General features: G+C 42.1%; 45 protein-coding genes, 7 tRNA genes and 1 rRNA gene. 45 read left to right on the top strand and 8 right to left on the bottom strand.

All coding sequences use genetic code 11. The annotated features are described in order from the left end of the window. The 12 genes from FYJ75_RS11665 to FYJ75_RS11610 all read left to right on the top strand — a co-directional run. Window positions 1–231: ribosomal RNA gene (locus tag FYJ75_RS11665) — 23S ribosomal RNA — on the top strand; the annotation flags it as partial. Between the two features lie 134 nt (window positions 232–365). Further along, a tRNA-Asp gene (locus tag FYJ75_RS11660) sits at window positions 366–439 on the top strand. A 35-nt stretch (window positions 440–474) separates the two neighbouring features. Beyond that, window positions 475–547, top strand: a tRNA-Val gene (locus FYJ75_RS11655). A gap of 6 nt (window positions 548–553) precedes the next feature. Further along, a tRNA-Thr gene (locus FYJ75_RS11650) sits at window positions 554–626 on the top strand. 24 nt (window positions 627–650) lie between these two features. Further along, a tRNA-Tyr gene (locus FYJ75_RS11645) sits at window positions 651–732 on the top strand. 28 nt (window positions 733–760) lie between these two features. After that, window positions 761–834: transfer RNA gene (locus tag FYJ75_RS11640), tRNA-Met, on the top strand. A gap of 24 nt (window positions 835–858) precedes the next feature. Continuing rightward, window positions 859–931 (top strand) — tRNA-Phe (locus FYJ75_RS11635). A gap of 21 nt (window positions 932–952) precedes the next feature. Next, window positions 953–1,025 (top strand) — tRNA-Lys (locus FYJ75_RS11630). 524 nt (window positions 1,026–1,549) lie between these two features. After that, on the top strand, window positions 1,550–2,080 hold the full coding sequence (locus tag FYJ75_RS11625) for a GNAT family N-acetyltransferase (protein ID WP_154430619.1): 531 nt from the start codon (window positions 1,550–1,552) through the stop codon (window positions 2,078–2,080). Window positions 2,081–2,303: 223 nt separating this feature from the next. Beyond that, a complete protein-coding gene (locus FYJ75_RS11620) occupies window positions 2,304–2,801 on the top strand; it encodes a GNAT family N-acetyltransferase (protein ID WP_154430618.1) in 498 nt (165 codons plus the stop codon). A gap of 127 nt (window positions 2,802–2,928) precedes the next feature. After that, window positions 2,929–3,504, top strand: a complete 576-nt coding sequence (locus FYJ75_RS11615; protein ID WP_154430617.1) for a helix-turn-helix domain-containing protein — start codon at window positions 2,929–2,931, stop codon at window positions 3,502–3,504. Window positions 3,505–3,875: 371 nt separating this feature from the next. Beyond that, on the top strand, window positions 3,876–4,493 hold the full coding sequence (locus tag FYJ75_RS11610; RefSeq protein ID WP_154430616.1) for a histidine phosphatase family protein: 618 nt from the start codon (window positions 3,876–3,878) through the stop codon (window positions 4,491–4,493). A gap of 18 nt (window positions 4,494–4,511) precedes the next feature. Here the strand turns inward: FYJ75_RS11610 and FYJ75_RS11605 are convergent, their stop codons facing one another. Continuing rightward, window positions 4,512–5,195: a TVP38/TMEM64 family protein gene (locus FYJ75_RS11605; RefSeq protein WP_195839004.1), complete on the bottom strand. Its 684-nt coding sequence runs from the start codon at window positions 5,193–5,195 to the stop codon at window positions 4,512–4,514. Between the two features lie 38 nt (window positions 5,196–5,233). On the opposite strand from FYJ75_RS11605, the gene FYJ75_RS14355 reads away from it, so the two are divergent. Continuing rightward, window positions 5,234–5,416, top strand: coding sequence for a hypothetical protein (locus tag FYJ75_RS14355; protein WP_195839003.1), 183 nt, complete (start codon window positions 5,234–5,236; stop codon window positions 5,414–5,416). A 236-nt stretch (window positions 5,417–5,652) separates the two neighbouring features. Here FYJ75_RS14355 and FYJ75_RS11600 read toward each other — a convergent pair whose 3' ends face one another. Then, window positions 5,653–6,966 carry an IS30 family transposase gene (locus tag FYJ75_RS11600; protein WP_154430614.1) on the bottom strand — a complete coding sequence of 438 codons (1,314 nt, stop codon included), beginning with the start codon at window positions 6,964–6,966 and terminating at the stop codon, window positions 5,653–5,655. Between the two features lie 261 nt (window positions 6,967–7,227). Between FYJ75_RS11600 and FYJ75_RS11595 the strand changes: the two genes are divergently transcribed. From FYJ75_RS11595 to FYJ75_RS11585, 3 genes are all read left to right on the top strand, one after another. After that, a complete protein-coding gene (locus FYJ75_RS11595; RefSeq protein ID WP_154430613.1) occupies window positions 7,228–7,899 on the top strand; it encodes a response regulator transcription factor in 672 nt (223 codons plus the stop codon). Beyond that, on the top strand, window positions 7,896–8,966 hold the full coding sequence (locus FYJ75_RS11590) for a sensor histidine kinase (protein ID WP_154430612.1): 1,071 nt from the start codon (window positions 7,896–7,898) through the stop codon (window positions 8,964–8,966). The genes FYJ75_RS11595 and FYJ75_RS11590 overlap by 4 nt, the downstream gene beginning before the upstream one ends. A 70-nt stretch (window positions 8,967–9,036) precedes the next feature. Further along, window positions 9,037–10,368, top strand: coding sequence for an MATE family efflux transporter (locus tag FYJ75_RS11585; protein WP_154430611.1), 1,332 nt, complete (start codon window positions 9,037–9,039; stop codon window positions 10,366–10,368). Here the strand turns inward: FYJ75_RS11585 and FYJ75_RS11580 are convergent, their stop codons facing one another. After that, a complete protein-coding gene (locus FYJ75_RS11580) occupies window positions 10,369–10,689 on the bottom strand; it encodes a rhodanese-like domain-containing protein (protein ID WP_154430610.1) in 321 nt (106 codons plus the stop codon). A gap of 144 nt (window positions 10,690–10,833) precedes the next feature. On the opposite strand from FYJ75_RS11580, the gene FYJ75_RS11575 reads away from it, so the two are divergent. The 6 genes from FYJ75_RS11575 (at window position 10,834) to FYJ75_RS11550 (ending at window position 18,093) form a co-directional block, all read left to right on the top strand. Next, window positions 10,834–12,450 carry a MutS-related protein gene (locus tag FYJ75_RS11575; RefSeq protein WP_195839002.1) on the top strand — a complete coding sequence of 539 codons (1,617 nt, stop codon included), beginning with the start codon at window positions 10,834–10,836 and terminating at the stop codon, window positions 12,448–12,450. Then, window positions 12,447–13,169: a MerR family transcriptional regulator gene (locus FYJ75_RS11570; protein ID WP_154430608.1), complete on the top strand. Its 723-nt coding sequence runs from the start codon at window positions 12,447–12,449 to the stop codon at window positions 13,167–13,169. Before FYJ75_RS11575 ends, FYJ75_RS11570 begins: the two co-directional genes overlap by 4 nt. A 43-nt stretch (window positions 13,170–13,212) precedes the next feature. After that, on the top strand, window positions 13,213–13,851 hold the full coding sequence (locus tag FYJ75_RS11565) for a hypothetical protein (RefSeq protein ID WP_154430607.1): 639 nt from the start codon (window positions 13,213–13,215) through the stop codon (window positions 13,849–13,851). Window positions 13,852–14,007: 156 nt separating this feature from the next. Continuing rightward, the gene (locus FYJ75_RS11560) at window positions 14,008–14,775 is read left to right on the top strand and encodes an ABC transporter ATP-binding protein (RefSeq protein ID WP_154430606.1); all 768 of its coding nucleotides are present in this window, start codon (window positions 14,008–14,010) and stop codon (window positions 14,773–14,775) included. Next, entirely contained in the window at window positions 14,768–16,825 is a 2,058-nt protein-coding gene (locus tag FYJ75_RS11555) for an FtsX-like permease family protein (protein ID WP_154430605.1), read from the top strand. The genes FYJ75_RS11560 and FYJ75_RS11555 overlap by 8 nt, the downstream gene beginning before the upstream one ends. Before the next feature lie 26 nt (window positions 16,826–16,851). Continuing rightward, on the top strand, window positions 16,852–18,093 hold the full coding sequence (locus FYJ75_RS11550; RefSeq protein ID WP_328596935.1) for an alanyl-tRNA editing protein: 1,242 nt from the start codon (window positions 16,852–16,854) through the stop codon (window positions 18,091–18,093). A gap of 30 nt (window positions 18,094–18,123) precedes the next feature. Here the strand turns inward: FYJ75_RS11550 and FYJ75_RS11545 are convergent, their stop codons facing one another. Beyond that, window positions 18,124–18,684, bottom strand: coding sequence for a hypothetical protein (locus tag FYJ75_RS11545; protein WP_154430603.1), 561 nt, complete (start codon window positions 18,682–18,684; stop codon window positions 18,124–18,126). Window positions 18,685–18,885: 201 nt separating this feature from the next. Here FYJ75_RS11545 and FYJ75_RS11540 point away from each other — a divergent pair, with 201 nt between their 5' ends. Next, window positions 18,886–19,932, top strand: coding sequence for an aldose epimerase family protein (locus FYJ75_RS11540; protein ID WP_154430602.1), 1,047 nt, complete (start codon window positions 18,886–18,888; stop codon window positions 19,930–19,932). A 24-nt stretch (window positions 19,933–19,956) separates the two neighbouring features. After that, window positions 19,957–20,889: a D-2-hydroxyacid dehydrogenase gene (locus FYJ75_RS11535; protein WP_154430601.1), complete on the top strand. Its 933-nt coding sequence runs from the start codon at window positions 19,957–19,959 to the stop codon at window positions 20,887–20,889. Window positions 20,890–20,948: 59 nt separating this feature from the next. Here the strand turns inward: FYJ75_RS11535 and FYJ75_RS11530 are convergent, their stop codons facing one another. Continuing rightward, a complete protein-coding gene (locus FYJ75_RS11530; protein WP_195839001.1) occupies window positions 20,949–21,908 on the bottom strand; it encodes a zinc dependent phospholipase C family protein in 960 nt (319 codons plus the stop codon). Window positions 21,909–22,234: 326 nt separating this feature from the next. On the opposite strand from FYJ75_RS11530, the gene FYJ75_RS11525 reads away from it, so the two are divergent. From FYJ75_RS11525 to FYJ75_RS11490, 8 genes are all read left to right on the top strand, one after another. Then, window positions 22,235–23,641 carry a radical SAM protein gene (locus FYJ75_RS11525; RefSeq protein WP_154430599.1) on the top strand — a complete coding sequence of 469 codons (1,407 nt, stop codon included), beginning with the start codon at window positions 22,235–22,237 and terminating at the stop codon, window positions 23,639–23,641. A 136-nt stretch (window positions 23,642–23,777) separates the two neighbouring features. Next, window positions 23,778–25,721 carry an LTA synthase family protein gene (locus tag FYJ75_RS11520; RefSeq protein ID WP_154430598.1) on the top strand — a complete coding sequence of 648 codons (1,944 nt, stop codon included), beginning with the start codon at window positions 23,778–23,780 and terminating at the stop codon, window positions 25,719–25,721. A 42-nt stretch (window positions 25,722–25,763) separates the two neighbouring features. Further along, complete coding sequence (locus tag FYJ75_RS11515; protein ID WP_154430597.1) at window positions 25,764–26,411, top strand: HAD family hydrolase; 648 nt, start codon at window positions 25,764–25,766, stop codon at window positions 26,409–26,411. A gap of 100 nt (window positions 26,412–26,511) precedes the next feature. Continuing rightward, on the top strand, window positions 26,512–26,772 hold the full coding sequence (locus FYJ75_RS11510; protein WP_154430596.1) for a hypothetical protein: 261 nt from the start codon (window positions 26,512–26,514) through the stop codon (window positions 26,770–26,772). A gap of 262 nt (window positions 26,773–27,034) precedes the next feature. Next, window positions 27,035–28,234 carry an ABC transporter ATP-binding protein gene (locus tag FYJ75_RS11505; RefSeq protein ID WP_154430595.1) on the top strand — a complete coding sequence of 400 codons (1,200 nt, stop codon included), beginning with the start codon at window positions 27,035–27,037 and terminating at the stop codon, window positions 28,232–28,234. Beyond that, window positions 28,221–29,093 (top strand): carbohydrate ABC transporter permease, encoded by an 873-nt coding sequence (locus FYJ75_RS11500; protein WP_154430594.1) that lies wholly within the window; start codon window positions 28,221–28,223, stop codon window positions 29,091–29,093. The genes FYJ75_RS11505 and FYJ75_RS11500 overlap by 14 nt, the downstream gene beginning before the upstream one ends. Before the next feature lie 77 nt (window positions 29,094–29,170). Continuing rightward, window positions 29,171–30,010, top strand: coding sequence for a carbohydrate ABC transporter permease (locus FYJ75_RS11495; protein ID WP_235907094.1), 840 nt, complete (start codon window positions 29,171–29,173; stop codon window positions 30,008–30,010). 82 nt (window positions 30,011–30,092) lie between these two features. Further along, complete coding sequence (locus FYJ75_RS11490) at window positions 30,093–31,484, top strand: ABC transporter substrate-binding protein (protein WP_154430593.1); 1,392 nt, start codon at window positions 30,093–30,095, stop codon at window positions 31,482–31,484. 79 nt (window positions 31,485–31,563) lie between these two features. Here the strand turns inward: FYJ75_RS11490 and tig are convergent, their stop codons facing one another. After that, window positions 31,564–32,529, bottom strand: coding sequence for a trigger factor (tig, locus tag FYJ75_RS11485; protein ID WP_154430592.1), 966 nt, complete (start codon window positions 32,527–32,529; stop codon window positions 31,564–31,566). Window positions 32,530–32,770: 241 nt separating this feature from the next. Between tig and FYJ75_RS11480 the strand changes: the two genes are divergently transcribed. From FYJ75_RS11480 to FYJ75_RS11470, 3 genes are all read left to right on the top strand, one after another. Then, on the top strand, window positions 32,771–34,642 hold the full coding sequence (locus FYJ75_RS11480) for a hybrid sensor histidine kinase/response regulator (RefSeq protein WP_154430591.1): 1,872 nt from the start codon (window positions 32,771–32,773) through the stop codon (window positions 34,640–34,642). 98 nt (window positions 34,643–34,740) lie between these two features. Then, window positions 34,741–34,998 carry a sporulation transcriptional regulator SpoIIID gene (gene spoIIID, locus FYJ75_RS11475; protein ID WP_328596933.1) on the top strand — a complete coding sequence of 86 codons (258 nt, stop codon included), beginning with the start codon at window positions 34,741–34,743 and terminating at the stop codon, window positions 34,996–34,998. Window positions 34,999–35,105: 107 nt separating this feature from the next. Continuing rightward, complete coding sequence (locus FYJ75_RS11470) at window positions 35,106–36,950, top strand: hypothetical protein (protein WP_154430590.1); 1,845 nt, start codon at window positions 35,106–35,108, stop codon at window positions 36,948–36,950. A gap of 73 nt (window positions 36,951–37,023) precedes the next feature. On the opposite strand, the gene FYJ75_RS11465 is transcribed toward FYJ75_RS11470, so the two are convergent. Beyond that, window positions 37,024–38,430 (bottom strand): MATE family efflux transporter, encoded by a 1,407-nt coding sequence (locus tag FYJ75_RS11465; protein WP_154430589.1) that lies wholly within the window; start codon window positions 38,428–38,430, stop codon window positions 37,024–37,026. 272 nt (window positions 38,431–38,702) lie between these two features. Here FYJ75_RS11465 and FYJ75_RS11460 point away from each other — a divergent pair, with 272 nt between their 5' ends. Continuing rightward, entirely contained in the window at window positions 38,703–39,164 is a 462-nt protein-coding gene (locus FYJ75_RS11460; protein WP_154430588.1) for a DUF2798 domain-containing protein, read from the top strand. A 139-nt stretch (window positions 39,165–39,303) separates the two neighbouring features. Then, complete coding sequence (gene guaA / locus FYJ75_RS11455; RefSeq protein WP_154430587.1) at window positions 39,304–40,878, top strand: glutamine-hydrolyzing GMP synthase; 1,575 nt, start codon at window positions 39,304–39,306, stop codon at window positions 40,876–40,878. A 105-nt stretch (window positions 40,879–40,983) separates the two neighbouring features. On the opposite strand, the gene FYJ75_RS11450 is transcribed toward guaA, so the two are convergent. After that, window positions 40,984–41,532, bottom strand: a complete 549-nt coding sequence (locus FYJ75_RS11450; RefSeq protein ID WP_154430586.1) for a helix-turn-helix domain-containing protein — start codon at window positions 41,530–41,532, stop codon at window positions 40,984–40,986. Between the two features lie 509 nt (window positions 41,533–42,041). Here FYJ75_RS11450 and FYJ75_RS11445 point away from each other — a divergent pair. From FYJ75_RS11445 to FYJ75_RS11410, 8 genes are all read left to right on the top strand, one after another. After that, entirely contained in the window at window positions 42,042–42,227 is a 186-nt protein-coding gene (locus FYJ75_RS11445; RefSeq protein ID WP_075717740.1) for a helix-turn-helix domain-containing protein, read from the top strand. Between the two features lie 76 nt (window positions 42,228–42,303). Then, window positions 42,304–43,509: a site-specific integrase gene (locus tag FYJ75_RS11440; RefSeq protein WP_235907093.1), complete on the top strand. Its 1,206-nt coding sequence runs from the start codon at window positions 42,304–42,306 to the stop codon at window positions 43,507–43,509. 45 nt (window positions 43,510–43,554) lie between these two features. Next, a complete protein-coding gene (locus FYJ75_RS11435; RefSeq protein ID WP_154430585.1) occupies window positions 43,555–43,878 on the top strand; it encodes a plasmid mobilization protein in 324 nt (107 codons plus the stop codon). Window positions 43,879–43,895: 17 nt separating this feature from the next. Then, window positions 43,896–44,333: a TnpV protein gene (locus FYJ75_RS11430; protein WP_154430584.1), complete on the top strand. Its 438-nt coding sequence runs from the start codon at window positions 43,896–43,898 to the stop codon at window positions 44,331–44,333. 1 nt (window position 44,334) lies between these two features. Next, window positions 44,335–45,273 carry a ParM/StbA family protein gene (locus FYJ75_RS11425; protein WP_154430583.1) on the top strand — a complete coding sequence of 313 codons (939 nt, stop codon included), beginning with the start codon at window positions 44,335–44,337 and terminating at the stop codon, window positions 45,271–45,273. A 25-nt stretch (window positions 45,274–45,298) separates the two neighbouring features. Further along, the gene (locus tag FYJ75_RS11420; protein WP_154430582.1) at window positions 45,299–45,757 is read left to right on the top strand and encodes a hypothetical protein; all 459 of its coding nucleotides are present in this window, start codon (window positions 45,299–45,301) and stop codon (window positions 45,755–45,757) included. A 353-nt stretch (window positions 45,758–46,110) separates the two neighbouring features. After that, window positions 46,111–46,473, top strand: a complete 363-nt coding sequence (locus tag FYJ75_RS11415) for a plasmid mobilization protein (RefSeq protein WP_154430581.1) — start codon at window positions 46,111–46,113, stop codon at window positions 46,471–46,473. Continuing rightward, entirely contained in the window at window positions 46,452–47,726 is a 1,275-nt protein-coding gene (locus FYJ75_RS11410; protein WP_235907092.1) for a relaxase/mobilization nuclease domain-containing protein, read from the top strand. The genes FYJ75_RS11415 and FYJ75_RS11410 overlap by 22 nt, the downstream gene beginning before the upstream one ends. Window positions 47,727–47,812: the final 86 nt, after the last annotated feature.

The following is a 47,812-nucleotide window of genomic DNA, read 5'->3' as shown; positions in this document are numbered from 1 at the left end:
GGGATGGACGGACCACTGGTGTATCTGTTGTCGACCAACGGCATGGCAGAGTAGCCAAGTCCGGAAGGGATAAACGCTGAAGGCATCTAAGCGTGAAGCCCCCCTCAAGATGAGATATCCCTTCCCAAGAGGAAGTAAGACCCCTTGAAGACGACAAGGTAGATAGGGCAGAGGTGGAAGTGTGGCAACACATGGAGCTGACTGTTACTAATAGGTCGAGGGCTTGACCAATAAGACTTGATGAATGCGAGTCGAAGACGAAGCATGAATTTAGTCGTTTGGTCGTTCGAGTAAGCGAAGCGAACTCGAACTTCCATAAGAACAATCGGAATCTGTATGAAGTTTTGAAGGTATATTACCTTTATGGCCTAATGGCTCAGTTGGTTAGAGCGCCGCCCTGTCACGGCGGAGGTCGCGGGTTCGAGTCCCGCTTGGGTCGTTTGTAGAGAGTGATACTCACTACAAGTAATGCGTGGGATCTTAGCTCAGCTGGGAGAGCATCTGCCTTACAAGCAGAGGGTCACAGGTTCGAGCCCTGTAGGTCCCATTTTTTGCCGATGTGGCTCAATTGGCAGAGCAGCTGATTTGTAATCAGCAGGTTATCGGTTCGAGTCCGATCATCGGCTTCTACAATTTCATATTGTAGTAATGGGCAGATTCCCGAGTGGCCAAAGGGGACAGACTGTAAATCTGCTGCAATTTGCTTCGGTGGTTCGAATCCACCTCTGCCCATTCTTCTTTTTGAAGAATTAAATATTATCGCGGGATGGAGCAGTCTGGAAGCTCGCCGGGCTCATAACCCGGAGGTCATAGGTTCAAATCCTATTCCCGCAACTCGACATCAATGATGTCATAACTGCCCAGTTAGCTCAGTTGGTAGAGCAGAGGACTGAAAATCCTCGTGTCTCTGGTTCGATTCCGGAACTGGGCATTTACTCGATTATGAGTATATGGGATATTAGCTCAGTTGGTAGAGCACTTGACTTTTAATCAAGTTGTCCGGGGTTCGAATCCCCGATGTCTCATTGGTAATGAAAGAAGTCGTTCGTTAGAACGGCTTTTTTCTATTTCAGATAACAAAGTTATAAGCTTTCCTGTTGCTATGTTTGATTGAGAATGGACATTCGTCAATGATTTACTGTCTGAAAAGGTATTTTGCAATTTCAAACAGTATTTGGTTTCAGCATTCTAACATATAAGGGAAAGATTTACTTCCTAAATGAATGTTTTTTGATTATAAGCAGTAAATATTCAAGCCTTCCAGCAATTTGAAGAAATTTTACTGTCTAAAAGAATGTTTTTGGATTTTAAGCAGTATTTGCTCTAGCTTTTCATTCATTTTAAAGCAGTTATACTGCTTAGATCAATAAAATGAAGATTTGAGCAGTATTTGTTTTGAAAAGTTGCCACTTCGCCCAGCGCGAACCACAATCTGCTGATAAACTAGTTATCGGTAGCAAGAATATCCATGTATGAAACAGAATAGATACTTAATGACAAGGAGATAGATACATCTGGAATTTTACAAACCGGAACAGGAGACAAGAAAATGAATTTACCAATAAAAAAGAAAGCAAAGATTCAAACGGAAAGACTGTGTCTGAAACCATATTCATCTGAGGATGCAGGCAGACTGGCAGAATTTTTTAAAAATGATGAGATCTCGAAAACTTTCATGGTGCCGGATTTTGAATCGGAAAAACAGATAGAAGATCTGGTGCATAAGCTGATTGAATTCAGCCAGATAGAAGATACGGTGCATCTTGAATATGGCATCTATTGTGACAATGTCATGATCGGATTTGTCAATGATTGCGGAATAGAAGAGGACACAATTGAAATCGGATATGTAATTCATCCGGATTATAAAGGACATGGTTATGCGACAGAGGCAGTATTGGCCATTGTAGAAGAATTGCGAGAAATGGGATTTCAGAAGGTAATGGCAGGATTTTTTGAAGAAAACACAGCCAGCCGCAGAGTAATGGAAAAAGCCGGAATGCAGTTAAATGATCTGGTCGAAGAGGAAGAATACCGTGGAAGAATCCATAAATGTTACTATTGTGAAATAAATTTTTAGGATGGCAGGAAGACAAACAGGAGTTTCAGCAATGATTTTAGATAAACGGATCATACCAATATTAGATCCGAAATATTCCTTGAAAATATAAGAAAACAAATTATTATTCAAGGAGATTATAATGAACAATCCAATAAAAGATTTAACAAAATATGTATGGCTTTTTAAGCTGGAAAAAACGTGAACAGAAACTCGATTTTGAAAATTAGCAGATGGGAGAAAAATGAGAGCAATTGTACAGGCAGAGGAAAAAGACAAAGAGGAGATCTTAAGATTATATAAGACGCAGCTGGGGCGGGAATTCTGTCCCTGGGATGAGACTTATCCGGGAGAAAAGGAAATTGAATTTGATCTATCCCGGGATGCCTTGTTTGTCATGAAGGATGAAAAAGGAAAAATTATCGCATCCATATCCATTGATGAGGATGAAGCTGTGGAAAAACTGGAATGCTGGACACCGGAGCTTCAGCCGGGAAAGGAACTGTCCCGGCTTGCAGTGGCCCCTGATTATCAGAACCATGGTCTTGCAAGAGAAATGTTGCAGTACGGAATGCAGGTTTTATACAGCCAGGGATATAAAAGCGTACATTTTCTAGTGAACAGGTATAATATGAAGGCGCTTCGTTCTTATGCGGCATTGAATTTCCAGACGGTGGGTGAATGTGAGCTGTATGATCAGCCGTTCTTATGTTACGAAAAAGCACTTATTCAGGCACAGTGAGCGCCGAAGAGGGTGGATTTTCCAATGTAAAAATGTTTTGACATGCGAAAAAACGGGATGTCAAAGCATGTTGATAGACAAAAAACACGAATTTGGTTAATGTGAGCAAGGAAGGGAGGCAGAGAATATGGAGCTTGGAAAACAGATACGGAAATACCGGAAGGAACAGTCTTTATCTCAGGATGAACTGGCAGAAAAGGTATACGTTTCGAGACAGACAATTTCGAATTGGGAAAATGATAAAAGTTACCCGGATGTGAACAGTCTTATTCTTTTAAGCGAAGTATTTCATACCTCGATTGACAATTTGATCAAAGGAGATGTTGAAGTCATGAAAGAGCAGGTAAAGAATGAAGATCGAAAAGAATTTGAGAAGATCAGCAGGATATTCAGCGTATTGTTTTTGGCAATGATGATCACGCCGATCCCGCTTATCCATTATCTGAAATATGCGGGGATTGCGATTTGGGCGCTGCTTGCTGTTGTTACATTGTATTTTTCATTCATCGTGGAAAAAAAGAAGAAACAGTTTGATATCCAGACCTATCGCGAGATCATTGCATTTATGGAAGGGGAAAAGCTTGATGAGATTGCAAAGGCAAGAGAAGAAGGGAAGACCCCATATCAGAAGATCCTGCTTTCAGTTGGAGCTGCAGTTGTGACATTGGTGATTGCATTTATTTTCACGATGCTGCTCAGATAAAAGCAAAAAGTACGCATCGAGAGCGTTTCACAGAGTCCGAAACAGACCTGAAAGACCTGGTCTGTTTCGGGTTTTTTCGAACGTGACTTCATTATAGGAGGATTACTTTTGCAGGAAAAGATATTAGTTGATTTATAAGTCACTTATAAATTACATAGTTACTTGCAAAAGAACAGTATGATTTTTATAATATAGAATTGATGAAAAATGTTATAGTGGTCGGGAGCTTTTTATAAGGATGACAGTGAAAATACGATGATCCAGTGTAGAAAGTGCGATCATCATTGACATGCAGATGCACGATAGCATGAAAGGAACGATAATGAATATCTGCAATGTTTAAATAAATATGAAAAAGGAAGGAAAACAGCATGAAATTATATATTATACGCCATGGAGAGACTTCATGGAACAAAGAAAAAAAATTACAGGGACAACGCGATATCATGTTAAATGAAAATGGACTCCGTCTGGCAGAACTCACCGGAGAAGGCATGAAAGATATAGAATTTGATCTTGTAATCTCCAGTCCGCTGATCCGAGCAAAGCAGACAGCAGAGCTTGTGATGGCTGGCAGACAGCTTCCGATGATCACGGATAAAAGAATCATAGAAATGTCTTTCGGTAAGTGGGAGGGAGAATGTGTCAATAACAGTGAAGTTCTTCCATCGGATTATAAGGACAAATTTTACAATGATCCGCTTCACTGCCCAAAGGCGCCGGGCGGAGAATCCTTTCAGGATGTGTTAAAAAGAACAGCAGATTTCTATCAGTCATTAGTGCATAACAAAGCATATGAGAATGCGGCGATACTGATCTCCACACATGGAGCTGCAAGCCGTTGCCTGCTTGCTAACTTCTATGAGGATAAAGAAGATATCTGGCGTGGAGGCGTGCCAAAGAACTGTTCCGTCTGCATTGTTGATGTTAAGGATGGAGTCGGAACCGTTCTTGAAAAGGACAAGGTTTATTATCCAAAAGAAGCATAAGATCACTGATTTGCGGAATTACTGCGGTTTTTCACGGTTATGGAAGCGATATACGATAAGACCGATGATGTATAACACAATGATCACAGCGAATGCGGCAACCGCAATCTCATATCTGGCGGTTCCAAGTGCACTTCCACTCAGCGCAGACAAAAAGATCGCCGGAAAACGTCCGACAAACGTGATAAAAATCCAGTGGGACAGGGAAATATCTGTCAGACCAACTACATAGGAAAGCAGATCTTTCGGAGTTCCCGGAATCAGAAAAAGCAGAAAAATAATGCTTTCTGATTTGCGGGAACTTTTTAAAAATCTGACGGATTCAATCTTTTCCCGTTTTACAAACAATTCTACAAAATCCATGCCAAACCGGTGGACAAAAAGGAAGACGATGACGCTTCCAATTGTGGTAGCAATATCGCAAAGCAGTGCACCTTTCCAGATGCCAAAAGCGTATCCGGCGCAGATCTCAAAAGGCCCGCCCGGGATAACGGCCATGAATACCTGAAAGATCACCATTCCCATAAAAGCAAGAATGCCGGGAAAGCCCTTTTCATCTACCCATAGACGGAATTTATCCGGGTCAGATGCAAAATGGACCATTGGTTTTCCAATAAAATACGTAATGCCACATAGAAAAACAATCACAAGGGCAACGATCAGAATGCGGCTTCCTTTTTTGGATTTCTCAGGACTGCTCATATAACAACCTCCTATTCGCACATGCTGGGATGAATGAAATGCGTCTGGCATATGCCAGATCCAATTTGAAGCGTTTTACAAATGCCAATATAGTATGTGCATATCTTGTGGAAGATTATGTCACGATAGAACATAATTGTAAATATGATGCGGATGAATTTAAGAAAACTTTAATCAGAAGACAAGGTTTTCTACAAAATGAGGCTGACTTGAAAAAGTAAATTCCAGTGCAGGGGTAAATTCCACCACGCTTTAAAATTCTTTGATTTTTTAGAATTGTGGGAGGCTAAATCCTTATAAAACTGCTATAATTAGATTAACTTTCCATAAAACATCTTACTTTCAGGCATGGCAAACAAGCCTCTGGATAGTTTTTGTGCGAAACTAAATTCCACAGGCCGCATTCAAAAAATGCGAATTGTTAAGTTCCAGCCTGACAGCAGATTTTTATGCTAAGTTAGTGGTTAAAGCGTATCAGCTTAGGCGTCAGATTGACCTCATCGGGTGGAATCGGCCTAAGCTGAAGTGCTTTTAAGATGTCTATACCATAGTTTTCAAGTGCTACATCATACGGTGTTCGACCACCAAGGCTTTCTCTTGGGGTTGAATTTATGTGGTCTACGATAGTTCTTAAATCCCACTGGGTGAGATATTCAAAGCTAGTCTTTTTAGGAAGAATCATTCGAAGCATGGTATGTGCCTGTTCGATGCCGCCTTTTTGACCGCTTCTCATCGGATCACAGTAATAGATGCTTGACCGCATAATGCCATTAACGCCGTTTTCGAGAGACTCCGGATCTCCGAATTCGGATCCGCGATCCGTAAGAATCGTGTTGAATAAGGTTAAAAAATCATATGTGCCAAGCTGGTGTTCCAACTTGTTAAAAACAAGTTTTACGGCACCTTTGGTGCATCTGTTCATAATGAATGCAAGAAACAGTTTTTCACGGGTTAAGAAGAATGTCAGGATGACACGCTTTGAGTCCTGTGATGAGTGAACGGTATCCATTTCAGCAAAATGGTCAAGTTCAAGGGCTTGAAAATCAGAAAACATACGTCTGATAAAAACGGATCTGTCTTTGATCTGGGTCTTGTGTACTTTGCGGGGTTTGAATTTTACCTGACGTTTCAGATCGATGTTTCTTGCGGACAGGATTCCTTTATCAAGGTAAGAATATAGAGTTCTCACGGACATATCGAGTTCTGGATGATTCGTTATAATCTGATATGGAGACTGTCCCTGAAAAATCAGGGGCGTGATGACCATATCTTTCTGATGCAGTTCGTGTCTGGTCATGTTTATACCGGCCCTGGATTGTGAAAGACATTCTTTGTATTTGCGGTCAGCAAAAATAGCATCATAGCGGTATTTGCGGGCAATCGTGCAGTGATTGATTGCTTTTGGACAACCATTACACACATAAGGTGCTTTATCGAGTCGGTTACATCGTTCTTTGACAAAGTCCGGACATGTCTGGTTGCAGGTTGGACAGGTGGTACATTTGACACCGCAGAGAATGATCTTGCCACAGGCATTGACTTTTTTGCAATGATATCTGTGGACGCAAAAGTTATGTGCATTGTTAAAACAGCCTTTGTGATACCAGTCGCTGAGCCTGTGCAGCCTGATTTCTTTTGAGATTGTTGTTGGATCTTTACAAAGATATCTTGCAATGTCCTTAAAAGAACAGCCAGCGTTTAGGGATTTTTCAATGTATTTGCGATCTTCGAGAGTAAGATGTTTTTGATTACCGGGAATATATTTGCTCATGCTAGTTCTCCTTCTACTGCTGTCAGAAGGCCAACATGAGCATACCATTTATGATATGAAAGATTAAACTCCACTTGTGCAGAAGAGAATTCCACTGTATAAATGGATGGTAGAATTAAACTTTGCAATTTTCATCTACAAAATGAGGAAAGTAGTGCTATAGTTTCCGGGTGGAATATATGATATGATACAAGGAGCAATTCGTGTATCATGACATGATACAACAATACAAAATAAGCGAGATGAGACTGGAGATAGAATATGTATCGAATATTTATGGTAGAAGACGATGAAATGATTGCGAGAACGGTCAAAAAGCATTTGGAAAAATGGGATTATGAAGTACATATTGTCTCGGATTTCAGTAATGTGATGGCTGAATTTGCGGCGTTTGATCCGCAACTGGTGCTTATGGACATACGGCTTCCGTTTTACAATGGTTATCACTGGTGCACGGAGATCCGAAAGCTTTCCAAAGTCCCGGTTATTTTTCTGTCCTCGACAGCTGACAACATGAACATCGTAATGGCGGTCAACATGGGAGCAGATGATTTTATTGCAAAACCATTTGATCTGGAAGTTTTGACGGTGAAAATCCAGGCGCTGATTCGCAGAAGTTATGATTTTGCAGGAAACAGCAGTGTTTTGGAGCATAAAGGAGCACTGTTAAATCTTGCGGATGCATCGGTCAGTTATCAGGATCAGCGGCTTGAGCTTACGAAGAACGAACTGAAGATTCTGCAGACATTGTTTGAAAACAAGGAGAAGATCGTAAGCAGGGATACGCTTATGACCAAACTCTGGGAAAGTGATGCATACGTGGATGAGAATACACTGTCTGTCAATGTGAACCGCCTGAGAAAGAAATTATCTACGATTGGACTCGACGACTTTATTTTGACAAAGAAAGGAATCGGGTATCGAATCGGATGAAATTGCTGCAGTCATTTATAAAAAGAAATTTATTCTGGATCATTGTAGTGCTGGCTTTGTGTGGAAGTCACCTGTTTTATCTGTATCTGGTCAATATCCCGATTCATGATATCAGGTATTCTGCGCTTTTAGATCTGTGTCTGATCGGAGTTTTTGGAACTATGAATTACAGTCGTTACCGCAGAAAAACAGCACAGATGGAGGAACTCTTAAACGGGCCGATGAGCAGTCAGATTGAACTTCCAGAGCCGGAGGATGAGATCGAACATATCTACAGCCAGCTGTTTGAAAATGCGAATATCAGCAGACAGATGGCAGTGAATACGGCTGGAAGGCAGCAGTCGGAGATGAAAGAATATTATTCCAGATGGGTACATCAGGTAAAAACTCCGATCGCCGCATTGCAGCTGCTGCTTCAGGTGCATCGGAACGAACTGGAGGAACTGGCAGAAAAGCTTCCGTTTTCAGAGGATTCCGGGGAAAATTACCCGTGCAATCTTCAGAATGTATCGGATATGGAAGAGGAGCTTTTCCGCATTGAGCAGTATGTGAATATGGCGCTTCAATATCAGCGGGTCAATGGAGCAGGCAATGACTTTGTGCTCGAGGAGATCTCGTTGGATGCTGCCATACGTGAAGTGATCCGAAAATATGCCAGAACCATGATCCGAAAAAAACTTCGTATACAATATGAGGGAACACAGCAGACGGTGTTATCTGATGAAAAATGGATCACATTTGTTGTGGGACAGGTGTTGTCCAACGCCATAAAATACTCTGCCTCAGGTACAATTCATATTGAAGTTACGCAGGAAGTAAACTGGTGTTACATAAAGATCACAGATCAGGGAATCGGAATCCGCCAGGAAGATATTCCAAGGGTATTTGAGCAGGGATTTACCGGATACAATGGGCATGCGGACAAAAAATCCACAGGAATCGGGTTGTATCTGTGTAAACAGGTGTTAAACAAACTGGGGCATACGATCCGTATCGAATCGGAAGTCGGAAAAGGGACAACCGTATGGATTGGTTTTTCCACAATAAAGCGTGAGGTAATGGACTGATATCCACAAAACAGAAAGCAGCATAAGAAAATGTGGATAAAAGAATTAGAAAAAGAAAGAAGTAACGAAAATGAATAAGGATTTAACAGAGGGAAATGTCAGAAAGGTATTATGGTTTTACACGATACCGCTTTTGGGAAGTGTGGTTTTCCAGCAGCTCTACAACCTTGCAGACAGTCTGGTAGCCGGGAAATTTATCGGTGAAAATGCACTTGCAGCAGTTGGCAATGCGAGTGAGATGACGCTTATTTACACGGCATTTGCATTTGGATGTAACATTGGATGCTCGGTTGTGGTATCACAGCTCTTTGGCTCCAGACAGTGGAACCGTCTGAAAACATCGGTAAGCACATCGTTTATTGCTTTTGGTGTACTTTGCGTAGCACTGATGATATTCGGTTTCACATGTACACATCTGGTATTGATGAAAATGAATACACCGGCAGACATTCTGGAGGATTCTTTTTTGTATCTGAAAATCTATACCGCCGGAATGCCGTTTGTCTTCTTTTACAATGTAGCGACCGGTATTTTCTCTGCAATGGGGGATTCGAAAACGCCATTGTATTTTCTGGCATTTTCCTCCATATCCAATATTCTTGTGGATATTTTATTTGTAAGTGCATTTCATATGGGAATCTCGGGTGTGGCATGGGCAACATTTCTGTGTCAGGGAATCAGCTGTGTGCTGGCTGTGATCGCTTTATACAAGCGTGTGAAGGGTATTCCATCGGAGGGAGAATTTGAGATTTTCTCATGGGGACTGCTTGGGAAGATTGCAAAAGTCGCAGTGCCGAGCATTTTGCAGCAATCATTCATCTCTGTAGGAAATATTATCGTACAGAGTATTATCAATAACTTTGGTGCAAGTGTGATTGCCGGATATACGGCGGCAATCAAGCTGAATAATATCGCAATTTCAATGTTTACTTCTGCTGGAAATGGAATTTCTACATTTGCTGCACAGAATTTTGGCGCAGGCAGACTGGATCGTATCAAAAAGGGATTTCGTGCTGGAATTATGTTAGATGTGGTTCAGGTAGTACCGCTTACACTGGCATTTGTCTTTATCGGACGGCCTCTGATCGGAATTTTTATGCAGGACGTTACCGGAGACGCGATGGCGACCGGAATGCAGTTCCTCAGAATCGTCGCACCGTTTTATATGGTAGTCGCAACAAAAACCATGAGCGATGGGATCTTAAGAGGATCTGGCGCAGTTAAGCTGTTTATGATCACGACATTTGCGGATCTGTTTTTAAGAGTAGGACTTGCCGCAGTACTTGCACCGATATTCGGAAGCACCGGAGTATGGATGTCCTGGCCGATCGGCTGGAGCGTTGGTGCCATTCTCTCGGTCTGCCTGTACTGCAGCGGTATCTGGAAAAATGCAAAGTTATAATTAACGTGCTAAAAGTCCGTGATGCTCTTCCATAAAGCCACCGAAAACGACGTTTTTGTAGCCGAGTTTCTTGAACTTGCGCATGGCGTCGTTTGGTTTGTAACCATAGTTTCCGATGATGTAAAGTCTGGTTGTTTTGTCAGGAAGTCTTCTTGAGATGCGGTCTTCCGTGATTTTATCGAGTGGAATGTTGATGGCGCCGGTTACATGACCGTGGTTAAATTCATCCTTCGGACGGCAGTCGATCAGCATGGCATTGTCGGTGGTGTGAGCTTCATTGATCGCCTGATTGACGGTTAGTTTTTTCATAAAAATACTCATATTGTAAAACCTCTTTCTTTGTGCATTATATAGTTCTAATTATAACTATTTTTCGGACTCTTGCAACTTTTTGCAGAAATTCCTTGACCCTGAACCTGGTTCATGCCTTATATTTGGGGCATCAAACAGGAAAAGGGGCAGAAAATGAGTTTTGGAACGAGGAAATATGTACGACAAAAATTAAGAGACCAGTATGGGAAAAATCCAGCAGACTGGCAGCCACAGGGATACCTCAGTCAGAAAATGGAAGACATTCGGATCTATCATAAGATCGAACAGGAATCGTCAGACCATCAGGTGGATGATGTTACGTGGAATGATCTGGAAATGGATGAGATTTTTGAACGGGTCAATCACACCAGATCGTATCTCGGGGAACAGATTTTATATCATAAACTCCACACGCTGGAGCACTCATCCGATGAGGAGTCTGCCGCATTTGAAAAACGCATCCATTATTATGATGCGAACGAAGACAAAAGGCTTGTGCTTGAAGAAAAATTATGTCAGATCGGAAAAAGAAAAACAGATTATACGCTTCCTTATTTTCTGAAAAACACGCAGATCTGGAGAATCGGTAATCAGGCATTGTTTATTTTTCTTCAGATCACACTGATTTTTTTGCTGGCTGCAAGTATTATTACGGATAGTCCGGTGGCAGTCGCAGGACTTATCGGTATTGTGGCTGTAAATATCGGTATTTACTCCATCACCAGACAGCGGTATGAGGTGTATCTTTTTTCACTTGGGAGTCTGAAGGGAATTCTTGATTTTGCAAAATGGATGATGAAGGATGAGACCTGTAAAAACTTATATCCACAGGAACAGACCAAAGAGGCACTCGCACGTTTGCATAAGCTTTCTAAAATGATTTCTGTGTGGCAGACAAGAAAATACCAGAGTATGTCAGGGGATGTTGCATCCATTTTTCAGGATTATCTTATGGGCATTACATTATATGATCTTGTGGCTTTCAACCGTATTATGAAGCTGATCGAAGATAAAAGAGACGATGTCATGGCGCTTTACTGTTTTGCAGGGACTGTGGACATGGAGATTGCCATAGCATCTTATCGGAGGAGTCTGGAATACTGGTGTATTCCGGAGTTTACAAAAGAGCATATGATCTGTGGACACAAAATCAGCCATCCGCTTGTGAGTCATCCGGTGTCGAATGATTTTACCATGTCTGACCGGGCAATCATTACAGGTGCGAATGCTTCCGGTAAATCCACATTTATGAAAGCGGTGGCGGTAAATGTTATATTGGCGCAGAATATTCACACCTGTATTGCAGATGATTTTTGCATTTTGCCAATGGATGTGATGACTTCTATGGCGCTTCGGGATGATGTCATCACCGGAGAAAGCTATTATATGAGGGAAATCCGTTATCTGAAACGCATGCTTGGGCGCTTTGAGAAGAAAGAGCCGGTTCTGTTCGTGATCGATGAGATCTTGAAGGGAACGAACACGGCAGAACGGATCGCGGCATCGGAGGCCATACTGGATTATTTTTCAAAAGGCAATCAATTCGTTCTGATCGCGACGCACGATATGGAGCTTGTGTATGCGATGCAGGGAAAATATGACAACTATTATTTTGACAGCGTGATCCAGGGAAAAGACGTCTGCTTTCCATATACGATCCACAGGGGAATCGGCGGAAAAACGAATGCAATTGAACTTCTGGATGTGATATCCTATCCGAAGGAAATCATTACGAGGGCAAGGAAGAATCTTGAGAGGAGTAAGATATGAGAATCGGAGAAGTGGCGGAGCTTACAGGGCTAAACATCAGTAATATCCGTTTTTATGAGAGAAAGGGATTAATTGATCCCGGACGACAGAAGGAAAGTCAGTACCGCGATTACACAAAGGAAGATGTAGAACGGTTGAAGCTGATTATTTTATACCGGAAAATGGATTTTTCCATTGAGAAGATCGCCGGGCTCGTAGAGGGACAGTGTTCTGCAGATGAATTGATCGGGCAGCAGATACTGGAGCTGAACGAAAAACAGAAAGCCATTCAGGGAGCAATCGATCTTTGCCGGAAATTTGCAGAGGACGAGGCTGACGGGAAAAAGGACATCGATTATTATCTGAATTATGTAAAGGAAGAGGAAGCGCAGGGAAGAAGATTTGGCGATGTGGAAGAACTCTTAAGCGACTTCTCGAAGTTTACACAGTTTGACCGGCTGATCGGAGATCCCTACTTAGGATGGATACTGTTTCGGTTTCCGTGGGCGGAAAAACTGATCCGCGGACTGTGGCTCGGACTCTGGATTGGTTTACCCGTGCTTGGAATAATCCTGTTTGCAGTCGATGCAGACGGCGTAAATGTAGGAGGAATCCTGTTCTGGATCGGGTGGATGATTTTTGCAGGCATATCATTTTTACGTTTTCGAAAAAGTGCAAACTATGGTATAATGTACGAAAGCAAAACCGGAGGGTCTTCGGACTTTAGCCGAAGCGGCTAAGCAGCCACAGGCATCACGCGCGGATGAAAGAGAGGATGAGATTATGAAAAAGTTAGCAGTAACATTGTTGTCAGCAGCAATGGTTTTATCGCTTATGGGATGTACCGATCAGAGTGCTGAAGAGAAAAATGACAACACAGATAAAACAGTTCAGACAGAGACTAAGGATACGGTGAAGGAATCCGAAACAGATTCCAATGCTGTGACAGAAGTGACAGAAACAACAGAGCAGTCAGGCACAGACAGCAAGACACAGGGGCTTGATTATGCTGCAGTTTATGAGCCGGTATTGGAAAATTACCGGGAACAGTATGGAGATGATATTCTGTATACAATGTACGATCTGGATGAGGACGGAGCTAAGGAACTGATCGTTTCTTACGGAACCTGCATGGCAGACTGGGAGAATACCGTATATACATATGAAGCTTCCGGAGCAGAAGAGATCGGAACCTTCTATGCTCAGGTGCTTTTATATCAGGCAGAGGATGGAAATGGTCTGTACGCAGTTTCCGGTCAGATGGATGAACCTCGGGTTGAGCAGATCACGATGCAGGACGGAACTTTACAGAAACAGAACGTAGAGAATGCGCAGACAGAAGAAGGCGAGGACTATTATAAGAATGATCATCCGGTAGAATTTGTAAAGATTACCGATCAGTCATTGTTAGAGCAGAAATAGACATTCGAATATCCAATCTTACAAGAATGTAAGAAACGAGGCCGGAATGTAAGCTAAATCGATAGCTTGCATTCCGGCCTTTTGCTATACTAACATCATGAACGGCGGCAATAAGTTCTGCCAACTGAATCTGACAAAGAAAAGGAGTTTAAACATATGTCTATTTTAGAAGTAAACAATTTAAAGAAAATATACACGACGCGTTTTGGCGGGAATCAGGTACAGGCGCTCCGCAACATCTGCTTTTCCGTAGAGGAAGGCGAGTATGTGGCAGTGATGGGAGAATCCGGATCCGGAAAAACAACACTGTTAAATATTCTTGCAGCACTGGATAAACCGACTTCTGGTGACGTGCTTTTGAATGGAAAGAATCTGGTATCGGTAAAAGAGAAAGAGATTTCCGCATTCCGAAGAGACCATCTTGGATTTGTCTTTCAGGACTTTAATCTGCTTGACAACTTCTCGTTAAAAGACAACATTTTCCTTCCACTGGTCCTTTCCGGAGTGAAACCAAGAGAGATGGAGCTTCGTTTAAAACCAATCGCACAGAAGCTTGGAATTGAGCAGTTACTGGAAAAATATCCATATGAAGTATCCGGCGGACAGAAGCAGAGAGCTGCAGTTGCAAGAGCACTGATCACAAAACCGGAGCTGGTCCTTGCAGATGAGCCGACCGGAGCACTTGATTCGAAAGCAACCGACAGCCTGTTAAAGCTGTTTAATCAGATCAATGAAGAAGGTCAGACAATTGTCATGGTTACCCACAGTACAAAGGCTGCAAGTCATGCAAACCGCGTGCTGTTTATCAAGGACGGAGAAGTGTTCCATCAGCTTTATCGCGGAAATCTGACGAATGAACAGATGTATGCAAAAATTTCTGATACATTGACGGTATTAACGACAGGTGGTGAAAAACATGAATAATATCTATGCAAAACTGGCAGGTACGAACATCCGGAACAACAGGCAGCTGTATCTTCCGTATATTTTATCCGGAATCATGACGGTAGCGATGTTTTATCTGATGCTGTTTATCAATAACAATCCGGGAATCGACAAAATACATGGGGCTGCGAATCTGAAGATGATCATGGCACTCGGTGTCGGTGTAATTGCAATTTTCTCTTATATTTTTATTTTTTATACAAACAGTTTTATCAGTAAGAGGAGAAAAAAAGAAATTGGAATCTATAATATTCTTGGCATGGAAAAACGGCATATTGCAAAAGTTCTCGCACTTGAGACTGTTTTTGTGGCTGTTATTACAATTCTTGGCGGTCTTGCGGCTGGTATTGTTTTTTCGAAGCTTGTTTTAATGCTGTTATACCGCATTCTTGGATTTGATGAAACGGTTATGTTTTTCATTACCGGAAGCGGTATTCGTGCAACATTGATCGTATTTGGAATTTTATATGTTCTCACACTGATCTACAATCTGATGCAGATTACGTTTGCAAAACCGATTGAACTGCTTCGAGGCGGTAATGTGGGAGAAAAGGAGCCGAAAACCAAGTGGCTTATGGCAATTGCAGGAGCCACATGTATTGCGACCGCATATTATATTGCGATTACAACAGAAAATCCGATTAAGGTACTGACTTTATTTTTTGTAGCGGTACTTCTGGTTATCGCAGGAACTTATTTTCTTTTTACTGCCGGAAGCATTGCAGTATTAAAAATGCTTCGCAACAACAAAAATTTCTATTACAACAAAAAACATTTCACAGCAGTTTCCGGAATGCTTTACCGCATGAAACAGAATGCAGCAGGTCTTGCGAGCATCTGTGTACTTTCTACCATGGTGCTTGTAATGGTTTCAACTACCGTCAGCATGTTTGCAGGAGTAAAAGACGAACTTGCTGCGAGATATCCGCAGGAAATTACGTTATATTCGACATATGATAATGTGTTTGAAGGAAAAGACGATGTGACAGACATTGTAAAACAGACCATTGCAGATCAGGGAAGAACGATCGAGAATGAGTGTTCCTACCGTTATCTGCTGCTTATGCTGAAACAAAACGATACTTCTTTTGAAGCAGCTCCTCAGGACAGTTGGAACAGCGATCTTGCGATGATAAATATCATCACAAGAGATGATCTCATTGCAATGGATGATCGTTTTACAGAGAATGATATTTCACAGCCACAGAGCGGAACTGTTAGTGTATATGGAAGCAAAGCATATGATGCAGATACCATTACAATTCTTGGTAAGGAATTTCAGGTTGGAGAAAGCCGGGTTTTTATGGCAGATAAGGATATGTATGCAAGCCTTGGCTTCAATGATGATTATTATGTTGTTGTGGACAGTCTGGACACATTAAAAGATATTTTTGCACTTGCAAATACAGATAACAGAATCACACTGTACCGTGGTGTATCCGGTTATGATATTGATGGAACAACGGCAGAGAAAGCAGCCTGCGCAGATGCAGTAAACGAGGCCATTCAGGCAGCAAACGAGGAAGCTGGCCTGAATAAGGAAGAGGACACAGAGATCGTGGCAGGTGCAAATGGATTAACCAGCCGTTATATGGAAAGCCGCGCTGGAAATGAGAAGGAATTCTATTCACTTTATGGAGGACTGTTTTTCCTGGGAGTATTTCTCGGAATCATGTTCCTGATGGTTACGGTGATGATCATTTTCTACAAACAGATTTCCGAAGGCTATGATGATAAACAGCGTTACGAAATCATGGAAAAAGTCGGAATGAGCAATGAAGAGGTGAAAACATCGATTCAGAGTCAGATCCGCATGGTATTTTTCCTTCCGATCGTAACTGCAGCAATCCATGTTGCAGCAGCGTTCCCGATGATCAGCAGACTGCTTATGCTTTTAAATCTGACCAACACCAGATTATTTGTGATTTGTCTGATCATCACGATCCTGATCTTTACATTGATCTATTATGTTGTATTTAAACTTACTTCCAGATCTTATTATAAGATCGTAGGCAATCAGGTAAGATAACCTGTTTGAAAAAGCATAAAGTTGACGTGCATGCGGATTCGTGGGATAATTCATATAAGAAAGTTGCGAAAGGGAGGCACAATATGGAGGCAAAAGAGACGATTCGCTTATATGATCAGAATGCCTATGAGACAGAATTTGAGGCAGAGGTAGTTGCCTGCGAAGAGATCACCGGAAAAGACAAAAAAAGCTATGAGGTCATTTTGGATCAGACCTTATTTTTCCCGGAGGAGGGCGGTCAGAGCCCGGATATGGGAACGATAAATGATATGGAAGTCCGCGATGTACAGATCAGGGATCAGGTAATCCGTCATACGATGGACGAGCCAATCGCTGTCGGCACAAAAGTGAAAGGAAAGGTCGACTGGCAGCATCGGTTTTATAACATGCAGCAGCATACGGGAGAGCATATCTTTTCCGGAATTGTACATAACCGTTTCGGATACGACAATGTAGGATTCCATCTGAGTGATTCCGTTGTGACCATGGATTTTAATGGTGTGATTCCGGCAGAGGAACTGAATGATATTGAGGATGAAGTCAATCTTGCCATTGCGAAGAATCTTCCGGTTGAGGTAACCTACCCATCCAAAGAAGAGTTAAAGGATCTCGATTACCGCAGTAAGATCGAGATTGAAGGACAGGTACGTATCGTAACAATTCCGGGATATGATGTCTGCGCCTGCTGTGCTCCGCACGTAAAACACACCGGTGAGATCGGAATGTTAAAAGTTATGAGCATGCAAAACTATAAAGGTGGTGTGCGTATCAGCATTTTATGCGGGTTCCGTGCACTCGAAGCCTTCCGTCAGAAAGCTGAGATCATCACAGAGCTCATGACACAGTTTAGTACCAATCAGGAAGCGCTTGTTGATAACGTTGTGAAATTAAAGAATAACAGCCAGAACTATAAGACACAGCTTGCAGAGGCAAAGCAGGAGCTTATGGATTATAAGATCGCTGCACTTCCGACAGATATCGATAATGCCGTATTGTTTGAACAGGATCTGGATACTCCGATCATGCGCGCTGTTGTAAATAAACTTGTGGAAAAATACAAAAGAGTAAGTGCTCTTTTCGTTGGAGATGATGAAAGCGGATACAATTTCATTATCGGAAGCCAGAATGCAGACTGTCGTCTGATTGCAGCTGCGCTGAAGAATAAACTTGAAGCACGTGGCGGCGGAAGCAACGTTATGGTGCAAGGCTCCGTAAAAGCTGATAAAGCTGCAATCCAGAGAGTTTTAGATGATATACTTGAAGTGTAAATAAAAAGCTGTGGCATCGGCCACAGCTTTTTATGCCTGAAAATCAATATTGGAACCGGAACCGGTGAGTGCTGTATACAGTGAGTCGGAAGATTTGGATTCCATTTTGCGTGCATACTGTTCCGTCTTTTTTGTAAAATCCGATTCTTTTCCGAAGACTTTACCGACATCGGAAGCACTGGATTTGCCAAGCAGGTTCTTGTTGGCGGTCATGGTTCCGTCGGTATTAACCGTAATTCCAAGTGAGGAAAGATCATCGGAATATTTGTGTGAGAGCTGTTTCAGCTGGCGTGCATACCGGTTGACATCGGAAGAGGAAGATGCACCTCCGGACTTTAATGTATTGTTATAGGTATCGATAAAAGCAAGGATACTGTTACAGATATTCTCTCCGTTGTCGTTTTCCGAATATTCAAAGGACTGAAGATTGCGCGCTGCACGACGGAGTGCAAGTCCGTCCTCGTAAGAAAGACGGGAATTGGAAGTCTCTTTACGGGTGGAAGACTTAAACATTTTCTGGTTGTTCTGATAATAGCTGCGCAGATAATAATTCTGCGAAAGGCTCATTCCTGTTGATGCAACTGTACTCATGCGGATACCTCTTTTCGTAATTCTATCGTAATTATTCAGAACCGCCACATATATTCTGATTCTCAGTGGTTCTGAATAGTCATATTCTGTTTTATATATCGGTATAAAACGAATTTTATTTACTTATATTTGGAAAAGAAGTAGAATAATAAGGAATGAGAGCATGCAAAATGTATGCGGGGGCTTATTAGGAGGATCAATATGAGAAAAACCAGTTTTGGTACAACGAAGAACGGATGCGCTGCATCTACATATGAGATCGGCAATGGCAGAGGTGTCCGCCTGATCGCAACAGATTTTGGCGCAACCGTTGTCTCCATATTTGTGAAGGACAAAAATGGAACAGAGCGTGATGTTATTTTAGGATATGATGATCTGGCAAGCTATGAGCGCGCAGAATGTTATTTTGGCGCTACGGTCGGAAGAAATGCCAATCGAATTGCAAATGCAAAGGTTACCATTGACGGTGTGGAATATGAGCTGGAGAAGAATGACAATGAAAACAATCTTCACAGCGGTTCGAACGGAGTCAGTGTGAAAATGTGGGATGTGGAAGAATATACCGATACAAAGATCACATTTGGATACACCAGCAAAGATATGGAACAGGGTTTCCCGGGAAACTGCCAGATGCATGTGACCTATGAGGTGACAGAGCAGAATGAATTTAAGATTACGTATCATATTGTTTCCGATCAAAAGACGGTAATCAATATGACAAACCACAGTTATTTCAACCTTGCCGGACAGGAAAATGGCAATGTGCTGGATCAGACACTTCAGATCGCAGCTTCCCATTACACACCGATGAAGGATTCCAAATCCATTCCGACCGGAGAGATTGCTTCCGTAGAAGGTACACCATTTGATTTCCGGAAAGAAAAACCGATCGGACAGGATATAAAGGCATCCCATGAGCAGCTGATTTTTGCAAACGGATACGATCATAACTTTGCAATCGACAAAACAAAGGATGGCGTTGAAAAGATTGCGTCTGCATATTGCAGCGAAAGTGGGATCCGCATGGATGTATACACGGATCTTCCAGGTGTGCAGTTGTACACGGCTAATTTTGTCGGCGGACAGCATGGTAAAAAGGGCGCTGTATATGTACAGAATTCCGCATTCTGTTTAGAGACACAGTACTATCCGAATGCGGTCAATGAGCCGAATTTTGCATCGCCGGTATTTGATGCAGGACAGCCGTATGATTCCACAACCGTATATGCATTTTCTGTTGATGCATAACAACACAGGGAGGATGATGAAGGGATGAAAATTGTTTTTCTGGATGCAAAATCGATCGGGGAAGACATCGATCTGTCAATATTTGAAGAACTTGGTGAAGTCGTAAAATATGATTATACTTCAGCAAAAGAGGCACCGGAACGTGCAAAAGATGCGGATGTTCTGATCATTAATAAGGTAGAGATCAATGAGCAGTCTGTTGGTCAGGCAAAGCATCTGAAGCTTGTCTGTGTGACTGCCACAGGTACAAATAATCTGGACAAAGCATATCTGGATCAAAGAGGAATCGCATGGAGAAATGTTGCGGGATATTCCACAGAATCTGTGGCACAGCATACGTTTGCGATGCTGTTTTATCTGTTGGAGAAACTTCCTTATTATGATGCATATGTGAAAGATGAGCATTATATGGGCGATACGAGTTTTACTCATTTTGCAAAGCATTTTCACCAGATTGCGGATATGACGTGGGGAATTATCGGTCTTGGCAATATTGGAAGAAAAGTAGCGGACATTGCAAAAGCCTTTGGATGCCATGTGATCTACTATTCCACATCCGGAAGAAATGCACAGCCTGGATATGAGCAGGTCTCATTTGATGAACTGCTTTCACAGTCGGATATCGTATCCGTACATGCACCGTTAGATGAAAATACAAAGGATCTGATGAACGCCGAAGCATTTTCGAAGATGAAATCAAATGCGATTTTCTTAAATGTCGGAAGAGGACCGATTGTATGCGAGGATGCACTCGCAGATGCATTAAATCATGGTACGATCGCAGCAGCTGGACTGGATGTTCTGAGAGAAGAGCCAATGAGCCCGGACAATCCGCTCCGGAATATCAAAGACAGTGAGAAACTTCTGATCACGCCGCATATTGGCTGGGCAAGTGTCGAGGCCAGAACCAATCTGATGAAGATTATATACGGTCAGATCAAAGAATATTTTAAATAATAGAGAGAAGTTCAAAAAGGCAGCATATCATGCGTGGAGAGCACGATATGCTGCCTTTTTCAGTTGGCCAGAGACAGACCGCTCAGGAAAGAACGGTTGCCGTATTCATGGCAGAATCTGCGGCGGTCTTCACGGGTAAAGCCGCGGTTTATCATTTTTTCATAGTGACGGATACGGCGGTCATAAAGCTGACCGGCCTGGGCGTAGAGATCAGGAAAGGAAGAGTTCGAAATCTCTTTGGTCCATGGATGTGTCCAGGTCTTATGGGCAAGATTCATTGGATCCGCAACAAAATGGTGATGGTCGCTTGGAATCATCGGAGAAAGGAATGCATGTCCGATGAAAATCCGTTCTATAAAACGTGCCAGAACCTTTTTCTGACCGTAAGGATCGCGGATCAGCCGTGTTCCCGTGCTCATCCAGAAGAAGGCTCCATACATCATCCATTCGTGGATCATAAGATCCGGATACGTATTGCGGTAAGCATACGTAAGCATTCTTGCGATTACGCTTTTTTGCAGTGCATTCAGATGGATCGTGGAATTCTGGTGGAAGCGAGATGGCAGTTTATGCTTTTTCAACTGAAGCAGTGTGCCATCGAGCTCTGTTTCAAGATAGGCGTGCTGCCCGAAGTAATTGATCTCTTTCGGCGGATTGGCCGGAGTATAACGGGTCAGTGCATAGATATAAGGATGCGCGGTGCAATCCAGTGTGTAGTGCCCAAGAAAACCGATCAGATATGCATCTGCAATTGCCAGCAAACGTTTGTGACCGGCAAACATCGTGCGGCTCTCCAGAAGATTGGTAAAGAAAAGTCCCGTTTTCTGGCTGTGTGCGATCGCTCCGAGATTATCCCGGTGCAGCAGATAGGACGGCAGATAATAGAAGAAGACATCCGGTCCCTGCAGTCCAAGTCCAAACGCACTGTGGTTCTTATATAAGTTCTGGCATACTGTGCGATTGGAAATTCGTTTGTACGCATCTGCTCCAAATAGATAATGTGTAGTAAAACCTGGCATGTTATAGCCTCCAATAGACATAATACTTGTTTTTTTTTCTATATCCTATTATAGTGGCTGTTCCGAAAATTTCCAGTCATTCCGATGAGAATTTCTATACAGTAATTGAGAAAAGTTTGTTGACATCAATGAGTATAGTGATATAATGTGACGTAGTAATAAAAACTACATAGCACCTCTTGCGTAGGTTGTTTTCGTAGACAAATTCGAGAAAATGTATATTTGAGTCATACATGAAATTGGGTTTGGATATGTAAAAACAGGAAAGTTTACAATATACTTCTACGTAGAGTCGAAAATGTTATGAAAACGGAGGATTAAGTCATATGGCAGGATTAAAAGATGCCGCAGAAAGAAAAGCATTTAGTGTGGCAATTGACGCAGTATTAAAGAGTTTAAATAAAGATCCGGATAAAGCATTATTAAATATTGTTGAGCTTACCAAAAAGTTTATGGGTGACAACTTTAGAGCAGATGCTTATGAAGGCGCAAAGAAGATGATCCAGAACCCGGATGCAAAATGGATGAAATATGTGAAGAGATTATTAGCAGAGACTGATCCTCATGTAGCAAAAATGACAGCATTGAATCTTGGTTATCAGGCTGCATTTGCAGGAACCAAGCAGATCCGTAAAATGAGAGTTCAGGAACAGTGCAATATTCCATGGCTGATTCTGATGGACCCTACTTCAGCATGTAACTTACATTGTAAAGGATGCTGGGCAGCTGAGTATGGTAACAGATTAAACCTTTCATTCGAAGAATTAGACAGTATCGTTACACAGGGTAAAGAGCTCGGTGTATACTTCTATATGATGACAGGTGGAGAACCACTTGTACGTAAAGCAGATATCATCAAACTTTGCGAGAAACATAATGATTGTGCATTCCATTGCTACACCAATGGTACACTTGTTGATCAGAAGCTTTGTGATGATATGAAACGTGTTGGTAACTTATCATTATCCATCTCACTCGAGGGATTCGAAGATGCAAATGATTTCCGTCGTGGTGAAGGTGTATACGGCAAAGTACTTCATGCAATGGATCTTCTTCATGAGAATGGACTGATCTTCGGTAACAGTGTATGCTACACAAGCAAGAACATGGATTCTGTTACATCTGATGAGTTCTTTGATCTTCTGATCGAGCACGGAAGCCGTTTCGCATGGTACTTCCATCTGATGCCAGTTGGTATGAAAGCTACACCAGAGCTGATGCCGACAAAAGAACAGCGTGAGTATATTTACCACAGAATCAGAGAAGTTCGTGCAATGGAAGGTGGAAAAGAGATCTTCGTTATGGACTTCCAGAATGATGGTGAGTTCGTTGGAGGATGTATCGCTGGTGGACGTAACTACTGCCACATCAATCCAAAGGGAGATGTTGAGCCTTGCGTATTTATTCATTACTCAGGTGCAAATATCCGCGAGAAATCATTATTAGAATGTCTGAAACAGCCATTATTCATGGCATACAGAGATAATCAGCCATTCAATGACAATATGTTAAGACCATGTCCAATGCTTGAGAATCCGGAGATTCTTCAGAAGATGGTTCATGAGACAGGCGCACATTCTACAGACGTAGAGGAAGCAGAGCCAGTAGAACATCTTTGCGGCAAATGCGTGGACTACGCAAATGAGTGGAAAGAGACTGCAGACAAATTATGGGCAGAGCATCCACATGTTGCAAAGGGTTACCAGAACTTCAAGAAATATCAGCAGCAGTAATTTACAGACGAATGCTGGATACGGGGGGACGTACATCGAAGGGTGTACGTCTCTTTTGTTTTATAAAAACCTCTTGTAATTGGAATGCATTTGGGTGTATTGTTACCTTATGTTTTGTGTAAAGGATGAGTAAAGAATGAAAATCAGATTACAATATGATAAAAAAAATAACATTCGTCTGCTTGCAGCTCTATGCTTTGCAGCAGCAATGTATTTTATGGCAGGAATTGCGCTGTGGATCATTCCGGTATTTGGCGCAGCTTATTATCTTTTAAAAAGTCTGGACATCGAACTTTCTCCAAAGCTCCCGTGGCTGTGGTCCGTGATTCTGATCGGTGGATGCAGTACCGTGACCATGTTTATGATCCAGTATGTGATCTTAGAGCCGGATGTATTTATGCGGACTTCCGATGAAAAATTATTTTTAAATGTACTTTGCATTGCGATTTTTTACCTGGTGATCCAGTTGTTTACGAATAACACGGGACTGACCTGTATCATCGCACATATTTCGATGTTAAGTTTCGGTTTTGTGGATTATTTTGTATATCTGTTCCGGCAGAATGAGTTTACGTTCAGCGATATCCGTTCGATCGGAACCGGTCTTAGCGTTGCCGGCAATTATCAGTTCGGGATTCATGACAGAGGTGCGTATGCGATCCTGGGATCGATCCTTCTGATCGCACTCATACGAAAATGCCATGTGTCATTCCGTTCACGAATCGGCATGTCAGTAGTCAGTGTACTGCTTGGCGCGGTGATGACCATGTGTGTTGCGACAAACAGCATGTATGTGAATACGGAAACATGGGAACAGAAGGGAACATATCGGAACGGTTATATTTTAAACTTTGTGCTGGGCGTCCGTGACAGCTTTGTGTCCGCACCGGACGGATATTCTGCGGATGCTGTGGCAGAGCTGGAGAAAGAGTATTCTGGAAATGGCAGTTCGTATTCCGGAGATTACGGACTTACGAAAAAGCCGACGATCATTGCAATCATGAATGAATCTTTCGCTGACTTAAGCGTGCTTGGCGATTTAAAAACAAATGAAGAACTGACACCATTTATGGATTCCATGCAGGAGAATACGGTGAAGGGATATGCGTTATCCTCTGTTTTTGGTGCGAAGACACCGAATTCGGAGTGGGAATTTATGACGGGCAATTCCATGGCATTTTTGCCGAGTGGATCGGTAGTATATCAGCAGTATATCAATAATACACCGGCGTCTATCGTAACAACCTTAAAGGATATCGGCTATACCTGCGTTGCAATGCATCCATACTATGAGACTGGGTGGAGCAGGAATCAGGTTTATCCGAAACTGGGATTTGATGAGACACATTTTATCGACGATTTTGATCAGAATAACATTATCCGTGAGTATATTACCGATCAGGAAATGTACAATAAGATCATTGACCGTTATGAGAGCAAGGCTTCCAATGAGAATCTTTTTATCATGGGAATCACAATGCAGAACCATGGCGGTTATACAGATACTTACAGCAATTTCCCGGAGGAGATCTATAAGACAGGACGTTCCTACACGGATGTGAACCAGTATCTGTCACTGGTGCATGAAAGTGACAAGGCAATCCAGAACCTGATCACGTACTTTGAACATGTGGATGATCCGGTGGAAATCGTATTTTTCGGAGATCATCAGCCAAGTCTGAATTCCGCATTTTATGAGATGATGAATGGAAAAGGTCTGTCCAATCTGACGATGGAAGAACTTGAGGATCTGTATAAGGTTCCGTTTTTTATCTGGACCAACTATGATTCAACGGAAAAAACAGTGGATATTACAAGTCTGGATTTCCTGTCTACCATGGCATTGGAGCAGGCCGGCATCGCCCTTCCTGCATATAATCAGTTCCTGGCAGATATGATGGAAGAAGTACCTGCAATCAACTCCAGAGGCTATTATTCCAAATCGGAGGGAGCATTCCTGCATCTGGATGAGGCCGAGGGTGAGGAAGCAGAATGGATCAAAAATTATAACATTCTGCAATATAACTCGATGTTTGACAAGAAGAACCGGAGTGATCTGTTCTTCCCGTATTACAAATGATTCGGGCGCGAAAATGCAAAGTAATTATCAGGAGAAAAACAAATGGTCAAAGCAGTTATTTTTGATTTAGACGGAACACTTTTAGATACGCTGGAGGATCTGGCAAATGCCGTGAATGCGGCTCTTATACATGCAAATATGCCGGTTCACAGTATTGATGATGTGCGTATGTTTGTTGGAAATGGTGTGAAAAAACTGATGGAACGTGCAATTCCAGGAGGAGAAAATAATCCGGAATTTGACAGTAGCTATCAGTATTTCCGCGAATATTATGCGGCGCATTGTAAAGAGAATACAAAGCTTTATCCTGGAATCTGGGAGCTTTTAGGGGATTTAAAGAAACGCGGCATCAAGATTGCGATCGTATCCAATAAAATGGACCCGGCGGTAAAGATCCTGAATAACGATTATTTTTCCGGAATGATGGATGCTGCACTTGGAGAGAGTGAGGCTGTTCCGAAGAAACCAGCACCGGATATGGTGTTCAAAGCGATGGAAGAACTGGGAGTTACAAAGGATGAGGCTGTTTATGTCGGAGACTCCGATGTGGACATAAAGACCGCCGAAAACTGCGGTCTTCCATGCATTTCAGTTACCTGGGGGTTCCGCGATACGGAATTTTTGCTGGAGCACGGTGCAATGCATCTGGTAAATACACCGGCAGAGATTTTGAATCTTGTGAGTGAATAAATCAAAGAAATATGCCACATCCTATGAGAGACATGTGAAATTCAGAAAGAATGGCAATTCGATTATGAAAAAGATTAAGAAGATACCAGGAGGATGGCATATGGATGAGAAAATCATTGCACAGAACGAACAGATCAAAGCAGACCCGACAGACGGCATGAACAAGCTGGATGAGATGGATCTGGAAATGCCGGAGGGACTCGCATTTTCCATGGCAATGAACGGAAAAGCGATGAGTAACTTCTGCAATATGACGGTGGAACAGCGCAAAAAGGTCATAGATGAAAGCCGCACTGTAGCAGAAAAAGAAGAAATGACACAGCTGATCGACCGTATCGCGTCAAACAGCTTTCAGGGATAAAGTACAACTGAATAAACCGGTAAAAGAAGTGGTTTCTACGGAGACCGCTTCTTTTTTTGACGGTGCATTTAATAATTATATTGTGTTTACAGAGAATCTGGATTACGAAATTTTTACAGTCATTTTACCGGAACAGGATTGTGACCTTTACATTTGGTTCCTAAAATCTTGAACTAGATGTTGTGCAGAACGAAAGCGCAACAGGTTCACAGAGGCAGGACAGTGTGGATTTGCCGATGTGACAAGTAAGGAGGATGCGTAAATGTCGCAGATAAGACTGAACCATATTTGTAAATCCTATCAGGGAACAGACCTGGCAGTAAAGGATTTCAATCTGGATATCGGTGAAAAAGAATTTATTGTTTTTGTAGGACCTTCGGGATGTGGAAAATCCACGGTGCTTCGTATGATCGCCGGTCTGGAAGAGATCACGAGCGGAGAATTATGGATGAACGGAAAACTGATGAATTACGAAGACCCGGGAAAACGAAATGTTTCCATGGTATTTCAGAATTATGCATTATATCCGCATATGTCGATTTACGATAACCTGGCATTTTCACTGGCAATCCGTAAGGTACCGAAAAAGGAGATCAAAAAACGGGTTACCGAGACTGCACGTATGCTGGGACTCGAGCAGCTGTTAGACCGCAGACCGGCGCAGTTGTCCGGTGGACAGAAACAGCGTGTAGCAATCGGAAGTGCGATCTTAAGAGAGCCAAATGCATTTTTGATGGATGAACCGTTATCGAATCTGGATGCAAAAATGCGTACACAGATGCGGGTAGAGATCGCAGGATTATATAACAGACTGAATACAACATTTATTTATGTCACACATGATCAGACCGAGGCAATGACACTTGGAACAAGGATTGTTGTACTGAAAGAAGGTGTTATTCAGCAGGTGGATACGCCACAGAATCTGTATGATCATCCGGCAAGCAGGTTTGTCGCAGGCTTCATTGGTTCCCCTTCCATGAATTTTGTAGATGCGGATGTGCTTTCGGATGCTTCGGGAATTGCCATTGAGAGTGCAGGAGATGGCGTGGAAGCATCGAATGCTTCCAATGTGCTGGAACTGAAGCTGAATGACAATCAGACCGCTATACTGAAACGGTTTCATTATGAAGGCCAGGAAGTTACACTTGGTATCCGGCCTGGAGATTTCATCTTGAAGAAAAATGCAGGCGGACAGAAAGAAAATGTAAGCCAGGCATTCCCGGTGAAGGTACTTTCCAGCGAACTGCTGGGCTCTGACAGACTGGTTTATTTCATGTGGGAAGGTGTCAAATGTGTGGCAGATATTTCTGCAGATGACGAAGTCGCAAGAGGCGATGTGATCGAGATTTGCATGAAACTGGATAAGATCCATCTTTTTAATAAAAATACAGAAGCCAGCATTTTCGCACATGGGGAAAAACTGGCACAAAAAGGAGTAAGTGATTATGAAGAAGTATAAAATATCGGTTCGCAGTATCAGCCCGTATGCATATCTGATTCCAAGTCTTCTTGTTTTCGGATTATTTCTGTTTTATCCGTTTTTTAAGACAATTTATCTGAGCCTGTATAAGACCAATAAGATGGGACAGGCAAAGCTTTTCGTCGGACTTGGAAATTATAAGGATCTGCTTACATCGCCGTCGTTTTACAACAGCCTGTTTGTTACGGTTGAATTCGTTGTGATCGTTGTAGTTGGCAGCATGCTGCTTGGATTGCTCGGAGCTCTGCTGTGTAACAAAGCATTTCCGGGAATCCGCGTTTTTTCCACTGCTTATGCGCTTCCGATGGCTATCGCATCCAGCTCTGCAGCGATGATCTTCCGTATTATGCTTGATCCGACCATCGGAATTATCAACAAGCTGCTCAAACTGGACATTAACTGGATTCAGGATCCGAAATATGCACTGATTAGTGTGGCAGTGCTGACTGCATGGCTGAACAGCGGAATCAATTTCCTGTATTTTTCCGCAGGACTCAGCAATATTGATGAAACAATTTACGAAAGGGCTGCCGTAGATGGAGCAAACAGTTTTCAGATGTTTTATAAGCTGACACTTCCGGGGCTTAGCCCGATCCTGTTTTATACTGTAGTTGTAAACATTATCCAGGCATTCCAGTCTTTTGGACAGGTGAAGATCCTGACACAGGGCGGACCTGGAGAGAGCACAAACCTGATCGTGTATTCCATTTATCGTGATGCATTTTTCAATTACCGGTTCGGAAGTGCAGCCGCACAGTCCGTTGTCTTATTTGCAATCATTATGGTTTTGACACTGATCATGTTTAAGCTGGAAAAGAAGGGAGTATCGTATTCATGAGTGACATAGTAATTGATGTGAGAGAAAAAAACGGGCTCGAGATGAGCGCGGAGGAATTAAAAAGACTTCACGCGGTGATGAGTGCACCGGGAAAGCGCAAAAAGACAGCAAAGAAAATTCTTCTGGTGGCAGTCAATACGGTAGTCGCACTATTTATTCTGCTTCCGCTTTTGTATGCCGTAAGTATCGCATTTATGCCTTCCTCCGATCTGTATACGATGAGCATGAATCTGATTCCGACACATCCGACACTTGACAATTTTCGTGAAGCACTGACCAAAGTACCGTTAGTTCGTTTCGTATTAAATTCATTTCTGGTTGCAGGGCTCATCACATTCGGACAGGTGATCTCCTGTTCCCTTGCGGCATTTTCCTTTTCATTCCTTGAATTTAAGGGAAAAAATGTCCTGTTTATGATTGTTATGGCGACCATGATGATCCCGGGAGAAGCAACGATCATATCCAATTATCTGACCGTGAGCAGCTGGGGATGGCTGAATTCTTACCGTGTACTGATCATTCCTTATCTGACTTCGGCAATGGGAATCTTTTTGTTCCGTCAGTTTTATATGAGTTTTCCAAAAGCGTTATATGAGGCTGCGATGCTGGATGGATGCTCCAACCTTCGTTTCATTCTGACGATCCTGATGCCTCTGACCAAATCCGGCATTGGAGCCATGGTTGTATACACCTTTATCAATGCATGGAATATGTATATGTGGCCGCTTCTGGTTAACGGCTCCAATGAAATGCGTACCGTACAGATCGGTATCAGTATGTTAAACAGCATTGATGCGCAGTCCATCACAATGATGATCGCAGGTGTTGTAATGATTATTATTCCATCTATATCCATTTTTATTATCGGACAAAAACAGTTGATCCGTGGTATGTTCTCCGGAGCTGTCAAAGGTTAGACGACAGACGGAGTTTACATATATTACATCTCAGCAAGGCAATCGGCCCTTGACAAAATTAGAAAAGAGGAGATAAAAAGAGATGAAAAAGAGATTTGTTTCTGTATTATTGACCGCAGCAATGGCTGCAACCATGTTCGCAGGATGCGGAAGTTCTGGAAATTCCCAGGATGGAACAACCACTTCAGACAGTGGAAGCAGTGAAGCAAGTGCAATCGCTTCCGTAGACGATTCCAAACTGGATGGAACAACAATCACATTCTGGCATTCCATGGGTGGTGTCAATGGAGAAGCATTACAGGCTTTAGTCGACAAATTTAATAAAGAAAATGAATACGGAATTACAGTAGATGCACAGTATCAGGGTGAATATGACGACACGATCAATAAATTAAAAAGTGCACAGATCGGTAACATGGGTGCAGATCTGGTACAGATCTATGATATCGGAACACGTTTTATGATCGATTCCGGCTGGGCAGTTCCAATGCAGGATCTGATCGATGCAGATGGCTATGACATCAGCAAGATTGAGCCAAATATCGCTGCTTACTATACCGTAGATGATACCTTATATTCTATGCCGTTTAACTCATCTACACCAATTCTTTACTACAATAAGGATATGTTTGATAAAGCTGGCATTTCCGAGGTTCCAACATCGTTAGAGGGCATGAAGGATGTTGCAGATGACCTTGTCAACAAAGGCGGCGCAGGAGAAGCAATCTCACTTGGAATGTACGGCTGGTTCTTTGAGCAGTTCACATGCAAACAGGGGGCAGCATATGTAAACAACGGAAACGGACGTGAAGATGTTGCAACTGCAGTTGATTTTGACAAAAACGGATCAGCACTGCAGACACTGACTGTATGGAAAGAGTTAAATGATGCAGGAATTGCTCCAAATGTCGGACGTGGAAGTGATTCCGGATTATCTGACTTTACAGCCGGTAAATCAGCTATGACACTTGGTTCTACTGCATCTTTGAAACAGATTTTACAGGATGTAAATGGAAGCTTCGAAGTTGGTACTGCATATTTCCCAAGCGTACATGACGGGGACAAAGGTGGTGTATCCATCGGTGGAGCATCTCTGTGGGCTTTGAATAACAACGATGAAGTAAAAGAAGCAGCTACATGGAAATTCGTACAGTTTTTAGTATCTGCTGAATCCCAGGCATACTGGAATGCACAGACTGGATACTTCCCGGTTACAACAGATGCTGCAAATGAAGATGTTTATAAAGAAAACATGCAGAAATATCCACAGTTCCAGACTGCAATCGATCAGCTTCATGATTCTGCACCGGAATATGCGGGAGCACTTCTTTCTGTATTCCCTGAGGCAAGACAGATCGTAGAAACAGAGATCGAGAACATGATCAATGGGAAACAGGATCCACAGGCAGCGGTAGATGCGATGGCAGATCAGATCAATGCTGCAATCAAAGATTACAACGATCTGAACCAGTAAAAGATTTTAGAATCAATCATAAAAAACGGATAGAGGCAGGAACGCTTCTATCCGTTTTTGCATGTAAAAAAGCAGGAGATTAAGCTTCTGCTTTTTCTTCTTCCATAATGATTTCCGCAGCATCCATGATCAGCTGGGAAGCTTTCATGTGAAGAAGATCCAGTTTTAACTGTGCTTTTGGAAGCACCTGTTTTACCACATCGATCGGCTGACCGTAATTCTGAGCGATCAGTTCATACTGTGCATCGATTTCTTCATCGGATACGGTAAGTTTTTCTGCTTTGATGATCTCATCGAGAATGGCCTCAAGCTTTGCCTGTTTTGCTGCATGAGGTTTTACTTCTTCGCGGAAAGACTCTTTGGTCTTACCCATCATCTGAAGATACTGCTCGAAAGGAATTCCCTGCTGGGCAAGCTGGGCAGCCATCTGCTTCATCTGCATATCGATTGCTGCTTCGATTGCAGCCGGAGCAAGAAGGCAGGAGCAGTTTGCAAGAACCTGATCATAGATCTGTTCGCGCGCAGCATCGTCTTTTTTCATCTGAACCTGATAATCGAGGTATTCTTTGATATGATCTTTTAATCCGTCTACAGTATTCACTTCCGGAATATTTAAGGAAACAACGAACTCATCATTGAGTTCAGCTGGTTTCTCGTTGTAGATCTGGTGAAGTTTTACTTTGAACACAACGGCTTTTCCAGCAAGATCCGGAGCATGATACTGTTCTGGGAAGGAAAGGTTGATGTCGCGGCTTTCACCGACTTTCATTCCGACAATCTGCTCTTCAAAGCCCGGAATAAATGAACCGGAACCGATTCCAAGCGGGTATTTCTCGGCTTTTCCGCCTTCAAATGGAACATCGTCCTTGAAACCTTCGTAGTCGATGACCGCGGTGTCACCCATTTCTACAGCACCGTCTTTCTCCACGCGTGCAGGGTTGCCTGCAAGCAGGGAAGCAATCTGTGAATTTACATCATCCTCTGTGTATGAAATAAATGGGATGGTTGCTTTCAGTCCTTTATACTGACCTAATAAAATATCCATAATCTGTCCTCATTTCCTGAATTATTTCGATTCCGTTAAACGGGATCGTCTATAGAAAGATATGGGTGTAGTATACAGGAAAAATGGGGCCGGTGCAAGGATTTCGCATGATGTTTTACCAGGAGAATGCAATTTAAAAATGATAGAATACAGAGTAAAAATATTGTAAAATGTAACGAAAAAATATATAATTTAGATAAATATTCAGAAATTTATGGACAATATATAGGAAAGGAACAATATGACTCTTGAGACATTCATAGAATATAATCTGGCGCCTGTGATGGGACTGCTGTTTTTGATTATTGCATTACTGAAAAATGATACGATTGAAAAAGGCGAGAAGAAAATTCTGTCTGTAATCTGTGGAATTGAATTTCTGGAGATGGCAGCGTATGATCTGGAACTTGTGGCAGCGTCCTGGGATCATCCGACGTATTTTCGCATTCTGATGTCTGCAATCGGATATTCCCTGCGCCCATTTATCGTATACTGCATGATTCACATCATTGACAGAAGAGAGAGGAGCAGGATTAGAAGAATTTTATTCCTGCTTCCAGAGCTGTTTGCGGTTATCTGCGCATTTTCCGCATTTTTTACGGATATTTCTTATTCTTATAACAGCTGCAATCAGTTCATCTGTGGTCCGCTTGGCTATGTGAGCCAGTTTGTCACCGTTTTTTATATGCTTGTCATAGTCAGTTATGCTTTTCAAAGACATATTTTTGAAAAACGGATAGAGAGCAATATCATGCTGCTTGCAGTCGGATACGTTATGCTGGCACTGGCACTTGAAGTTGCATTTAATATCCGGAGCATTGGACGGACTGCAAGTGTGTTCAGCACCATTTTTTTCATGTATGCGATCCAGACAAATCAGTTGAAAAATACGATTTCTGTGCTTCAGGAAAATAAGGATCTGAAAAACGCAATGGAAGAACTGGAAATAGCAAAGAAAGAAGCAGAACGGGCAAACGCGGCAAAATCGGATTTCCTTTCAAGAATGAGCCACGATATCCGTACACCTTTAAATGGAATCATAGGCATTATTGAGATCAACAACCGTTATCCGGATGATGCAAAACTTCAGGCAGAGAACCGCCAGAAAGCAAAAGTTGCGGCAAATCATCTGCTTTCTCTGATCAATGATGTGCTTGAATTAAGCAAAATGGAAGATCCTGGGACGGAGCTTGTGCAGGAGCCTTTTGACATCAGGGAAGTTGCCTCAGATGTATTTACAATCGTATATATGAAAGCCTCCGATGCGGGAATTACATTGGAATATGATGATGACCCGTCTGTATTCAAGTATCCTTATGTTTATGGAAGCCCTTTGCATTTGCGGCAGATTTTCCTGAATATTGCAACCAACGCAGTAAAATATAATAAGATTGGCGGCAAAGTCTGGGGCAGGATCGAGTATGAAGGAAAGCAGGGAGATACCGTTGTTTACAGTTGTACGATCCGCGATAACGGAATTGGGATGAGTGAGGAGTTCCAAAAGAAGATATTTGACCCGTTTTACCAGGAGCACAAAGATGCAAGAAGTTCTTATCAGGGCGTTGGACTTGGAATGTCTATTGTAAAAAGTATCGTTGATAAGATGGGAGGAACGATTGAAGTACATAGCCGTCTGGGTGAAGGCAGCACGTTCAAAGTGACGATACCATACAAAATTGTTCCGGAGAGCGAGATTCCGGTTCATGAAGAAAAAGTAGAAGACGGTTCCATCGAAAATATGAGGATTCTCCTTGTTGAGGATAACAAACTGAATGTAGAGATTGCACAGCTTCTGTTAGAGGACGCGGGTGCGGTCGTTACCGTTGCGGATAACGGACAGGAGGCGCTTAATATTTATGAAAAGCGTGAGGCTGGTTCTTTTGATGCAATTCTGATGGACCTTATGATGCCTGTCATGGACGGCTATACTGCCACCCGGCGCATCCGCATGTCTGGAAAAGCGGATTCCGCCAGTATTCCGATCATAGCAATGACGGCAAATGCATTTTCTGAGGATATTAAGAAATGCAGGGAAGCCGGAATGAACGCCCATCTGGCGAAACCGATGGATATTCAGAAAGTTATTCAGACATTAAAGCGGTATTACCGTTAAAAAAGGCCACTTAACGGCTTCCAAAGATTTCGAATCACATAGAATAATAAAAATTCCCCGGCATACAATGTAAAAACAAGTATTGCAGGGGTTTTTTTGTGAAATCATATATTGAAGAGCGTGCGGTAGAAATTGCAACTTATATCATTGAAAACAATGCGACTGTACGGCAGGCCGCCAAACACTATGGAATCAGCAAGAGCACGGTACATAAGGATGTAACAGAACGCCTGGACCACATCAATGCGAATCTGGCACATGAGGTCCGAAAAGTTCTGGATCTGAATAAAGCTGAGCGGCATATCCGTGGTGGACTCGCCACAAAAGAAAAATATGCGCATATGCACATGATATAGTATGTGTAAAAACTATTGTAATTTAACAATGCGAGTAGTACAATATTACTAGATTCATCATGAATCAGAAAATTACCTGAGCAGGAATACAAAAGAGGAGGAAAGATATGAAAAATTCATTGAAAAAAGCATTTTTCGGAATACTTGCATTGTCGATGACCTTAACCATGGGGAATGGTGTGACGACATTTGCAGAGACCGAAGAACCAACAGTGGCAGCAGCACCGGCTGATACCGACAGCGATTCGGAAGTGACAACGATTACCACCAATCCGATCACATTAAAGGTTGGTGTATCGTCGGAATCAACCAGTGGACTTATCCCAAAACTTGTTGCGGATAAGGATGAGTCACTCAAAGGTGGTTTTTCATCAGGAATCAAGATTGATGCGGATGGAACACCTGTTTATGGACAGTATGACTCAGAATTCTTTGAACTGAAAGAATTCATCGGAATCATAGACGAGACAACAGGAAAGCAGTATGCACAAGGATACTATACACCGGCAGAGGCGAATGCATTTATTAATGCATGGAGAGCAAATAAGGATACGGGAGTTAGTTTCGCAGAAGAAGGAACAGGTGACGCTTATGTGCATCTTTGTCCAAAGAAAACAGGTAGTACGGAAATCATCTCAAATTATTACGATCCGAATACCGAAAAGAACTATACAGTGAAAGTTCCGGTTAATATTGTAGACTCATCTGAGGATGAAAGAGACAAGGCACCGACTTGGGAGGAAGCCTGTGCAATGAAGCCTGGAAAGACTGAGGACGTCAAAAAAGACGATACGACGGATGCTAAGCCAGATGAAGGCAAGAAAGATGATACTACTGATAGTAGTAAACCAAAACCAATTGAGATCTATACAGATCCGATTACATTAAAGGTCGGAGTATCGGCGGAAATAAATATCGAGCAGCTTGTCGGAGCCAAGTATGAATCACTCAAAGGAGGCTACACGGAAGGAATTAGAGAATATGCGGGGACGACATATGGTTCTTATGATCCGGATTTCTTTGTGCTGAAAGGATATGTTATAGTTTTGGACGAAACAGCTGGGAAAAAGTTGGTGGAAGCATACTATAGTTTTGAGGAGGAGCGCGCACTTGAGAAAGCATGTGCAGAACATGCAGATGCCGGGATCAACTTCGCAGCGGAAGGAAATGGAGATGGTTTTTCACAAATTATTCCAAAGAAAACCGGAAGTACCGTGCTGACTGCAGCTCCATATACTGTAAATGGACAGGAATATACGGTAAAAATTCCGGTGAACATCGTAGAGTCATCCGAGGAGGAAAGAGAGAAAAAGGCACCAACATGGGAAGAACTCTATGAAATGAAGTTTGGTAAAACATATGGAACAGTTGTCAAAACCGGTGGCACAGACGATGCCGCAGCAACTGCCAGCACTTCCGCAGCTGGAAGTAGTCAGGTATCATTTACCGATACCAATAAGGTTCTCCCGGAAGGTGCAAAACTCACCTCTACAAAATTAGAGAGTGGTACTGCATACGATGCAGCGATAGCAGCTGTAAAAGCTGCAAAAACAAGTTCACAGACAGCCGTATATGCATTTGATTTAACAGATGCATCAAATGCAGCAATCCATGAACTTGGAGGAATGATTGCAGTTACAGTGCCAGCACCATTTACGGTAGAAGCAGATCATGAACTTCATGTATACCGTCTGAATGAGACAGACAATTCACTGATCGCATGTGATGTGACCGTGAATGCGGATGGAACGGTTACGTTCCTTACCAACCATTTCAGTACGTATATTTTTACATCTGAGCCGAAGGCAGCAACAGCCCAGACACCACAGAATGTAAATCCAACATCTCCGGGAACCGGTGATAAAACAAACGTATATGTATGGTTATATGTTATTGCATCTCTTCTTTTCATTGGACTGATCGGAGTGATCATCAAAGAAAAAAGAGCATAATACAGACGAAAAAGAGTACATAAAAAGGGCGTGTGAAAACGAAACAGTTTTCACACGCCCTTTTTGCCTGGATTTATATTTCAGGAGTTGTGGATGCTTCAGCTTCCTGAGCAAGTTCGAGTTTGCGGATGTTGCGGAACTCATCGAATACCATGGTAAGTCCGACTGCAAAGGAGAGAAGATCTGCGATCGGTCCTGCGTACAAAACACCCATAATGCCAAAGAAATGTGGAAGAATCAGTACAAGAGGAAGCAGGAACAAAATCTGTCTGGTCAGAGACAGGAAAGTTCCTTTATAGGCTTTTCCAATTGAACTGAAAAATGTTGCCGAAATCGGCTGTAGGAAGTTCAGCCAGGTAAACAGCAGGAAAATACGGAAGTATTTGATGCCGAATTCAAAATATTCAGCGCTTCCCGTTCCAAACATTGCAAGAATCTGTCTTGGAAACAACTGGAACAAGAGGAAAGCGATAATCGACACTGTAGCTCCGACTGTGATGGCAAGGCGGTAAGCGTCTTTTACACGTTTATACTGTCTGGCGCCATAGTTAAAACTCTGGATTGGCTGACTACCCTGGGAAAGACCAATGATAATGGAAAAATACAGCTGATTTACTTTAATTACAATTCCAGAACACGCAATTGGAATGGATTCTCCGTAAGGCGAAGCTGCTCCGTAGAATCTTAACAGGTTGTTCATGGAAATCTGCACAATCATCATCGCAATCTGGTTAATTCCGGAAGACATACCAAGCGAACAGATCTCTTTTAAATAGAGAGCATTCGGTTTTAAATGGCATTTGCCAAGGGGCACTGTGTGATAGTGACGGAGATAGCAGAGTGCAATCACTGCCGAAATGATCTGTCCGATGACGGTTGCGGCAGCAGCACCATACATACCCCAGCGGAAAATGAGGACAAATACTGCATCCAGAACAATATTGATGATTGCACCGGACAGGTTCATGATCATCGCCATTTTCGGGCTGCCGTCCGCACGGATCAGATGTCCGCTGCCGATGGTAAGAATCAGGAACGGAAAACCGATGGCAGTAATGCTGACATACTGTCTGGCAAGAGGAAGCACGTCTGCCGGGGAACCAAATGCAATAAGAAGCGGTGACAGGAAAAGTTCTGTCACAAGAAAAAGAATCGTTCCTGTTGCAATCAGCATGGTGATGGAATTGCCGATAAAATTCGGGGCAATCTTACGGTCGCCGGCGCCCATGTGAAGATTAAAGCTGGCGGCACCACCGATTCCGAAGAGCAGCGCCAGGGAAGTGCAGAGCATGGAAAGAGGAAAAGCGATATTGGTTGCCGCATTTCCAAGTGTTCCCACAGCATTTCCAATAAACAGCTGATCCGCAATATTGTATACGGCACTTACCAGCATCGCAATGATACTTGGAATCGCAAAGCGGGCGACCAGAGTGGAGATTTTATCCGTGCCGAGCGGGTTTGTTTGTTGCGTCTGAGTCATATATTACAGTTCCTTTCTTTCGATTGTCGTTAGGTTCAATGATCCGATTCAAGAATTCCGAATGATTATAGGAGCATTTAAAGCGAATGTCAAGTGGAATATGCATAATAAATAGTAGAAAATATATATAAAATTCGTACAAATCCAACTATTATAAAAAAGAAATCTCTGTGCTATAATGATCCCACGACGTGCAGCAGGAACAGCGATCGCAATAAGATCACTGGTCCTGTTTTTTTGCGTAAAAAAGAAAATAAAAGGAGAATTTATCAATGCCAAAAAACAAATTTCAGGATGTGATTTTTACAATCATTATGGTCTTTTTCATGGTGTATGCAATGATCTGCTACAACATTGCATTAAACAAGGGAGGAATGACAAACGAAGTATTTTTACTTGCATTCCATGAGCTTGTAATCATGGGACCGGTCGCTTTTGTACTCGACTTTTTCTTATATGGAGGGCTGGCAAAAAAGATTACATTTGGAATCGTAGATCCTCAAAATGCAAAACAGTACGAGATCGTTCTTGCCATCTCATCCGTTACGGTATGTCTTATGTGCCCGACCATGAGTCTGGTTGCCACCATTCTTTTCAGTCATCCGGGAGCAGAACTGATTGCAGTCTGGTTCCAGAAAACTGTTTTGAATTTTCCAATGGCATTTTTCTGGCAGATCTTTTTTGCAGGACCTGTAGTGCGAAGAATTTTTGCCTGCATATTTGACAGAAAATAAATGGCATTCCGTAAAAGCCCAGAGGGTGTAGGAATATGAGATCTGCAAGGAAAACATACGGTTAGGGGTTGTCAATGTTAAAATCCTTCTTTATAATAGGAATAATAGTAATGCACATAAAATAGGAGGAAAACTATCAATGGATCAGGAAAAAGTAATCGTCATTGACTTTGGCGGTCAGTATAACCAGCTGGTTGCGCGACGTGTCAGAGAATGCAATGTTTACTGTGAAATCTATTCCTACAGAACGGATATCGAGCAGATCAAAGCCATGAATCCAAAGGGAATCATTCTGACCGGCGGACCGAACAGCTGCTATGAGCCGGATTCACCGACTTATACCAAAGAATTATTCGAGCTTGGAATCCCGGTATTAGGTCTCTGCTACGGTGCACAGTTAATGATGCACGTGTTAGGCGGAAAAGTAGAAAAGGCACCGGTTCGTGAGTATGGTAAAACAGAAGTCATGGTAGACACTACATCCCCATTATTCGGAAATGTCAAACCAACTACAATCTGCTGGATGAGCCATTTTGATTATATTTCAAAAGCCGCTCCGGGATTTGAAATTTCTGCACATACTGCAGACTGTCCGGTTGCAGCAGCTGAGAATAGAGACAAAAAGCTTTTTGCAATCCAGTTCCATCCGGAAGTACTTCACACCGAAGAGGGAAGTAAAATGCTTCACAACTTCGTAAGAGGTGTATGCGGATGTGCTGGAACATGGAGAATGGATTCCTTTGTCGAGAATACGATCAAAGAGATCCGCGAGAAAGTTGGAGATGGAAAAGTACTGTTAGCTTTATCAGGCGGTGTAGATTCATCTGTTGCAGCAGGACTTTTATCCAGAGCAATCGGTAAACAGCTTACCTGTGTATTCGTAGATCACGGCCTTCTTCGTAAGAACGAAGGCGATGAGGTAGAAAGCGTATTCGGACCAGATGGCCAGTTTGACTTAAACTTCATTCGTGTTAACGCACAGGAGAGATATTATGGCAAACTTGCCGGTGTAACCGAGCCGGAAGCAAAACGTAAGATCATCGGAGAAGAATTCATCCGTGTCTTCGAAGAAGAGGCCAAAAAGATCGGAGCAGTTGATTTCCTTGCACAGGGAACCATCTATCCAGATGTTGTAGAAAGTGGTCTTGGCGGAGAATCCGCAGTGATAAAATCCCATCACAACGTAGGAGGACTCCCGGATTACGTTGATTTCAAGGAGATCATCGAGCCACTTCGCAACCTCTTCAAGGATGAGGTCCGCAAAGCAGGACTTGAACTTGGAATTCCGGAGAACCTTGTATTCCGTCAGCCTTTCCCAGGTCCGGGACTTGGAATCCGTATTATCGGAGAAGTTACTGCGGACAAGGTACGTATCGTACAGGACGCAGATGCCATCTATCGCGAAGAGGTAGACAAAGCAGTTGCAGCATATACAAAAGAGAACGGAAAGGCACCAGCCTGGATGCCAAACCAGTATTTTGCAGCACTGACTAACATGCGTTCCGTAGGCGTAATGGGCGATGAGAGAACCTATGACTATGCCGTCGCACTTCGTGCAGTTACAACCGTAGACTTCATGACAGCAGAAGCAGCTGATATCCCGTTTGAAGTACTTCAGACCGTTATGAGCCGCATCATCAACGAAGTCAAAGGGGTTAACCGTGTATTCTATGATCTCACGAGTAAACCACCAGGAACGATTGAGTTTGAATAATTTTAAAAAGCTCGCAAAAGCCTATAAAATGGGCATTTGCGAGCTTGTTTTTTGCCGTTTGGTACTATAATGGTACTAAAGTGAGCTGTGCATGAATAATAGTATTTACGCATGCGGCCATGTGATTTTCCACTCAAAGTATTCGTTTGGAGAAATTTCTCCATTATCTAATTTCGTTTTCATTTCACACCAGTCTGACAAAAAGTCATTTACCAATCCATATTCAAAAGTTAATGCAATAGGTGCACCTGCGCAGTCATAATCATCTTCGTTATAAGTTGGTTTTGCTGTTTCAGAAGGCTTTGAAGGTGTCATTGCAGTTAAGTGAATCAGATTACCTGGTGCAGTGTACTCAGGAAATCTTGTCCCTTTCCCTCGTGCAGGAAGAGAAGAGGCGCTTTCCTCGAGCCAGAAGAGTGTTTCGATAATATCTTCCGCAGCACCTAAACTGTAGTCAGAGATTGCTTTGTAATTACAGTGCAATGCGTCGGCAAGCTTTTGAATCATATCATCACCGGGAATGCGGGCACCGGTTTCGTATTGAGAGATACGGACAGACATATTTTTTCCCTCAAAACCGAGAGCACCACCCAGGTCATCCATTGTCATTTTGCGGAATACCCGTATTTTCTTTATTCTTTCACCTATTGTCATAGTGTAGTTCCCTCCATTTAGATGTGTTATGGACTTTTAAGGAGAGTATAACACGAAAAAAATGAAAAGGGAAGTTTTTCTATACAAAAACATTAGAAAAACTTCTTGACAATTCAATACTATATGGTATAGAATAATCACAATCTATTTATCTATACCTTATAGTATTGAAAAAAGAATGAGCGATATCGGAATACTAACAGACATTTGCCAAGACCTTTCAAGAAGCGAGCGAATGAAGACACTCCCCTAAGTGGACTGAATACCTCGAGCAGGAGCGGGCGGTATTATCTGAAGTAATCTTTCAGGTAATGAGGCAGGTTGGAACACCGGCAGAACCGATATGAGAACGCCAGCATTTTTGAATGCTAAGGAATGTGAACAGTTGGACGGAAAAATCTGATTACAATTCCTGCAAAGCAATACATAATACAGAATTTATGCAGCAGTTATTGTGACAGCATCATAAATCTCTGTATTTAAACACAAGAAGAAGGGAGGCGCAGTGCATGAACGAGAAGTTTTTAAAAGTAGATGATGTGATGCAGATACTGGGGATTTCAAAATCGGCTGCTTATAACATTATGCGACAGTTGAATAACGAACTGAAAGAAAAAGGCTATGCAGTTATTCGTGGCAAGATTAGTCGTAAGTATTTTGAAGAGCGGTTTTATGGAATGACAGAAGCTGTGTAACAACAAAAGGTATTAGGGTACAAAGCCGGTGGGACTTAAGATGTCCTATCGGCAATAGGAAAAGGAGATGATGAGTATGCCAGCATATAAGGATAGTAAGACTGGTACCTGGTTCGTCAAATTCTATTGCAAGGACTGGACTGGGGAAAATAAGCAAATAAAGAAAAGAGGATTTGCAACAAAGAGGGAAGCTTTGGATTATGAGCGTAATTATAAGATTCGTCAGGAAAATAATCTGGATATGACATTCGGAGAGTTCTGGAAGTTATATACAGAAGATGTGAAGAATCGGGTTAAGCTCAATACCTGGCTTACCAAGGAACATATTGTGGAGACAAAAATCTTGCCGTACTTCAAAAATCTGAAGATGAATGAGATTACAGCAGGAGATGTGAGAAAGTGGCAGAACGAGATGGTAGGATTTCGATATGAAAATGGTGAGAGTTATTCTCAGACTTACAGAAAAACCATGCATAATACGCTGAGTGCAATTTTTAACCATGCCTGCAGGTTTTATAATCTGAAATCAAACCCGGCGAGACAGGCGGGAAATATGGGAAAAGAGGAAAATAAGGAAATGCTTTTCTGGACTACTGAGGAGTACAAAAAGTTTTCTGATGCAATTGTGGATAAGCCTATATCATTTTATGCATTTGAAATGCTGTATTGGACTGGAATGAGATTAGGTGAGCTGCTAGCTCTTACAACGGAGGCTTTTGATTTTGATAAGAATACAGTTCGTATCAATAAATCGTATCAGAGGTTGCAGGGGCAGGATTTTATTACAACACCCAAGACTCCAAAAAGCAATCGAACGATAAAACTTCCTAAGTTTTTGTCGGAGGAGATGCAGGATTATTTTGCAATGCTTTATGATCAAGAACCTACAGAAAGAATCTTTCAGGTGACAAAAAGTTTTCTACACCATGAGATGGAGAGAGGCTCAAAGCTTGCAGGAGTAAAGAAGATTCGAATCCATGATCTTCGTCATAGTCACATTTCACATTTGATCGATCTTGGATTTTCAGCTGTGGCAATCGCTGACAGAGTTGGTCATGAGAGTATAGATATAACGTATCGCTACTCGCATTTGTTCCCGTCAAAGCAGGTGGCTATGGCAGATAAATTGGATGAGGTCAACGCAAGCTATGAAGATGGTGTGCAAGATGAAGTTATGGAAGATGTTGCGGTAAATGAGGTTATTGAAGATAAAGTAACGTCGGAAGAATCAATCGAGAACGATAATAAGATTCTTAATATACAAAAGTATCTTGCAGGATAAAAACAAGGGGATGTGGTGGCATCCCCTGGGTAGGAGATGAATCAAATGAGCGAAAAGAGATTAGATGCAAAAAACAGATGGAGAAATGTAGTGGTGGCGTTTCGTATGTCACCGGAGGAAGCGCAGGAGCTTAATGTGAAAGTTGCGTTGAGCGGTCTTTCCAAGCAGGATTATATTATACAGTGCTTATTAAAGCATGAAGTGAGAGTGGTTGCGGGAAAGAAGGTTGCAAGAAAAATGGAAATGTATCTTGAAGCGATGCTGGAAGAATTGCAGTTTTTGCAGGATGAAAATATGAGCGACATTGATTTTGATGAGATGCTCATGCCATTGAAGCATATTTTAACAATTTTAAAAGAAATGGATTAGAAAGGATTGGTGGTTATATGAATACAACAGAAACTGACGAAATGACATTTTTTGAAAGGAATGGAATCAGGTACGAACAGAGAGGAGATTTTTTATATCCTTTTCTTGGAGCATGTGATAATGCAACAATTACAGGTGTTGGCAAGTATGGAACACTGTGGATGACATGGTTGTTTGAGTTGGACAGAAGACTCCATCGTAAGTATCTGTTAGAGGGAACATTGATTGAAAAAGCTATGGAATTTCAGGAGTATGCCTGTGAACTTGAGAATGAAATAATTAATGCGACAGGAATTTCACTTGGCTCAACAGATGATTATTTGTCGGTGCTTGTGCAGCAGAGACAGAAATGGGAAGTGGCACAGGAAATAATTACCCACGATGGACGTGTTGCAATTATGAAAAATAAAGAGCTTCGTGAAAAAGAAATAAAGAAGAGATTGGAGGAAGCGTGATATGAGAGAGCTTAGAGTTGACGGAACTTTGATTTTGGCTGTGGATCATGGTTATGGAAATATAAAAACAGCTAATACAGTATTCAGTAATGGATTTGTGGAGAGAGATACAGAGCCGGTAATGAGTACTGATTATTTGTATTATGGTGGCAAATATTATGTGCTGGACCAGGGGCATAAAAAATATACGAAAGACAAAGTGATGGATAATGATTTTTACATCCTCACTGTTGCGGCAATTGCAAAGGAACTGTACTTGAGGAATGTTAGATGTGAGAAAATTCATCTGGCAGTGGGAGTGCCGCTTAAATGGATGGATTCACAAAAGGAGTCATTTCAGGCATATATGCTTCAAAATTCTGAAATTAGATTTGTATATAAAGGCAGAATATTTGAAGTGGGAATTGCAGGCTGCAGTGTTATGCCACAATGTTATGCTGCGGTTGCAGAGATTTTGCCAGAATTTAAAGGTTTGAACATGATTGTAGACATTGGGAATGGAACGATGAATGCAATGTTCTTACAAGATGGAAGACTGGTAGAAAATAAAATGTGGACGGAATTGTTTGGAGTACGTCAGTGTGCTTTAAAAATCCATCAGACGTTATTAGATAAGTTTCAGGAAGATGTGCCGGATTCAATCATCAACACATTTCTAATGAATCGTATGGCAGATATTGATCCCGAATATGAATATTGGATGGAGGCAACAGCGAAGGAATATGTGAGGGAGTTGACTGCAAAGACTTTTGATTTTGGATACAACGAAAAGACAATGAAAATGTATGTCTTGGGCGGAGGAGCAAAGCTTTTGGAACATTTCAGCATTTTTGACAGAAGCAGAATCACATTCAACTTTGACATTAATGCAAATGCAAAGGGCTATGAGTATTTCTGTTATGTAGCATTGAAAAAGAAGAAGCTTGGAATTGCCGGATAACTGAGAAGTGAGGGCAGGTGAGACAATGAAGAAGAAAGAACAGAAAATCGTCAGATTTTATTCTGATAATCCTGAGCATCGAAAGGCGTTTGACATTCTCCAGAAAATTAATGCTGAAAAACATTCTTCCATACAGGATTTCATAATTTCAGCAATAAATCTTCTTGGAGATATGGAACTAAATGAAGAATGTCCGGAAGAGGACAGGAAGGATTGGGAAGAACCGCTCATTGAAAGAATAGCGGGAGCGGTCGAAGCAATTATTGATGAAAAGCTTCCTCAGATTATTGCATCGTACCTTCTTGGAATTCAAACAGGTCAAACTTCAAATCCTTTGCCTGCTTCACATGCTTCTGATTTACCAACAACAAATGTAATATCTGCGGCTGAAAGAGTAACGAAAGAAGCCTTTGAGAATGAAAATGGCATGGAAAAAGATGTTGAAGCAAATGACATGCTGGATTTGGACAGCTTTTTCTCGTGATAGCATGACTGCTATCACAATCAGATGAATTGATATCAAAACAGGCACTTATGATAGCAAAGAAAACTGAAATGGTGTAGTGCTATCAAAAAGTGCCGGAAAGATATCTATATCATAATACCTGCTATCAAGTGTGATAGCAGTAAATTATATTGGGTGCAGGTGCTCCTGCCAAGATGAAAAATGATGTAAACGCTGATGGCGTTTATATATTTTTCGGGAAAAGGTCCGACCTTTTCCGCATCTTGCAAAACCTATAAGCAAAACTTTTTGAAAGGATGAAAGAGCAATGGGACAGATAAAAAGAGATTGGATGAAGACAATATTTTTAAGACACGAAAGGGGATTTGATTATGGCAGATGGAAAGAGAAGATACAAGTCTGATAGGAAAGACTATAAGATTTCGGTGAAAATGTCGGAAAGGGATATGGATATTCTGGATGTAGCAGTCAGGAAAAGTGGAAAGACTGTAAGTGAATATGTGCGGGAATTGATTCGTTTAGGTGGCAATGTTGACTTCCGATATCCAGAGGACAGGGCAAGAGTTATCAGGATTTTTTCTGGTATCGCCAATAATATCAATCAGGCAGTTAGACTTGGAAATACACAAGGAGAACTGTACTTCAGCGATATTGATAAGTTGCAGAGAAGTCTTAATGAAATCAAAAGTTTATTCAGGGAGGTGCTGGAGATATGGCGATTACAAAGATCCTAAATATTAAGGAATCAAAAGGCAGAAATCCGGCATCGCATTTGGAAAATGCTTTGCAGTATATCCAAAATCCAGACAAGACAGAAGAATGTGTTTTGGTGGGCAGTATCAACTGCCTGCCGGATACTGCATTTGAGCAAATGGTAGAAACAAAGAATATATTTCATAAGACAGGTAACAGACAAGGATACCATGTGATTATTTCTTTTTCGCCTGATGAGAAGATTTCGACAGAACAGGCAATGTATGTGCTGGAACATTTTGCGAAGGATGTACTGGGGGATGATTATGAAGCTGTATTTGCGGTTCATACAGACAGGGAACACATGCATGGTCATTTGATATGGAACAGTGTAAGTGTAACAACCGGGAAAAAGTATAATTCGCCTAAAGGAAACTGGAAGAATCATTTGCAACCGATTACCAACAAGTATTGCAAAGAGCTTGGGCTTGGTATTACTCCAGCAGAATATAGTAAAAACCCAAAGAACATCAGCAGAGATAAATGGGAAAAAGAAATGTCAATGAAAGAAATTATCCTGCGTGACGCACAGATGTGTGCTTATTCCGCCGGAGATGTGGAACACTTCAAATATCTGATGAGAAGACTGGGCTATATATTTAAGTCAGGTGTGTGGATGGAGGTGCAGGCTCCGGGATACAGATATTATCACAGCCTTGCAAAACTGGACGAGATGTTTGCCGAGGATGTACTAAGGCATTATGTGGATATGCCTTGGATGGCAAAGCCATATTTTTATTCGTCTGATATAAGAGGATTGCATAGGGTGAAATTGTCACCATTTCAGAAGAGGTTCTATGCGAAGTTATATCGGTTAAGGATTGTAGAGCAGAAGAGGTTTGTGGTCGGTGGAGCAAAGTATACGGAAGACTTGAAGCGGTTTCATCAGTTGCAGGACGAGTATCTGTTACTAGTAAATAATGATATCAAGGACATTGTGGGGCTTGTGAAGTTCCAGAGTGAACAGCAGGAAGAGGTGCAACGGATCGATGATAGACAGCAGGAGATATATAAGGAAAACTCCAGTAGGAAACGCAAGATTAAGACCAATGAGCAGTATCGGGAGTATCAGATGTGGCATGTGGAAGTGCAATCTGAACTGAACGAGCTGAAGCAACAAAAAAGGAATGTTAAGAGGCAGTTGCAACTTGTTGAAGGCATTATGAAAGAGAATTTGTATACGGCTTATTATGTAAACTGTACCCCTTGTCAAGGACATTTTGAATTAGTGTAGTGCCTATTTTTTAGACACCTACACAAAGATGATATCCCTGATTTTGGACATTCCATCGTTGGGGTATCCAAAGAAGTGGGCACATG

Origin of the sequence: Roseburia porci, from assembly GCF_009695765.1 — a bacterium.
Taxonomy (GTDB): Bacteria; Bacillota; Clostridia; order Lachnospirales; family Lachnospiraceae; genus Roseburia; species Roseburia porci.
Note: the sequence above shows the minus strand (reverse complement) of the source record. Positions and strands in the feature narration are given on the sequence as shown.

Excerpts from the sequence above, each read along its gene's own strand:
- FYJ75_RS11625 (WP_154430619.1), top strand. The coding sequence starts at position 1,550 with ATGAATTTACCAATAAAAAAGAAAGCAAAGATTCAAACGGAAAGACTG.
- FYJ75_RS11620 (WP_154430618.1), top strand. The coding sequence starts at position 2,304 with ATGAGAGCAATTGTACAGGCAGAGGAAAAAGACAAAGAGGAGATCTTA.
- FYJ75_RS11615 (WP_154430617.1), top strand. The coding sequence starts at position 2,929 with ATGGAGCTTGGAAAACAGATACGGAAATACCGGAAGGAACAGTCTTTA.
- FYJ75_RS11610 (WP_154430616.1), top strand. The coding sequence starts at position 3,876 with ATGAAATTATATATTATACGCCATGGAGAGACTTCATGGAACAAAGAA.
- FYJ75_RS11605 (WP_195839004.1), bottom strand. The coding sequence starts at position 5,195 with ATGAGCAGTCCTGAGAAATCCAAAAAAGGAAGCCGCATTCTGATCGTT.
- FYJ75_RS14355 (WP_195839003.1), top strand. The coding sequence starts at position 5,234 with ATGCGTCTGGCATATGCCAGATCCAATTTGAAGCGTTTTACAAATGCC.
- FYJ75_RS11600 (WP_154430614.1), bottom strand. The coding sequence starts at position 6,966 with ATGAGCAAATATATTCCCGGTAATCAAAAACATCTTACTCTCGAAGAT.
- FYJ75_RS11595 (WP_154430613.1), top strand. The coding sequence starts at position 7,228 with ATGTATCGAATATTTATGGTAGAAGACGATGAAATGATTGCGAGAACG.
- FYJ75_RS11590 (WP_154430612.1), top strand. The coding sequence starts at position 7,896 with ATGAAATTGCTGCAGTCATTTATAAAAAGAAATTTATTCTGGATCATT.
- FYJ75_RS11585 (WP_154430611.1), top strand. The coding sequence starts at position 9,037 with ATGAATAAGGATTTAACAGAGGGAAATGTCAGAAAGGTATTATGGTTT.
- FYJ75_RS11580 (WP_154430610.1), bottom strand. The coding sequence starts at position 10,689 with ATGAGTATTTTTATGAAAAAACTAACCGTCAATCAGGCGATCAATGAA.
- FYJ75_RS11575 (WP_195839002.1), top strand. The coding sequence starts at position 10,834 with ATGAGTTTTGGAACGAGGAAATATGTACGACAAAAATTAAGAGACCAG.
- FYJ75_RS11570 (WP_154430608.1), top strand. The coding sequence starts at position 12,447 with ATGAGAATCGGAGAAGTGGCGGAGCTTACAGGGCTAAACATCAGTAAT.
- FYJ75_RS11565 (WP_154430607.1), top strand. The coding sequence starts at position 13,213 with ATGAAAAAGTTAGCAGTAACATTGTTGTCAGCAGCAATGGTTTTATCG.
- FYJ75_RS11560 (WP_154430606.1), top strand. The coding sequence starts at position 14,008 with ATGTCTATTTTAGAAGTAAACAATTTAAAGAAAATATACACGACGCGT.
- FYJ75_RS11555 (WP_154430605.1), top strand. The coding sequence starts at position 14,768 with ATGAATAATATCTATGCAAAACTGGCAGGTACGAACATCCGGAACAAC.
- FYJ75_RS11545 (WP_154430603.1), bottom strand. The coding sequence starts at position 18,684 with ATGAGTACAGTTGCATCAACAGGAATGAGCCTTTCGCAGAATTATTAT.
- FYJ75_RS11540 (WP_154430602.1), top strand. The coding sequence starts at position 18,886 with ATGAGAAAAACCAGTTTTGGTACAACGAAGAACGGATGCGCTGCATCT.
- FYJ75_RS11535 (WP_154430601.1), top strand. The coding sequence starts at position 19,957 with ATGAAAATTGTTTTTCTGGATGCAAAATCGATCGGGGAAGACATCGAT.
- FYJ75_RS11530 (WP_195839001.1), bottom strand. The coding sequence starts at position 21,908 with ATGCCAGGTTTTACTACACATTATCTATTTGGAGCAGATGCGTACAAA.
- FYJ75_RS11525 (WP_154430599.1), top strand. The coding sequence starts at position 22,235 with ATGGCAGGATTAAAAGATGCCGCAGAAAGAAAAGCATTTAGTGTGGCA.
- FYJ75_RS11520 (WP_154430598.1), top strand. The coding sequence starts at position 23,778 with ATGAAAATCAGATTACAATATGATAAAAAAAATAACATTCGTCTGCTT.
- FYJ75_RS11515 (WP_154430597.1), top strand. The coding sequence starts at position 25,764 with ATGGTCAAAGCAGTTATTTTTGATTTAGACGGAACACTTTTAGATACG.
- FYJ75_RS11510 (WP_154430596.1), top strand. The coding sequence starts at position 26,512 with ATGGATGAGAAAATCATTGCACAGAACGAACAGATCAAAGCAGACCCG.
- FYJ75_RS11505 (WP_154430595.1), top strand. The coding sequence starts at position 27,035 with ATGTCGCAGATAAGACTGAACCATATTTGTAAATCCTATCAGGGAACA.
- FYJ75_RS11500 (WP_154430594.1), top strand. The coding sequence starts at position 28,221 with ATGAAGAAGTATAAAATATCGGTTCGCAGTATCAGCCCGTATGCATAT.
- FYJ75_RS11495 (WP_235907094.1), top strand. The coding sequence starts at position 29,171 with ATGAGTGCACCGGGAAAGCGCAAAAAGACAGCAAAGAAAATTCTTCTG.
- FYJ75_RS11490 (WP_154430593.1), top strand. The coding sequence starts at position 30,093 with ATGAAAAAGAGATTTGTTTCTGTATTATTGACCGCAGCAATGGCTGCA.
- tig (WP_154430592.1), bottom strand. The coding sequence starts at position 32,529 with ATGGATATTTTATTAGGTCAGTATAAAGGACTGAAAGCAACCATCCCA.
- FYJ75_RS11480 (WP_154430591.1), top strand. The coding sequence starts at position 32,771 with ATGACTCTTGAGACATTCATAGAATATAATCTGGCGCCTGTGATGGGA.
- FYJ75_RS11470 (WP_154430590.1), top strand. The coding sequence starts at position 35,106 with ATGAAAAATTCATTGAAAAAAGCATTTTTCGGAATACTTGCATTGTCG.
- FYJ75_RS11465 (WP_154430589.1), bottom strand. The coding sequence starts at position 38,430 with ATGACTCAGACGCAACAAACAAACCCGCTCGGCACGGATAAAATCTCC.
- FYJ75_RS11460 (WP_154430588.1), top strand. The coding sequence starts at position 38,703 with ATGCCAAAAAACAAATTTCAGGATGTGATTTTTACAATCATTATGGTC.
- guaA (WP_154430587.1), top strand. The coding sequence starts at position 39,304 with ATGGATCAGGAAAAAGTAATCGTCATTGACTTTGGCGGTCAGTATAAC.
- FYJ75_RS11450 (WP_154430586.1), bottom strand. The coding sequence starts at position 41,532 with ATGACAATAGGTGAAAGAATAAAGAAAATACGGGTATTCCGCAAAATG.
- FYJ75_RS11445 (WP_075717740.1), top strand. The coding sequence starts at position 42,042 with ATGAACGAGAAGTTTTTAAAAGTAGATGATGTGATGCAGATACTGGGG.
- FYJ75_RS11440 (WP_235907093.1), top strand. The coding sequence starts at position 42,304 with ATGCCAGCATATAAGGATAGTAAGACTGGTACCTGGTTCGTCAAATTC.
- FYJ75_RS11435 (WP_154430585.1), top strand. The coding sequence starts at position 43,555 with ATGAGCGAAAAGAGATTAGATGCAAAAAACAGATGGAGAAATGTAGTG.
- FYJ75_RS11430 (WP_154430584.1), top strand. The coding sequence starts at position 43,896 with ATGAATACAACAGAAACTGACGAAATGACATTTTTTGAAAGGAATGGA.
- FYJ75_RS11425 (WP_154430583.1), top strand. The coding sequence starts at position 44,335 with ATGAGAGAGCTTAGAGTTGACGGAACTTTGATTTTGGCTGTGGATCAT.
- FYJ75_RS11420 (WP_154430582.1), top strand. The coding sequence starts at position 45,299 with ATGAAGAAGAAAGAACAGAAAATCGTCAGATTTTATTCTGATAATCCT.
- FYJ75_RS11415 (WP_154430581.1), top strand. The coding sequence starts at position 46,111 with ATGGCAGATGGAAAGAGAAGATACAAGTCTGATAGGAAAGACTATAAG.
- FYJ75_RS11410 (WP_235907092.1), top strand. The coding sequence starts at position 46,452 with ATGGCGATTACAAAGATCCTAAATATTAAGGAATCAAAAGGCAGAAAT.